This window comes from Asticcacaulis machinosus, assembly GCF_028550435.1.
Lineage (GTDB): Bacteria > Pseudomonadota > Alphaproteobacteria > Caulobacterales > Caulobacteraceae > Asticcacaulis > Asticcacaulis machinosus.
Map to the genome: position 1 here is coordinate 1,784,530 of NZ_JAQQKV010000001.1, position 57,671 is coordinate 1,842,200.

Here is a 57,671-nt window from a genome sequence, read left to right on the forward strand (position 1 = left end):
GCAGAGACCTAATAAGGTATGGTCTGATCGGCTGGTGGTTGGGCCGGTTGCGTCTGGACAGGTTGAGCCGGCTGATAGGGGATTGGCTCCGTCGGCATGGGCCGCGCTTTCGGCTTTTCGATTTTGGGCCGCGGTGTGGCTACCGGGCGGGCCTCGACCTGCTGGGCATCCATTAGCTTGGCCGTCTGCTGGGCGCGGGCATTGATGCGGGCGGTCGGCGTAGTGTTGCCTTCTAACCCACCTGCATATTCGCCGTCGTAATAGACTTCAAACGCCGTGGCGTCCGATACGTCGACCAACATCGGCACCGCCGTCGCATTGGGGACACGATAAGATTCCCCGGCCCCTAACTGACGGGCAAAATAGACCTGTCCCTCATTGGAGCGCAGCACCAGATTGACACTGCGCCTGGCCTGAATGACCACGCTGGATTGCTCCGGCGGGGCCCCAAAGACGGCTCCCTTTGGGTTAAAGGCCTTACGCATCTGAAGGCTGTCCGATGGTGACGCCGCCCCCGTCCCGTTACGAACTTTCTCGGCCTCAATCTCAGCAAATCCGGCCTCAAGGCCCGGTGTGACATACGGCACAGGCACATCCTGATCCAGTGGCGGCGCACCGGGTTTGGACACATAAACCACCCCATCGCGCACGATAGGCACCCCCTGCGACCAGCCCTGTGTAGTCACAGTCGGCGCTTCGGGTTTGGACTTAAACAGCTCCGGTTGCCGCTGGACGACGTTCCACACAATAATGGCCCCGACCAGCGCCACCGCACCGGCAATATAGCGGCCATAGGACGGTTTTACTTCATCCATCGCGGCACCTGTGGGCGCACGCAAGGCCGGGCCGGGATCGGCCAGATCACGTTTCAGCAAATCGGCCATGGTTTCTTCATCCAGCCCCAGCGCCTTGGCATAGGCCTTTACGTAACCAATGGCAAACGGGCGGGCCGGCATGAGATCAAGCGCGCCGGTTTCAAATGCTTCAAGGTAACTGCGGCGAACACGGGTAATATCGGCCACATGATCAAGGCTGAGATTTGAGGCTTCGCGCGCCGAACGCAAAATGTCACCAAGAATGACACCGTGATGCGGATCGTCATAGGCTGAGCGTGGATTAAGATCAGACGCCAGCGGCTCACCCGCCAGCGTCACCGCCGCAGCCGCCGCCTCAACAGCGTCATACTCCTGATACTGATCCTGCGTCATCTTACCCTGATACTCACTTTCGGTATTGAAGGTGCCCATGCCCAAAGACTGGGTATTCTTCAAAGACTGGGCACTCATTTTCCGATACTCCCGACAAGAACACAGGCTGTTTTCAGAATCAATACAACCTCACTGACGATGACATGATTGCACCGCTTTGAAACAGGTTTTTTGAGCGGGTCCAACCTGAAGTGACACGCTTCAAAACCCGCGCCAAGGTTTAGCGCACCTTTGTGACGAATATTGCTCCGCCACACTGTCCGCCTGTGCATAACAGCCATTGCCGCCGGGCTAAACTCAGCTTAAAGACAATCAAAAGCCTTATATAGCTACACGGAGTTTTACCCATGCCCGCTGCCTTTGATGACTTATGGATCGGTCAGGTCGCCTCAATCGGCGCCGGCGTCATCAGTCAGGAGGACCTGGAGGCATTTTGTAAGACCTACGCGCCGACCTGGGACTTGAAAGAAGGCATACCCGACGCCCTGATCTTTACCCTGTGGTCGCGACTGGAAACCGAAGCCTCGCAAAGCTGGCCGCAAACCAAGCGCCTGGCGGTCGATGCCCTGCGCTGGTCGCGCAATCCGCCGCCGGGCGAACTGCTGCGCGGACGCCTGACCGTGATGGGCAAGGATGCGGTTGGAGACACCAAGGGCGTGGTTATTGCCCAACACGACCTGTTGGATGAGGCCGGACGGCTGGTGTTTTCATGCCTGACGCGTTCGGTGTTTCAGCGACTGCCGGTGGCCAAGCCGCCACTGGATTAGACTCACCCATAAGTTTTTCGCTGCTCGAAAATACTGATGGGTGGATACTCTATGAGAAATTTTTCTTGAGGCGGCTCTGCGAAAAACTCCACACTTTTACCTCCCCGGCACGCCGGGGAGGGGGACCGCACGAAATCGCAAAGCGATGAGATGTGGTGGTGGGGGCTCTTAAACGCTTACAACGCCCGCAGTTTCGGCTCAGCCTCATTGAGCGACTGTTCGATAATGTCGACGATTCGGTCGATTTCTTCATGGGTGATGATTAGCGGCGGACACATGACGATGCTGTCGCGGATACCGCGCACCATCAGGCCGTTCTTGATGCACAGGTCGCGCACCAACGGGCCAGCGGTGCCCTCCTTGCCACCAAAGCGATGGTTAGTGCCTTTTTCAGCGACGATTTCAACTGCCCCAATCAGGCCGAGCGAGCGCGCTTCACCGACTAATGGATGCGCATCCAATCGCTTCAACGCCTTGGCCAGATAAGGGCCGGTGTCGTTACGGGTGCGCTCGACCAAGCCTTCGCGTTCGATAATCTCGATATTGGCCAAAGCCACCGCCGCCGCCGCCGGATGGCCGGAATAGGTGTAACCGTGGACGAAATCACCGCCGGTTTTCAGGACATCGACGATCTTTGACGACACCCCGACCGCCGAAATGGGTAGGTAACCCGACGACAACCCCTTAGCCATCGCAATCACATCCGGTTTTATGCCATAATGCTGATGGCCGAACCATTGGCCCAAGCGCCCAAAACCGCAGATGACCTCATCACAGATCAGCAGGATACCATATTTACGGCACAGGGCCTCAACCTTGGGCCAGTAGCCTTCCGGCGGAATGATTACCCCGCCCGCACCTTGCACCGGCTCACCAATAAAGGCGGCAACCTTATCCGGCCCCACGGACAGAATACGGGCTTCGATATCATCAACGCAGGCTTGCGTGAACGTCGCCGGGTCTTCGCCAAAGCCTTCGTTGAACGCATAGGGTTGGCGGACATGCTCAATGCCCGGCACCATCGGCCCGCCCTGAGCGTGCATAAAAGTCATGCCGCCAAGGCTCATCCCCGCGACCGTCGAGCCGTGATAGGCGTTGCGACGGCTGATGATGATATTGCGGTCCGGCTCGGCCTTAAGCTGCCAGTAATAGCGCACCAGCCGCAGCACTGTGTCATTAGCCTCTGACCCGGATGAGTTGAAAAACACATGCTGAAGGTCAGGATTACCGACCGACATCTTCTCCGCGATCTTGGTGGCCAGCCTGACCGGCGGCGGGGTCACGGTCTTGAAAAACGTATTGTAATAGGGCAGTTCCAGCATCTGCTCATAGGCGGCGCGCGCCAGTTCATCGCGCCCGTAACCGACATTGACGCACCACAGACCCGCCATACCGTCCAGCAGACTGTGCCCTTCGCCGTCATAGATGGTGGAACCTTCGGCGCGGGTAATGATGCGCGACCCGCCGATATCTTCCAGCAGCTTATAGTCCGCCTGCGCCGGCAGATGATGCGCCAGATCAAGGCGTTTCAGTTCGGCAATATCGTAGTTTTTAAGCGGCCGGTTCATGGGGCAAACTCCCGTAAGATTAATTGCAAACAGGTCTGCCAGAAATTTACGCCCACGCCAATAAAATTGTGATCACAATTTTATTGGCTGAGATTTCGAGGCCACCGCAGCCAAGTCTGCATCGAGATATTAGCAACACGTTTTGTCTCGACAACGCCAACATCTACCAAGTCTTGAAGTCGACAGCGCAGCACCAAATCACTCGTTTGAAAAACACCATCGTTACGCAACATGTCGGCCATTACATTCCCGACCACGCGGCGCGCCTGCACCCATCGGGTGTTAATGTGACTCAAAAGTTCGTCATCAAAATAATCAAGCGAAGCGGACATCAGACCTTCAGCAGCAACAACCCGCATCGGGGCATTTTCCTCACGTAGCCTGCCCCACAAACTCAACCACGTGTTCAGTTCCTCCTTAGTCGCTGGCCGTGCCTGATCCCAAAAAGCTTCTGATACAAATTCGCTGGCTCTGACCAAGGATACGCACCCAACCCGTGCCCTTCGCCCCGAAGCTATGGTCACATAACTCTCAGTCAGATCGACAAACTCAAAAGACTGGTCGCCGTTTCGGCGCAGCCATTCCAGAAAATTACAATATTCCCTAGGTTGACGGCGTGAGAACCAAACGACCCGACGATGATCAGGCTTTAGTGATCTTTCCCAAAAACCTTTGATCTGGTCATCCCAGTCTTGATCGGCATAGCCCCACGCAGCCTCAACATAAACCCTACGCAATTCTGCGTCAGCAGGCGGCCCAAATGACCAGTCATCATCTAAACCAATAACATCTTCATCCTTACCCACAGTTTGCAGGGCGCGGCGCAAATCAACGGTCGCAGATAAACTGAACACGATATGCAATGTGCGGCGATCAATCATTAAACTACCGACTCACCGCGCGCCGCCTGACCCAACCACTGGAAAAAAGCCTGCCGGTCGGGGTAATCTTTGGGCCGCCATTCCGGGTGCCACTGCACGGCCACGACCTGCGATCCGCCGAGGTTGGCGCTAAACGCCTCAACAATGCCGTCAGGCGCCACGGCCTCCATCGTCAGGCCATCGGCCAGTCGCGCCACCCCCTGAAAATGCACCGAATTGACCCACAGGTTGCCACCTAGTTTTTCCTCAAAAAAACCGCCGTCGATCAGGGTCACATCATGGCCAAACTCAAACATGTCGTTGAAAGTGGCAGTGTCCGGCGCGTGATGCCTTGGCCCCAGATCACGCCGGAGCGTGCCCCCCAAGGCGACATTGATCTCCTGAAAGCCTCGGCAGATACCAAAAACCGGCTTTTGAGCGTCGATCATGGCCTCGATCATCGCAAAGGAGATGCTGTCCCTGTCCACATCAAACGGGCCTTCGCCCGCCGCCGTATCAGGGTCATAAAACCGCGTGTCGATGTTGGAGGTCGATCCGGTCAGCATCAGGCCATCCAGCTTCCCCGCCAGCGTTTTGGCTTCAAACCCTGTGGTGATCGCTGGGATCAGCACCGCCAGACAGTCGGCATATTCGATGACGCCTTTGACATAGCGATCCTTGACGGTCTGAGCGTTTTCACCGCCGACATCACGGTTACAACAGGAAATACCGATCAGGGGTTTCATAAGAAAGAACCTCCCTTGTTGCAGGGGAGGGTAGCAGGCGGATTTATCCGGCTGACGGGTGGGGTAAAAAGCGGCGGCGTGATAAGTTTAAACAAGCAATTTACCCCCTCTTTGCGTGCATTTGCCCGCAAAGCTCCCCCTGCAACAGGGGGAGTTCTTTCTAGGACAAAAGTGCCGCCGGGGCGCAGGCATTAAACGACAGCCACACTTTTTCGTCCCAGGTGAAGTCTTCCTGATCCCAGCGCGTCAGGTTTGAGCGTAACACCTTGACCATGCGCCCGCCCGCGACCTCAACCTCATAGACGGTCTCTGATCCCAGATAGACCAGATGCTTAATCTCACCGGCGATGATGTTGTAGCCTTCGGGCGCATCTTCCATTTTAAGCGGTTTGGAATCCCATTTATCAATCTCAATCTTTTCCGGCCGCACCGCCGCCCAGACTGTGGTGCCGGTCGCCCCCGTCACACCGTGATCAAGATAGATCGGCCCGATATCGGTCGTGTTGATGATGGCGTGATCGGGCTCATCGACATCAAGCGTGCCTTCGAACAGGTTCACGCTACCGATAAAGTCGGCCACAAAGCGCGAATTGGGAAACTCATACAGGTCAAACGGGGTCGCCACCTGTTGCAACAGGCCGCGGTTCATGACCGCACAGCGCGTCGCCATAGCCAGGGCCTCATCCTGATCGTGGGTGACCATGATAAAGGTGATGCCGACCTTTTCCTGAAGCAGGGTAAGCTCCGTGCGCATAGCATCGCGCAGCTTGGCATCAAGCGCCGATAACGGCTCATCCAGCAGCAGCACACGCGGTTTTTTGACCAGCGCGCGCGCCAGCGCTACCCGCTGACGTTGGCCACCCGACATCTGATCCGGTTTGCGTTCGCCAAACCCGCCGAGCTTGACCAATTCCAGCGCTTCCTGGGCGCGTGCCAAGCGCTCACCCTTTGGCACCCCGTCCATTTTCAGCCCGTAAGCGACATTATCGAGCACGGTCATGTGCGGAAAAACAGCATAGGACTGAAACACCATATTCACCGGCCGCTTATTGGGCGAGACCTGCGAGACATCATTGCCATCGATGAGGATCTGTCCATCCGACGGCATCTCAAACCCGGCCAGCATACGCAGCAAGGTCGTCTTGCCACAGCCCGACGGCCCCAGCAGCGAGAAGAACTCGCCCTCCTTGATGTCGAGCGAGACATTATCGACCGCCACGTTCTTGCCAAAGCGCTTGGAGACGTTTTTGAAGCTGATGATGGTCTTGCCCAGAGCGTCAGCCGGTTTTGGATCTTGATCAAACATATTCAGCCTCACTTTTTCTCAGGAGCACCATGACCGGCGGTCAGGGCGTCAGAACCTTGGAACTTCAGCGCAAAGAAGGTCAGGATCACCGTCACCACAATCAGTATGGTCGAGGCGGCGTTGACTTCGGGGGTGACCGAAAAGCGGACCATCGAATAGACCTTGACCGGGAAGGTGACCGTATCGGGCCCGGCGGTGAAGAAGGTAATCACAAAATCATCCAACGACAGGGTAAAGGCCAGAAGCCCGCCCGCCAGCAGCGACGGTTTGATATGCGGCACCAACACATCCAGAAGCGTTCGGATTTCCGAGGCGCCCAGATCCTTGGCGGCTTCTTCCAGTTCGCGGTTAAATGACGCCAGTCGTGCGCGCACCACCACCGCCACAAACGGGAAGGAGAACGAGACGTGTGCGATGATGATGGCCCCGAGATTAAGCGGCCAGGGCAAGCCCTGCGGCCACGGAAAGACCTTGGCGAAGAAGACCAGCATGCCGACGCCCATGCAGATTTCCGGCACCACGATTGGGATCGACATGGCGCCGTCCAGCGCCGTCTTGCCCGGAAAGCGGAACCGCCACAACAGGATGGCCGCCATAGCGCCCACAACCACGCTGATGATCGTTGAGAAAAACGCAATCACCAGCGAATTGGTAAAAGCCTGAATGAGGCTGTCGTTGGTCAGAGCCTTGACGTAATATTTCAGGGTGAAGCCCTGCCAGACGATGTTGCGCTTACTGTCGTTAAACGAAAAGATCATCAGGGTGATCAGCGGCGCATACAGAAACACCGTCACCCCGACCAACCAGGCCTGCATCGGCCAGCGACGCATATATTCCAATGGGCCGGGTGGTGTCTTTTTAACCTTGGCAACAGATCCCGTCATCAGGCCGCCCTCCCCCGGTTTTGTTTGTCAAGCATGCCCTGAATGGCGATGCCGATGAAGGTCAGGTACACCAGAAGGAACGACAGCGCCGCCCCGAATGGCCAGTCATTGGCGCGCTTGAACTGACGCTCAATGACATTGGCGATCATCTGCGATTCCGGCCCGCCCAGCAGATCTGGCGTCAGATAGGCGCCTAGTGCGGGAATGAAGGTGATCAGAATACCCGATGCGATCCCCGCCGCCGACATTGGCACCACGATCGACCACAGGGTGCGTAAGTGCCCCGCCCCCAGATCAAGCGACGCCTCCAAAAGCGATCGATCCATCCGGTCCAGCGTCGAATAAAGCGGCAGGATCATGAACGGCAGGTGGACGTAAACGAGGCCAAAAATCACCGCGAAATTGTTATGCAGCAGATCGAGCGGCTGAAACTCGCCCAGTGGCGCCAAGCCCACCAGGGTCATCAGCCCGCCGGCATTATTCCATAAGAATTCATAGGTTTGATTGACATAGCCTTCGGTTCTGAGCACGGCAATCAACGCATAGGTGCGGATCAGAAGATTGGTCCAGAACGGCAGCATGATCAGCAAAAGCAGCCACGGCTTCCACTTATCGGCGGCAAATGTGATGGCCAGCGCCACCGGAAAACCGACGACAAGACACAAAAACGTCGTGAGTGCGGCGACATAAAGCGATTTTACAAAGATGCCGAGGTACAGCGGCTCTAATGCCCGCGCGTAGTTTTTCCATGTGCCGGTAAAGGCGATATCGACCAGCCCGCGGTTTTCCCCGAACGAATAGAGCCAGACAATGCCCATTGGCACAATAAAGAAAAAGGCCAGCCAGAACAGGGGCGCACTGAGGAGCAGCCCGAAAATTGACTTCGCCTGCCGCCAGCTTTGTTCCATCGCCTTGCCCCTACTCAAAAACCCCTACTCAAAAAACCCGAAGCGCATAACCCGCTGTGAGGCGGCGAAAAGGTTTAGCTTGGGAGCACCGAAGCGGAGTGTACTTAAGTACATGAGCATCGGAGCGCATCAAGATGAGCCTTTGCAGCCCCTCACAGGTAGGGTTAGGCTTAGGAAGCGCGAACGCGAGTAATAATTTCCTCAAACTGCGAGGCTTTTTCGGCACCTTCAAAGTTGCCATATTCGCACTTGGCCAGAATATCCGCCGGAGGGAAGATGACCGGATTATTCTTATAATCATCAGGCATCAGGGCCTTGGCGGCAGCGTTTGGCGACGGATAGAGGATCGTCTTATAGATTTCAGCCCCTACCTGCGCATCGAGAATATAGTTGATGAAGGCGTGGGCGTTGTTTGGACGCGGCGCATCCGCTGGGATGCACAGGGTATCGGAATTGAGCAGGCTGCCTTCTTTCGGCACCACAAAGCCGATGTCGTCGTCTTCGGCCATGACCTGCGCAATATCGCCATTGTATTCGATCACGATATCGACATCACCGCCTTGCAACATGTCCTGACCGTTATCTTCGTGGAAGGCGCGTATATTGGGCTTTTGCTTGACCAGCATCTGCTCGATCTGGGTCAGCATTTCTGGCGATATATTATTGAGGCTGACGCCCTTATATTTCGCGGCCAGACGGATCAGGTCGGCCGATTCCGACAGAAGGGCGATCTTGCCCTTATATTCGGCGCTGTCGAAGACGTATTTCCAGCTATCCGGCACGGCCTTGAACTTGGATTTACGGTAGCCCAGCCCCAGCACCAGCCAGGTATAGGGCACGGAGAACTTATTGCCCGGATCGAAGCTGGGGTTAAGATACTGCGGGTCGATGTTCTTCATGTTGGGGATCTTAGCGTGATCCAGTGCCTTCAGCAGACCGGCCTGCCCCATGCGGGTGACAAATTCGTTCGACGGCACGATCACGTCAAAGCCGGAATTGCCGGCCTTAAGCTTGGCAAACAGTTCGTCATTGGTGGCAAAGAGCTGCATATTGACGTCGATGCCCGTGGCGGTCTTGAAATCCGCCAGCGTCGTCTCACCGATGTAGGTATCCCAGTTGTAGAAGTTCAGCTTAGGCTCTTCGGCACCGTCAGCGGCTGGTTTTTCGGCGGGCTTGGAACAGGCAGAGAAACTAATACCGACGGCCGCAGCCCCCAAGCCCGCGAGTAAGGAACGACGATTAGCCATATGGCGAGGTGAACTCATGTCCTGATCTCCGTGATATTCGCGGGCCTCATCATGAAACCCCCTTCATGAAACCGTAATATTAGTAACAGAATACGGGATTAACCCTCTGTCAATATCTAATTGTGATCACAGAGGGCGCATTGCACAAACTTATGCGTTCCTGAGATACCAGTCGTAATCGAGCGACGTGACTTCCTCATAAAAACGCGCCTGTTCGGTACGTTTAACCTTCACATACATGTCGACAAACCGCTCCCCCAGATAGTCGCGCAAGGTTGCGGATTTGTCGAGATAATCAACCGCCGCGTACCAGTTGGTCGGCAGGTTAGCGCCGGTCTTCGCCGCCACCTCATAGCCATTGCCGACCACTGCGGGGCCCGGATCAGTCTTATGGGTCAGGCCGTGGTGGGCACAGGCCAGAATAGCGGCCATCACCAGATAAGGGTTGGCATCGGCACCCGCGACACGGTGCTCAACATGGCGCGTATGAGACGGCCCCGCCGTGACCCGCAGCGACACAGTGCGATTATTCACCCCCCAGGTCAGGCCAACCGGCGCATAGGAATTGGCCTTAAAACGCTTAAAGCTGTTGGCGCCGGGAGCGAGGATACCCATGCAGTCAGCCAGATGATCCTTCATGCCGCCGATCATGGTCTTGAGCAGATCAGACCCTTGCGGATCATCGGACGCACACAGGTTTTTGCCATCTTTGTCCGCCACCGAGATATGGACATGGAAGCCCGAACCAGCGCGATCGGCCCACGGCTTGGCCATAAAGGTCGCTTCAACCCCCAGCGACAGGGCCACGCCCTTAGCCATGCGCTTATAGAGCACGGCATCATCACAGGCGCGCAAGGCATCGGGCTTATGCTTAAGCGTTAGTTCGACCTGCCCCGGTGCAAACTCTGAAATCGCGCCTTCCAGCGGAATATTCATGACATCGGCAGTTTCCCACAGGGTGCGGAAAAACTCACCGTGGGCCTCAACTTCGGGCAGGCCGTAAACCTGAATGCCGCGCGGGGTCTCACCGGTGTTAAAGCCCTTGGCCGGCATAAGCTGGCCGTCGTGGCCGCGCTCGATGTCCACCAGATAGTATTCCAGTTCACACGCCACCACCGGCGTCAGACCATCGGCTTTATAGCGCTCCAGCACCCTTTGCAGCACATGGCGAGGATCAAGGTCATTGGGCGTACCATCAAGCTCATAGAGCGACAGCATGACCTGACCGACATCATCGCCCAGCCACGGCGCCTCCGTCAGCGTCCCCGGCACAGGCCGTGCGATCCGGTCAGCATCGCCATCTTCCCACACAAGGCCCGTCTCTTCGCAGTCGGCCCCCAGCGTATCGACCACCAGAATCGAACCCGGCAGAAAACGGCCATATTCAAAGATCGGCAGCAGTTCGTGACGACGCAGACGCTTACCCCTCGGCACACCGGTCATCGAGGTAAACAGGATCTCGAAATAGTTTATATGCGGATGGGCCTCAAGAAAGGCCTTGGCCTCATCAGGCGTGGCGACCATCGGATGTGGCGGCAGATAGGGTTCGGTCATGGTGCGCTCATCTATTCGGTCAGCACCTTAGCTGACACGGTTGCAAGCCTCACCTTAAGAGCGAACCCGCCCGTCCGTCACGCGATATTCGCAATGTGATCACATTTTTTTATTAGCATAGGGCACAGCCCGGATCGGCACGCGTTGCGGCCGCGACAATACACCGAACAGGCTTCGCCACTGCTGCGGCGTTGGGATACGCCCCCCGCCCAGCCAGCGCATTATCACTGGCCAGATTTGCGTCCCTACCCATACCATCGGGATAATAATTGCCAGCACAATCAGAGGGCCGCAAACGAAATAGGCTGTGACCGCCAACGGGCTTTGATCAAGCCCTGACCGTACAAACAGACGCCAGATCGTGTCGATTATCAGTGGGTGCAGACAAAATACGAAAAAGATAACGGGCTCGATTCTGATGAGCCTTTGCCCGGCACGGAGCCGGGCAAAAAAAACCGCCACCCCCCAGAACACGACAGTCCCCGCAAACCGGATCAATAATATTCGTACATTGTTGCCCGTCAGCGGTGACAGGCCGGAATGTGTGACAGCCAGTACAATCGGCATAACTGATAGCGATACAATCACGACGGCAGCCAGGGCGACATAGGATTTGTATCCACGCACCGCATTCAAGGGCGTGAATTTGCCTGAGTAAACCAAAAGACCCGAAAAAAAGAAGATCGGGATCATGTCATTGATAAATAAAGGCCCATCAATGCCAGTCAGCGCCACACCAACCAGCCCGACAGCGGTTGGCCACGGCGACTTTTGCCCCAGCCAGACCAGCAATGGGCTAAGCAGACTGCATACGAACATATCCCGCAGAAAATACAGGGCCCAGGACACCGGAGGCGCCGTCAATGCCAGAATATCGTTCGGCAGGGAGGCAAGACTAAAACTTCTGTGGGCATCGTCTGCAGCCAGCGCCACAATCAGATAGATCAGGTTCCATAAAATTAATGGCAGCAGCAGTGTTCCGGCTTTTTTAGCTATCATAGCTCCCCACGACCGGCTGGATAAGCTCTGTGCGACGAAATAACCGGAAATGATACTGAGCAAGGGCACACTCGAGCGCCCGATGGCATCGCGAACGACCCACAAATAGTCGTTAAAAACGACCGCCGATTGTGAGAAAAACGGATCATGGGGCGGCATGTGCATATAGACGACACCCAATATACACAGCACACGGGCGATTTTAATCGCCTCAGACTCAGGGTGGGTTAAGCTACGCGACATAGGCACAACGCTCCGCGATGCGCCATGTCTCTCATGGACGCATCAGGTTAATCCATACCGGGTTACGCGCTCACCAAAGGCAGATATGGCCGCCCCCAGACGCGTACACGCGTCGGGCGACGTAAATGGCGAAACCAGCATCATGTTATGAAAGGGTGCAATCAGTACGCCCTCATTGATGAGAAACAGATGAAGGGCTTTCAGCCATAAAGGATCAATAAGCTTTCGCATTTGCGAAGCATTTTTTGGTGCTAAATTACCAAACACCAGTTCCACCCGTGCACCGACATGAACGACGCTCCAGTTCAGGCCCTGCTCAGCGATAACCGCCCGCAATTGCGTCACAAGGTTTTCAGCGCCTTTGGTCATATCCGCGAACGTCGCCTCCGTCATCACTTCGGTCAGCATGACTTTCATCGCGGACATGGCCAGGGCATTGCCGGACAGGGTCGTACCGATCCCGCTGGAACCCGAACCAATAGCCGCCTGCGCCTGATCCATGCGGGCGGCGATCTCTTCGGTCACACCCCAGACGGCCGCGGGCACACCACCGGCAATGGCTTTGCCGACCACAAACATATCGGGTTCAAGTCCGTGGCTGCGCGTATAGCCGCCATAGCCAGACGACAGGGTATGGGTCTCATCGATGGCCAGCAGGGTGCCGTATTTGCGGGTTAGAGTGCGCAAAGCCTCATGGAACCCATCAATAGGGGCGATCATGCCGCAGTTGGTCATCACCGGCTCGCACAACACGCAGGCGATATCGCAATATTTCAGGGCATCTTCGAGCGCATCAAGATCATTAAACGGGATGACCGTCGTGGTATCGGTAAAATCTGCCACCTGCCCGATCAGGCCTTTTTTCATGACGGGTGTGCCGTCATTCAGAACCACAAAAGCATCATCGACCATGCCATGATAGCAGCCGTCGAAAATCAGGATCTTTGGCCGCCTGGTTATGGCGCGCGCCCAGCGGATGGCGGCGCGATTGGCATCAGAGGCTGTGGTGGCCATCTGCCATTTCGTCAGGCCAAAGCGCTCAGTCAGCAATTCCCCCACTTCGACGGCGGTTTCCGTCGGCAACATAAAACCCATGCCATTTTGGGCTTGCTTGGCTATGGCGCGGGCGATTTCCGGGCGAGCATGGCCAAACATCGATGGGGTGTCGCCCAGACAGAAATCGTCATATTCAAAGCCGTCAACATCCCACAGTTTCGCCCCTTCGGCGCGGGCCGCATAGATGGGAATGGGCGTGGCCCAGTCGGTCATCCAGTGCATAGGCGCGCCACCCCGCCATACATGGCCCGATCTTTCAGCCAAGGCTTTGGTCTTGGGCCGGGCATCGAGAAACCGCGCGGTCTCGGAGAGGATGAAATCCATCAATGGCGTGTTCAGAGTGGATCCTCCAGCCGGAAACGGCATCATCACAGCGCCCCAAAGCTCAGGAATTTGGTTTCCAGATATTCCTCAAGGCCCTCAATCGCCCCTTCACGGCCAATGCCGGATTCCTTGACGCCGCCAAACGGGGCCACCTCGGTCGACATTACACCGTCATTAAGACCGACCATGCCATAATCCAGCGCCTTTCCTACCCGCCAGGCCCGCGACACATCCTTAGTGAAGGCATAGGCCGCCAGCCCAAACGGCGTCTCATTGGCCAGTTTGATCCCTTCGGCCTCATCCTTGAACTTGATCAGAGACGCCACCGGCCCGAAGATTTCCTCATTAAAGATGCGCATGTCGTGGGTCACACCGGTCAGGACAGAGGGCTTATAAAACAACGCCCCTACATCCTTATCGACCCCGCCGCCGACCGTCAGCTTCGCACCTTTACCTGTGGCGTCATCGACGAGGGCCTGCACCTTATCGACGGCTTTTTGATTAATCAGCGGCCCGATTTGCGTCGCCTCATCCATGCCGTCGGCCAGTTTCAGCGCCCGCACAGCCTCAGCCAGCTTGGCGGCAAAGGCCTCATAAATTCCGGCCTGAACCAGTATTCGGTTCGCGCACACGCAGGTCTGACCGGCATTGCGGTATTTCGATAGCATGGCGCCCGCCACCGCGACCTCAAGATCCGCATCGTCAAACACCAGCACCGGCGCATTGCCACCCAGTTCGAGCGATATCTTTTTGATGGTCGACGCGCATTGGGCATAAAGCTTTTTGCCAACCGGCGTCGATCCGGTGAAAGAGAATTTCTTGACCAGCGGATCAGACGTCAGGATTTCGCCGACCTCGGCCGCCTTGGTGGTGCAAATAATGTGCAGCACGCCATCCGGCAAACCGGCCTGTTTGGCCAGTTCGATCAGAGCCAATGCTGACAACGGCGTTTCCTCTGACGGCTTCAGCACTACGGTGCACCCTGCGGCCAAAGCCGGCGCGACCTTGCGCGTAATCATCGAAATCGGGAAATTCCACGGCGTGATGGCCGCAACGACCCCAACCGGCTGCTGGATGGTCACCAGTTGCTTACCCGGCACATTGGCCGGGATGGTGCGGCCATAAGACCTGCGGCCCTCTTCGGCAAACCATTCGACAAAGCCTGCCCCATATACCACTTCGCTACGGGTTTCCCTGATCGCACGCCCCTGCTCAAGCGTCACGATCTGCGCCAGATCTTCGGTGTGCTCAAGGATCAGGGCGAACCATTTTTTCAGAATATCCGAGCGCACCTTTTGCGGTTGCTGGCCCCAGTCGGCAAAGGCGGCATGGGCGGCATCAATAGCTTCCAGCGTTTCTTTTGAACCGGCATTATGGACATGACACAACACCTGCCCGTTGGCCGGATTGGTGACCGGAAAACTATCGTGATTGGCGTGGCTCAGAATACGCTTGCCCAGCAGGGCCTTGTGCGCGGCGGTTAGGGACATGGTACGCAACTCCCTTTAAAAACTGATCGAGACTGACTTGAAATCGGCATACTTATAGAGCGCATGAAGGCTGCGATCGCGGCCAAAGCCCGACTGCTTAAAGCCCCCGAACGGCAGGGCGATATCGCAGGCATCCCAACCATTGATCCACACCAGACCAGCCTTCAACACCTTGGCCGACCGCATGGCCCGGCCGATATCGGCCGTCCATACCCCGGAGGCCAGCCCATAGATAGTGTCATTGGCAATGCGGAAGGCGTCCGCCTCATCCTTAAAGGTCAGTACCGACAGGACGGGCCCGAACACTTCCTCGCGCGCCAGAATATTGTCAGAAGTGATATTGTCGATCAGGGTCGGTTCGACATAAAAACCACCCGTATCTGACTGAACACGTCCGCCGCCCATCAGCACCTGCCCGCCACCGGCCTGACCTTTGGCGATGTAATCGAGCGCGGTGTTCATCTGGCGCTCCGAAACCATCGCCCCGAACTGGGTATCCGGGTCGTAAGGGTCGCCGACTCGAATCGATTTCACCACCGCCATGACCTTGGCCACAAACTCGTCGCGGATGCTGTCTTCGACCAGAAGACGTGACGCCGCGGTACAGACCTGCCCCTGATTATAGAACACACCCCAGGCGGCATTTTGCGCAGCAGCCTCCATATCCGGACAGTCGGCAAAGACGATCTGCGGCGACTTACCGCCCAGTTCTAGCGACACCCGCTTTAGGTTTGACTCTGCCGACGCCACCATCAGCCGCCGCCCGACCGGCCCTGAGCCGGTGAAGGCGATCATGTCAACTTCCATATGCCGCGCCAAGGCCTCACCCGCGATCTGCCCAAGGCCGGGAACCACATTGAATACCCCGGCGGGGACACCGGCCTCAATCGCCAGCGCCGCGGTATACAGCGCCGTCATCGACGAATTTTCAGCCGGTTTCAGCACGATCGAATTGCCCATAGCCAGAGCCGGAGCGACCTTCCACATAGCCATGTGCAGCGGGAAATTCCACGGCACAATCGCACCTATTACCCCCAGAGGTTCATGGACCGCATAGGACAGGCGCGTATCCGGCGATGGGGCGACTTCACCATAAATCTTATCGAGCGCTTCGGCATAATAGCGTACCGAATTGATAGCCAGCGGGATATCAACCGCGCGCGCATCGCGTATGGGCTTGCCCGTGTCAAGCGTCTCTAATAGCGCCAGATTTTCGGCATGTTCGACCATCAGATCGGCCAGTTTATGCAGGATTTTCTTTTTGGCTTTCGGGGCCAGTCCGTTCCAGCGGCCATCTTCAAACGCGATCCGCGCCGACTTTACCGCCCCATCGACATCGGCGGCATCAAAGGCCGAAATCTGATTGGTCAGAGTTCCGTCACGCGGGGCGATATTGTCGAAGGTCGCAACCGACGCTGCGCCCTTCCACTGGCCGTCAACAAAACCTTGATCAGGTTTGAAAAGGGCCTTGAGGGCGGCAATAACCTCAGCCTTGGTATCAGCCACAGCGGTTATCGGGGTCAGGGGGGACGTCAGGCTCATGGAGATCGCACCACTCAGTAAGAGCTTGAATTTGTGATCACAATTAGGCCACCTGCGCTCCCACCTGTCAATACGGCAATTACGCCGCCTGAAACTTGACGGCCTCCAGCATCAGATCCATGCCCTCTTCGATGTCCTCGGCCATAGCTTTGCGCGCCGTCTCAGCATCGCGGGCCGCAAACGCCCCGATCAGTTCCTGATGGTGGTCGCGCGGCAATTGCACCGTACCCAGCTTATTGAACACCACCCGCATAAACGGGCCGGTTTGCAGCCACAGGGTACGCGCCATATCGTAAAACAGGTCGGCATGAGCGGCTTTATAGACTTGGAAATGAAAGGCGTGATTGGCCTTCATATAGCCTTCGACATCGCCTTTGGAGAGGGCGACCATCAGGGTGTCATCTTCTTCTTTTAAGATATCAACCAGTTCCGGCGTGGCCCGAACCGCTGCGATCGCCGCAAGTTCCGGCTCGACCCATGAGCGGGCTTTAGCCAGTTGATGCAGGCGGTCTTCAGACAGCGACGGCACCCGCAGGCGCTTATTTGACGGCTGCAACTCCAGCGCCTTTTCCGCAATCAGACGACGCACCGCTTCGCGCACCGGCATGGGCGAGACATTCAGCCGTCCGGCCAGAGTCCGCAGCGACACGGACTGCCCCGGCGGAAACACGCCCTCCGTCAAAGCCTCGGCCAGAGCGTCATAGACCTGATCGTGGTATGAGGCATCATCGCCCTTTGACAGATATGAACTCAACGCTTCCACAGCCAAAACGCATCTCCTGAAACGGAATATTCTTGCAGGGCCAGATGATGTGTGATCACAATTGTCGGCCGCCTGACTCATAGTGTCACATATTTTATCACCCCGTCATCAGGGATTTTCGCATAATGGATAATCTCAGCCCCAACCTGCCCTCATCCGAAGCACTCGACAGCTTCTGGATGCCGTTCACGCCCAACCGGCAGTTCAAAGCCAAGCCGCGCCTGCTGGTTTCGGCCAAAGACATGCACTACCAAAGCCATGACGGGCGCCAGATTCTGGATATGACGGCGGGGATATGGTGCTCCAACGCTGGCCATAACCGCCCGAAAATCGTTGAGGCGATTCAAAAACAGGCGCAGGAGATGGACTTTGCGCCCACCTTCAACATGGCCCACCCCAAGGTGTTTGAGTTTACTCATAAACTCAGCCAGCTTTTGCCCTATGATCTTAAGCGGGTGTTCCTGACCAATTCGGGTTCGGAATCCGCCGATACGGCGTTAAAAATAGCCCTGGCCTATCAGCGGGCGCGCGGGATGGCGGGTAAGGTGCGTCTCATCGGGCGCGAGCGCGCCTATCACGGCGTCGGCTTTGGCGGCATCAGTGTCGGCGGTATTCCCAAAAACCGCCTGTTTGGCCCACTGCTGAACGGGGTCGATCACCTGCCCCACACCTATCAGCCGGAACAGGGGCGCTTTATTAAGGGCGAACCGGAACATGGGCTGGACTCTGCCGAAGCGCTGGAGCGGATCATCGCCCTGCATGATGCCTCAACCATCGCCGCCGTGATCGTGGAACCCGTGGCGGGTTCTACCGGCGTTCTGGTGCCACCCAAGGGATACCTTAAACGGCTGCGCGAAATCTGCGACAAGCACGATATTCTGCTGATTTTCGATGAGGTCATCACCGGCTTTGGTCGATTGGGCGCGGCCTTTGGGGCAGAGTATTTCGGTGTGCGGCCTGATATTATGTGCATGGCCAAGGGCATCACCAATGCCGCCGTGCCGATGGGGGCCGTCGCTGTATCGAACCGCATCTATGACACCTTTATGCAGACGTCTGAGACACCGATTGAGCTGTTCCACGGCTATACCTATACCGGCCACCCTCTGGCCTGTGCGGCGGGGATCGCGACACTGGAAACCTATGCCGAAGAAGGTCTGTTTGAACGGGCCGCCGAGATTGCGCCCTACTGGCAGGAGGCGATCCATTCCTTAAAAGACACCCGCCATGTTATTGATATCCGCAATCTGGGCCTGATCGGCGGGATCGAGCTTGAGCCCCGTCCGGGGGCCGCGACCGTGCGGGCGATGGAGGTGTTCAACAAAGCCTTTGATGCCGGTCTGCTGATCCGCGTTACGGGCGATATTATCGCCATGTCACCGCCCCTGATCTTAGAGAAATCCCATATCGATCAGGCGGTGGAGATACTGCGTAAGGTCTTGGCGGGCACGGAGTAAGATACCCCTCCGTCGCGGACTTCGCCGCGCCACCTCCCCATATTGTGGGGAGGAGAATTTCAGCCATCTCCTCCCTACGCTTGCGTGGGGAGGTGGCATTTGAGCGGCAGCGAAAAATGACGGAGGGGTATTTACGGGCCAAAGTACACTGAGCGTAGCGAAGGACTTTGGGGCGAGGCCTATAACTGATCCGACTTATACAACGCCGGGAACAGCTTGACCCACGCGCCGGTGACAATCAGCGAGCCAATACCGCCAAATAGCGCGGCCCCGACCGGCCCTAAGAACCGAGCCACCACGCCGGATTCAAACTCGCCCAGTTCGTTAGACGCCCCGATAAACAGATAGGAGACCGAGGCCACCCGCCCGCGCATGTAATCAGGTGTCACGATCTGCACCAGCGTCCCGCGCACATAGACGCTGACCATGTCCGCCGCCCCTAGCACCACCAGTGCCGCCACCGACACCCAAAAGCTCTGGGATATGCCGAAAATGATGGTGCAAACTCCAAATATCGCGACCCCGCCATACATCCACTTACCGGCATGGCGTCGGATTGGGCGCCGCGCCAGCCACGCCGCCGTGACCATGGCACCTACCGCTGCCGAAGACCGCAATATGCCGTATCCTTCCGGCCCGACATGCAACACGTCCTTGGCGAAGATCGGCAAAAGCGCCGTCGCCCCACCCAGCAACACCGCAAACAGATCCAGCGACAAAGCCCCCAGCACGACCTTATTGGTCCAGATGTAAGAAAGGCCTTCCCTGACCATCTCCATCTTTGAGCCACCCGCATATTCCGGCTGAGTATTGGCCTTGATGTTGAGGATAATAATGCCGGCCATCACAAACAGGCCCGCACTGACCCCATAAGCAAAACCAGCCGACGCCCCGACCAGTAGCCCGCCCAAGGCTGGCCCCAGCACGCCCCCGACCTGAAAGGACAGGGAATTAATGGCAATCGCCTTGGGCAGCATATCGCGCGGCACGATCATCGGGCCAATACTGGAACCCGCCGGTGCGATAAATGACCGCGTCACTCCTAAAAACGCCGACAGCACAAACAACGCCCAGAACGGCGACCCCGGCGTCACCGCCAGCGCAAAAAACCCCAGCGCGATCACCGCCTGCGCGCCGATGGTAAAGCCCATCACCTTTTTGCGGTCATATTTGTCCACGACCACGCCGGCGGGCAGGGTTGTCACAAACATAGCAATGAACTGGCACAGCCCCATCAGACCAACATAGAACGCCGACTGACCGATCCCGACCGTTTCGCGCGCGGTCTCATAAATATGCCAGGCAATGGCCGCCGATTGGGCCGAATAGCTTAAGACCGAGATAAACCGCGCCAGCAGAAAACTGCGAAACGCCGGAATTTGCAGCGGGCCCTTATAAAGGGACGGATCGGATGGTGGCGTTTCAGCAGGCGGAACATGTGGAGTTTCTGGCACAAAAAAAGTCCCGAAATGGCGGATGCGCGCTCATATTGCGGCTTCCCTAATATGAGCGGAGGTCTTACACCAAGCCTCATGTCAAATACACCAAAATGTCTCACCGATCCCGTTCAGTTAACGCAAGAGCTAATCCGCCGCCCGTCCGTCACCCCCGCCGACGAAGGGGCGATGGATGTGGTGCAGGGCTGGCTTGAGGAACTGGGGTTTAGCTGTACCCGCCTGAAATTTGGTGAGATCGAAAACCTTTATGCGCGGCGGGGGACGGCCTCCCCCAATCTGTGTTTTGCCGGCCATACCGATGTCGTGCCGGACGGGGCCCGCGACGACTGGCGCTGCGATCCGTTTGCCGGTGACATCGAAGGCGGCGTCCTGACTGGACGTGGCGCGGTCGATATGAAAGGCGGGATCGCCGCCTGGATCGCCGCGGTCGCGCGATTAGAGACCATCCCCGGTTCGCTATCATTTCTGATCACCGGCGATGAAGAAGGGGTGGCCACCGACGGTACGGTAAAGGTCGTCGAATGGCTGAAAGACCGTGGTGAGATTATCGATCACTGCATAGTCGGTGAGCCGACCTCATCGGCGACGCTTGGCGACATGATCAAGGTCGGCCGCCGGGGTTCGATCAATGCGACCATCACCGTCACGGGTAAGCAGGGCCATGTCGCCTATCCCCAGCGGGCGCTTAATCCGGTGCCAATACTGGTCGATATCATGCAGACGCTGAACGCCCGCGTGCTGGATAACGGCTATGAGCGGTTTTTGCCGTCGAACCTCGAAATCACCACCTTTGATGTCGGTAACGCCACGACCAACCTGATCCCGCAAAAGGCCACCGGCCGGATCAATATCCGCTTCAATCCGGCCCATTCGGGGCAATCTCTGGCCGACTGGATGCAGAGCGTGTGCGATGAGTTTGCGCACAAAACGGGTGCGGCGATCGAGTTTAAGCCGACCATATCAGGTGAGGCCTTCCTGACCGAAGGCGGGCCGTTTGTCGATGTGATCTTGGCCGCGATCCGCGAGGTTTTAGCTACGGACGCTGACCCTTCAACGACCGGCGGAACGTCCGATGCCCGCTTTATCCGCAAGCTCTGTCCGGTTGTTGAATTCGGCCTGGTCGGGCAGACCATGCATCAGGTCAATGAATCGACGCCCATCGTCGACCTCGAAAACCTTACCCGCGCCTATCAGCGTTTGATTGAGATGTATTTCGAAAAATTCACCACCTAAGAACTCCCCCTGTTGCAGGGGGAGCTTTTATTTGATGAAAACATCAAATAAAAGAGGGGGTAATACCTGTCCCCTATATCGAACTCCGCCCTTCAAAATCAGGCTCCGCCTCATAGGTCACATGGGTCAGGAACAGCCCTTCCGGCGGAGCGACCTGCCCGCAGGCGGTGCGGTCTTTGGCCTCCAGCGCCGCCTTCACATCGTCAATATCCCAGCGCCCGATGCCGACTTCGGCCAGCGTCCCCACCATCGAGCGAACCTGGCGATGCAGGAAGGAGCGCGACGCAAACACCAGATGCACCTCATCCCCAACGCGGGCGACCCGCGCGATATCCAGCGTCTTGACTGGCGATTTGGCCTGACATTCTACATGGCGAAAAGTGGTAAAATCATGCAGCCCAATCAGGTGTTTCGCCGCCGTTTGCATGGCCTGCGCATCCAGCGGTTTCTTGACATGCCATACCCGCCCCAGATCAAGCGCCGGCGGCGCACGGCGGTTCAGGATACGGTATAGATACATCCGCCCCGTAGCCGAAAATCGCGCTGAGAAATCATCGGGCACAAGTGCTGAGTCCAGCACCGATACCGGCTCACCCATCAGATGCGCATTGAGCGCACCCGCCACGACCTCCCCGCGATAGGTTTTTTCCAGATCAAATGTGATTACCTGCCCGGTCGCATGGACGCCGGTATCAGTCCGCCCCGCCGCCGTCAGCCGCAAGCGCTCACCGGAAAATTTGAAGATTGCGTTCTCAAGGGCTCCCTGAACAGTCGGCAGGTCGCCCTGCGCCTGAAAGCCCTTATAGGGCCGCCCGTCATACTCAATAAGGCAGGAATAGCGCGGCATTAGTTAAGGCGATCCCCGACGTTAAGTCCTGCCCCGTTGAGAAAGGCCGCCGCATCCTGCGCGCCCTTGCCTTCGCGCTGCACCCGCAATAGCTCGATCACCCCATTGCCGGTCGCGATGCTCAGGCCGTTACCGATAAAGGTGCCGGCGGGCTGATCGGTCATCATATCCGACACCCGCGACATCAGAACCTTAAGGCGCTGCGGGCCTTTGGCGGTATCAAGCTCGCACCAGGCCCCGGGAAAGGGCGACAGGCCGCGGATATGAAAATCCAGTTCGCGCGCCGAGCGGCTCCAGTCGATCCGCGCCTCAGCCGGTGTGATCTTGGCAGCATAAGTCACCTCTCCCGCCTGCTCGCTGCCCGCCGCCCCACCGCGCTCAATCGCCGCCAGCGCCACCGGCAACAAGGCCGCTCCCGTATGGGCCAGCTTATCATGCAGGGTCTGGGCCGTATCATCGGGAGTGATTTCGACGCGGCCGGACAGGATGATCGGGCCCTCATCCAGCCCCTCACTCATGCGCATGACCTGCACGCCGGTAAAAGCATCGCCGGCCATGATCGCCCGCTGAATGGGGGCCGCCCCGCGCCAACGCGGCAGCAGGGAGGCATGCAGATTAAAGCAGCCCAGAGGCGGGTGATCCAGAACGGCTTTTTTCAGGATCTGACCGTAAGCCACAACGATACAGGCATCGATATCCAGCGCCTGAAATTCAGTGATGGCTTCGGCTGATTTCATGGAGGCAGGGGTGCACACCTCAATGCCCAGACTTTGCGCAAATTCATGGACGGGAGACGGTGATAACTGCTGACCGCGCCCTTTGGGTTTCGGGGGCTGGGAATAGACGCACACCACCTCATGGCCCGACGCCACCAGTTCGGCCAGAGCCTTCACCGCAAACTCAGGCGTTCCCATAAAGGCGAGTTTCATCATCCATCCTTAAAACAAAAAGCGCACCGTAAAGATGCGCTTCTTTGGAATATAATGTCCGGGCAATCAAGTCTTAAGCCGCGCGTCTCAGCTTCTTAACCTTGGTAATGGCGCGGTCGCGCTTCAGCTTCGACAGATGGTCGATGAACAGCACGCCGTTAAGGTGATCCATTTCGTGCTGGATGCAGGTGGCATAAAGACCATCGGCATCTTCGATAATCTCTTCGCCCTGATAGTTCAGATATTTGATCTTGACGCGGGCGGGGCGCAGCACTTCGTCATAGACTTCCGGCACCGACAGACAGCCCTCATCATAGGGGGATGTGTCTTCCGAGGCCCAGACAATCTCAGGGTTGACGAAATAGCGCGGGTGCTTTTCTTCGTTTTCCTGCAGATCCATGACGATAACCCGAACCGGCTCACCGATTTGGATGGCCGCAAGGCCAATGCCGGGGGCGTCGTACATGGTTTCCAGCATGTCATCCATAAGGGCGCGCAACGCATCGGTCACACCACCTTCGACGGGTTTGGATATCTGCTTCAGCAGGGGATTAGGAACGGTTATGATTTCACGTATGGCCATGGCGTAAAAATAAGGATCACGCCGCATAACGTCAAGCGGCGATCATTCTGCGGCTGACGATTCCAGTTTATTCAACAACTTAGTCTGGGTTTCAAGCTGATTTAACTCCGGCAAGGTCTTGCCTTCGTGGTCAACGCTCAGGTCCTCGAACCGGCGCGCCTGGGTCAGCACCTTGGTCTCCAGTGAGCCGACAAAGGCATTATATTTGCCGACCGCGGTATTCAGTGACTTGCCCAGATCAGCCACATGCCCGCCCATGACCGACAGGCGTGCATAAAGCTCACGGCCCAGTTCGGCCACACTTTGCGCATTTTTCATCTGATCCTCGACCCGCCAGCCATAGGCCACAGCCTTACACAGCGCAAACAGGGTGGTCGGCGTGACGATAATCACCTTACGATCCATCGCCTCATTCATCAGATTGGGCAGCCGCTCCAGCGCCGAGGCTAAGAAACCATCGCCCGGGATGAACATGGCCACAAAATCGGGTGAAGCATCCTTAAACTGATCCCAATAGGCCTTCTGCGACAAATCCCGCACATGGGTTTGCAGGGCGCGGGCATGACGCATCAGGTGCATTTCTCGCGCCTCATCATCGACCGCTTCCATCGCCTCCAGAAAGGCGGTCAGATTGACCTTGGCATCGATGACAAATACCCCGCCGGGCAGTTTCACCGTCACATCGGGACGCCGGCGCCCTTCTTCGGTATCGAGGTTGTGCTGCTCGGTAAAATCAAAGCGCGTCAGACCGGCGGCCTGCAACACATTGCGCAGTGTCTCCTCCCCCCACCGGCCCTGCACGCCGGCCCCGCGCCGCAGGGCATTGGCCAGCTTGGCCGTCACATCGCGTGTGGCGGTCGACGCCGTCATCAGGTGCTCAATCTGCTGCTTCAGCCCGCCGGTATCCTTATGGCGGTTTTCTTCCATTTCCTTAACCTGAGCCTCAAAGCGCGTGAGGGTTTCCGACACGGGTTTGAGGCTGGAATCCATGCGCTCCAGTGCCAGTTTTTCGCGCGCCACAAACGATTCTTCGGCCCGTTTCAGCAGACCTTCGGCAGTTTGTTCCATAGCCTGAAACGATGCGGCCTTGAAATGCTCGCTCATGGCCGCACGGGCGTCTTCAAGGTTACGTGCCCGCTCTTTCACCTGCGCCAGTTCAGCCGTGGCATCCACCAGCCGGTCGTTCAAATCTTCATTTTTGGTGCGCAACCGGCGGGCCTCAGCCACACTGACATACCAGCCACCGGCAAAGGCCAGCGCAACTACAATGAGGACAACAGGTAGAATAATTTCGTTCATGAAATGTTCTTATTTGATTTTTAGTGTTCTGGCAAGCATCATATACAGATTCTTATATGGGGCGAATGACCGATGCACACGGCTGAGTTTTTGAAAAAGGTACTGACTGGCCGCACACCCTGGACCTATTTTTACGTCTTTCTGATCCCGTTTGTGAACTGGTCGTTCGCCCATGTGCCGTCCATTCCCATGCCTGACGGCGGAGCCTGGCCGCCGCTGGCGATTGTCACCGGCTTTATTCTGGTGGCACGCGATTTCGCCCAGCGCGAGGTCGGCCACCATATTTTCGTCGCCGTCTTTATCGGCATGGCGGTGTCATTTCTGATGGCCCCGCCCGCGATTGCCTTTGCCTCTGCCGCCGCGTTTTTAGTGTCGGAAGTGGTTGACTGGGCGATCTATACCTTCAGCAAGCGCCCTTTGTCTGAGCGGGTAATGATATCGTCAATCGTCGCCGCCCCGCTCGATACCACCCTGTTTTGGGGGCTGGCGTCCTTAAGCGCCGAAGCATCGGGCACATTTACGCCGCTGACACTTCTGACCGCTGCGGCCTCCAAGCTGGTTGGGGCCTATGTGGTTTATCTGTTACTGAAGCAGCGCGAGAAAAAAGCGGCGATCACGCAGGAAAAACTACCGGATTTGTTTTAATATGTACCGCAGTCACAATATCTTTGACCCGGAGAAGGAAGCACGCTGGTGGTGGGTCAAAATAATACTCTTCACACGCATCTATGTCGTTTTATCTGCGCTTCTAATCAGTGCGTTCGCATATTTTATTTATGATTTAAGAGGTCGTGTTGCCTTCTATTATGTCTTCATAGACGCCTTATTCTCATTAATTTATCTGCCTCACATATGGCCTGCCGGTTTGCGAACTACCATTACACATTTAACCCTTAGTAGCCTATGGGTTGCGGCACTCTGGCAAGTTGCCCCCTATGCCTGCGCATGGATTGAACGCTTAAATTAAGCCTTCAGCGTCGCCTCAAGCCATTCCATGTCCTCATCGGACAGACCAAAGTGGTGACCGGCTTCGTGGATCAGGACGTGGCTGACAAGGTGATTAACATCAACGCCCGTCTCGATCCATTCCTCCAAAATCGGGCGGCGGAACAGGTGGATCATGGCGGGCAGATCGCCGGTCATGGCCTCAGTCTCTGCCGGTCGACCGCTATAAAGGCCCGTCAGTTCAAACGGATATTCAATCCCCAGATCAGCCAGCATTTCTTCGGACGGAAAGTCCTCAACGATCAGGATGACGTCTTTCAAATAGCCCGCAAACGGTTCGGGCAGCTTTTGCAAAGCGGCCCGCGCCATAATTTCGATATCATCTAAAGACGGCGCGGAATTAAAATTCACTTTCATATCTCGTCCGTAAAACCTGAATTTTGGATGAGATGCTAGGCGTCAAGCGCCGCAGGTACACATAGTACCTGCAAGCGATGACAACGCAGCAGATCGCCTAAAGGCAGGTTTTACCCCCCTATGTCTTCGGGAAGGCCGACCGCATGAAAGCCCGCATCAACGTGGATGACTTCGCCGGTCGTCGAGAAGCCGAGGTCAGACGCCAGCCACAACGCCGCACCGGCCACACCTTCCATCGAGGTTTCTGCCTTCATCAGGGAGAACTGGCCCGACTTGGCGTGCAAGCCGCGGCCACCGGAGATACCGGCCAGAGACAGGGTGCGCATGGCGCCGGCCGAGATGGCATTGGCGCGGATGCCCTTGGGGCCGAGGTCACGGGCGATGTAGCGTGTTGAGGCCTCAAGCGCCGCCTTGGCCACGCCCATGGTGTTGTAGTTAGGTATTACGCGCTCCGACCCCAGATAGGTCAGGGTCACCAGCGAGCCGCCATTTGGCATAAGCTCAGCGGCGCGGCGTGATACGTCCACGAACGAAAAGGCCGAGACGTTCAGAGCCAGCAGAAAGCCTTCGCGGGTCGTGTTTTCAACGAAGGAACCTTGCAGTTCGTTCTTGTTGGCAAAGGCGACCGAATGGATGACGAAATCGATTTCGCCGTAGATTTCCTTCAGTTTGGCAAAGGTGGCATCCATCGAGGCATCGTTGGTGACATCGCATTCGATCAGGTGCTTGACGCCAATCGATGCGGCCAGCGGCTCAACGCGGCGCAGCAGGCTGTCACCCATGTAGGAAAACGCCATGTCGGCACCTTGCGCTGCCAGTTGCGAGGCGATGCCCCAGGCAATGGACTTGTCATTGGCCACACCCATGACCAAGCCCTTTTTGCCTTTCATCAGGTCGCCCGTAGGGAATTTCCAGCCATCATCAGACATCTTAAAACCTTTATTACAAATCAGCTTGGGAAAGGATCAGCGACCCGTTGGTGCCGCCAAACCCGAATGAGTTCGACATGATCGATTCCAACGCGCCATCACGACGTTCGCGCAGGATCGGTAAGCCCTCAAACGCCGGATCGATCTCGTCAATGTGAGCTGACTTTGTGGCAAACGATGAGCGCATCATCAGCAGACAATAGATCGCCTCCTGCGCGCCTGCTGCCCCCAAGCTATGACCGGTCAGGGATTTGGTCGAGGAGATCAGCGGCATGGCCTCGCCGAACACGTTCTTGATCGCGCCGATTTCGCGCTCATCACCGATCGGGGTCGAGGTGCCGTGCGGGTTGAGGTAGTCGATCTTACGACCGCCCGCCATCTCCAGCGCCATTTTCATGCAGCGCTCAGCGCCTTCGCCGGAGGGGGCGACCATATCATAACCGTCGGAATTGGCGGCGTAGCCTACGATTTCGGCCCAGATATCAGCACCACGGGCCTTGGCATGTTCATATTCTTCCAGCACCAGAATGCCCGCACCACCGGCGATGACAAAGCCATCGCGGTTTTTATCATAGGCGCGTGAGGCGACCGAAGGCGTGTCGTTATAGCCGCTCGACATCGCGCCCATAGCGTCAAACAGGTTGGACAGCGTCCAGTCCAGTTCTTCGGTGCCGCCGGCAAACATCACGTCCTGCTTGCCCCAGGCGATCTGCTCAGCCGCAGCCCCGATGCAGTGCACGGATGTGGCACAGGCCGATGAAATTGAGTAGTTGACGCCGCGGATTTTGAACCAGGTCGCCAGCACACCCGATGGGCCGGAGCACATGGCTTTGGGCACAGCGAACGGCCCAATACGCTTGGGCGAGCCCTTTTCGCGGGTGATATCCGCGGCCTCGACAATCGCGCTGGTAGACGGGCCACCGGCACCAAAAATAATGCCGGTGCGGTCGTTGGAAATGTCTTTTTCTTCCAACCCGGCCATGGCAATGGCCTGATCCATGGCGATATGACCGTAAGCCAGTCCGGGCGACAGAAAACGGGCGGCGCGACGGTCAATAAGTTGCGTCCAGTCGCCAATTTTCGGCGCGGCATGAACCTGACACTTAAAGCCGCGATCCTTGTATTCGGGAGCGGCCACAATACCTGAGCGGCCTTCGCGCAAGGATGCGGTCACCTCATCGGCCCCCGTACCAATGGAGGACACAATCCCAAGACCCGTTACGACGACTCTACGCATATTCAATTATCCTCGCTGATCCTAAATCAATGCTCAGTTTGAGGGTTAAGCCGCCAATTAAACCAGATCCTTGGCATCAAACAGGCCGACCCGCAGACCGGAGGCGCTGTAGATCAGTTTATCGTCGGCATAGACCGAGCCGTCGCCAATGCCCATGATCAGCTTACCGGCCATGACGCGCTTCATATCGATCTTATAGGTCACTTTTTTGATGTCCGGCGTGACCTGACCGGTAAATTTCACTTCGCCGACGCCGAGGGCACGGCCACGGCCCGGATGGCCCGACCAGCCGAGGAAGAAACCAACCAGTTGCCACATGGCATCAAGCCCCAGACAGCCCGGCATGACCGGGTCACCGAGAAAGTGGCAGGCGAAGAACCACTGTTCCGGCGTAATATCCAGTTCCGCTTCGATATAGCCCTTGTTGAACGCACCGCCGTCCTTGGTGATCAGCATGATGCGATCCATCATCAACATCGGCGGCGCCGGAAGCTGCGCATTGCCGGCCCCATACATCTCACCGCGCCCGCAGGCCAGAAGGGCTTCATAATCAAACGATGACGGACGATCGGACATACGGCAATAAGACTCCGGGGGCGGCACAGCACCTGCATCACAGGTTGAGGGCGAACCGCTCAGGTTTGTAAGAACACGAAATGATGCGTTACACGACCGCGCGCGTCGTCTCAACCCTTTTTAGTCGCCATTTGCGATGAACGAAGGTTTTATCAAAGCTTTCCTGAACGAATAGACAGGGGATCAGGGCGCTCACAGACAGGTTTGGTCTGCGCGCCCCACAAAGCATCCTTATGCACCCACCCCCGCTGCGAGCCTACCCCGATCTTACACCAGCCATCCTTGCATTTATCAAGCGACACCAAAACCCGCGGCCGAATAATCGCCTTAGTACGGGCCTCAGGCTTTGGCGCAGCTTTCAGTTCCAATTTGCGGTCGGATGGGGTTAACGCATTTGTTTTCCCGGACAAAAGACTTGCCGCCACCCAGCCGGTATTGCCGTCCGGATCACAAATCAGCCGCCATTCGCGAGTCTCAGAGATGATCTGCACCGGCAGACCTTTGACGCGGTAAGCCCACAGAATTTTATGATCCTTGGACGGGCCGGCGCGGGTGTAGATTTTATTGGAGCGCATAATGCCCCAGCGCGGCACCGGATTGCCAGAGGGCGTATCTCCAGATGACTCAGGCGTGACAGCGCTATCATCGGCCAAAGCGGCGCTACCACCCAGCGAAACCATCAGCACCGCCGCCAAAACCGCCAGCATCCGGTTGATTTTCCTGAAAAATGACGGCAATCGCATGCTTAAGTCTCGACCTTGCCGCCAAGATTGATTATGGACTGTTACAGGAGTTGATACAGGACGGGACATCGGGCTTCGGTGCAGGTTTCCATTGGGGACTTACGGCACGGTTCGGTGAACACCAATGACGCTTTCGGTCAGGTTTTAAAGACCGCAGGTTCAGATTTGGTTAACATAATCATAATAGCCCGCCACCTGAAGACTTCGGCCATTGCCTGCGAATACAACCGGAGCCACAAGACCTCATCATGAGCGCCAAAAAGCTTAAAGTCTTCGTCACCGTCAAATTGCCTGACAGCGTGGAAACACGCCTGCGCGAACTGTTCGACACGACCCTGTGTCCGGACAAGCGCCCCATGCCGCGCGACAAGCTGTTGGAGGCGGCGCAAACGGCTGAGGTCATCGTGTCTTCAATCAATGATCAGATTGATGCCGATTTTTTTGCCACCGCCGGTGAACAGCTTAAAATGGTCGCTAATTTCGGCGTCGGTTACGACCACATCGATATCCAGAGCGCCGCCGACAAAGGCATCATCATCACCAACACCCCCGGCGTCCTGACCGAAGATACCGCCGAAATGACGATGGGCCTGATACTGGCTGTGGCGCGCCGCTTTGTCGAAGGCGCCGAAACGGTTCAGCGCGGTGAATTTTCGGAATGGTCACCGACCTTCATGATGGGCCGGCGTATCTATGGTAAGCGTCTGGGCATTATCGGCATGGGCCGCATCGGTCAGGCCCTGGCCCGCCGCGCCAAGGCCTTTGGCATGAGCGTCCATTACCATAACCGCAAGCCGGTCAGCGCCCGCATCGCCGAAGAAATTGGGGCGACCTACTGGGATAATCTCGACGACATGCTGCCGCGCATGGATGTGGTCTCGGTCAACTGCCCGCGTACATCGGAAACCTTTCATTTGCTCAATGCCGAGCGCCTCGGCCTTTTGTCGCCCACCGCCATCATCGTCAATACGGCACGCGGTGAGATTATCGATGAGACGGCCCTCGCCCATCTGCTGCGCGAACATAAGATCGCGGGCGTCGGCCTTGATGTCTATGAGCGCCTGCCGGGCATCAATCCGGAACTGTTCGGCCTGCCCAATGCGGTGCTGTTGCCGCACATGGCCTCCAGCACCATCGAAGCCCGTCAGGACATGGGCGACCGGGTGATCCTGAACATCAAGACCCTTCAGGACGGCCACCGCCCGCCCGACCGGGTTATTCCGGCGATGATTTGAGAATACGGAGAAAAGTTTCGGCACTACGTGCCAAATACATTTTCTCCGGTTCAATGACGGCAAACCTACGCTCGAAGCGGTTCTTCGCTACGGTTTGACATTATTATACTCCCCCGGCATGCCGGGGGAGGTGGCAGCCCGCAGGGCTGACGGAGGGGGGCCTCTTACTTAAATCAACCCGAACTTACCCGCCATATCTTTAAGCGATACCAGCGGCCTTGGCCCATAGTGGCTGATGACTTCCGCGGCGGCCATGGCCCCCAGACGGCCACAGGTATAGAGATCAAGCCCGCGCGACAGGCCAAACATCGCCCCCGCCGCATACTGATCACCGGCCCCGGTCGTATCGACCAGAGTATCAACATCAAACACCGGCACCAGAACCGTGTCATCCTTAGTGAGGATCACCGAACCCTGATCCGAGCGGGTGACAAAGGCCAGATCGACCTTTGCGCGCAAAGCAGACTGCGCCGCAAAGAAATCCTCAGTCTCATACATGGCCAGCAATTCATCTTCGTTGGCAAAGACGATATCGATATGCTGATCGATGAACGGCAGTAAATCCGCGCGCCAGCGATCGACCACAAAGCGGTCCGACATGGTAATCGCCGTCTTGCGACCCGCCGCCCGGGCCAGTTCCGACGCCTTGACAAAGGCTTCGCGGCCCGACGGCGTATCGAACAGATAGCCCTCAAGGTAGACGATGTTCGACGCCTGAATAAGCGCCGCATCGACATCGGCAGGCCCGACTTTCGCCGCAGCCCCCAGAAACGTCGCCATAGTGCGCTGAGCATCAGGGGTGATATTGATCAGGCAACGTCCGGTAGCCGAGCCATCGGTCAGCACCGACGTGTCAAACTGCACGCCCTGCGCCTTCATGTCATGGCGGAAGACCTTGCCCAGTTCATCATCAGCGACTTTACCGATATAGCCGCACTTACCGCCCAGAGACGCCGCCCCGGCGATGGTGTTCCCCGCTGATCCGCCCGACGCCAGTTCGGCCTGCGCCATGACGCCGTAAAGGCTCAAAGCCCGATCCTGATCGATCAGGGTCATCGCCCCCTTGGCTAGATTTTGCGCGGTCAAAAACGCGTCATCGGCAGGTGCCAGAACATCGACAATGGCGTGGCCAACGGCGGTGACATCATAGGGTGCGGTCATGAAATAATATCCGTTTGATTTTTCAATCCTCATGCGCATAAAACGCCTCATGAGCAAGTCTTTATTGATCCTGACACCCAACCCCGATCATCCGTCCCATCACGGGCGCTGGCCCTATGTGCTGGAAGCCTTTCGCGCGGCGCTGTACGATCTTGATCTGGATGTGTTCGATCAGCCGTGGTCGGAACCGGTGAGTAAGCCCTATGATCTGATCTGTCCGCTGGTGGCGTGGGGCTATCATAATGCGCCCGATGAGTTCCGGCGCGCCCTGGCCCAATTCAAAGCCAAAGGACATCGCGTACTCAATCCGGTGGAGATCGTGGCGTGGAATATCGATAAGCGTTACCTGCGCGATCTGGCGCAGGCCGGGGTGCGTACCATACCAACCGCCTTTGTTGATCAGTTGACGCCGGAAAATATGGCGGCGGCCCGTGCGGATTTTGGGCAAGAGGCTTTAGTTTTAAAGCCTGTCGTGTCAGCAGGCGCCAAAAACACCCTGATTTGGGAAAAGACCGAAGTGCCGGAAGATGCCCCGCAAGATGAGGCCATGATTCAGCCGCTGATGCGGGCCATTCAGACCGAGGGCGAATGGTCGCTGCTGTTTTTCGGCGGCGAGTTTTCCCATGCCGTGCTGAAAACCCCCAAGGCTGGCGATTTCCGCTCCCAGCCTGATTATGACGCCCATTTGCGGGTCGAGATACCGCCGGATGAGGCCTTGCAACTGGCCTACGATGCGCTTGAGTTTGTCGGCCGCGATCAGGTGCTCTATGCCCGCGTCGATATGGTCCGCGATGATCAGGGCCGGTTCTGCCTGATGGAACTGGAACTGATCGAGCCGGATCTGTACTTGAAATACGACGAAGATGCACCGGAACGTCTCGCCAAGGCCTTCGCGGCGGCCCTGCATATTGGCTGTGGGTGTCACTAACCTTAAGAACTCCCCCTCTTGGAGGGGGAGCTTTGCAAGTATCTACGATACGCGCAAAGAGGGGGTAACCTTACGGCCATTTACCCCACCTTCCGGCCTGATAAATCAGGCCTCCCTCCTCCCCTGCAACAGGGGAGGTTCTATATAGCACTCTCAAACTTTAACGGACGCGACATCAGCGCCGAAACCGTATCTTCGACACCGGCCTCACCGGCCAGAATAGCGGCCACGGCCTCGCAGATCGGCAGTTCGACACCCAGCTTATGGGCCAAATGCACCACCGCCGGTGCCGATTCGACCCCTTCGGCGACCGAGACCTTACCGGCCAAAGCCTGTTCCAGCGTCTGCCCGCCGCCTAGCGCTAAGCCCACACTCATATTGCGTGACTGCGGCGACGAACAGGTCAGCACCAGATCGCCCAGCCCGCACAGGCCCGCCACAGTTTCGGGTTTCGCCCCCAGGGTCACGGCAAAGCGCAGAATTTCAGCAAAGCCGCGTGTGATCAGGGCGGCGTGGGCGTTGCGTCCCAACCCGCGCCCTTCGGAAATCCCACAGGCAATCGCCAGCACGTTTTTCAGCGCCCCCGCCGCTTCCGCGCCGATCATATCATCGGAATGATATGGCCGGAACGTCGGCGTCGCCAATGTATGAATAATCTGCGCCCCCAGGTCGACATCGGGACAGGCCAGCGTCACGGCTGCAGGTAGTCCCTTAGCCACTTCAGCGGCAAAACTTGGGCCCGACAGGACGGCGGGTGTGGCATTTGGCAAGGCTTCCGCCAGCACTTCGTTCATCAGCGCATCGGTGCCGCGCTCAACCCCTTTGGCACACAAGACGATCGGCACACCCTCACTGATGAACGGTGCCAAGGCCTTCAAGGTTGCGCGCATGTGCTGGGCGGGCGGCACCGCCAGTATCAGTTCACACTCGGCCAGATCGCTAAGGTCAGCGGTTGCCTTGACCTGCGGCAACAGGTCGATGCCTTTAAGGTAAATTTCATTGCGATGGGCCGTATTGATCGATCCGACCACGTCGGCCTCACGGGCCTGAAGAATCACCTCACGCCCGGCCCGCGCACAGACCTGCGCCAAAGCTGTGCCCCACGCACCGGCGCCAATAACACCTATCTTATCGAAATGGTCCGCATGTTTGAGTTTCTTCACGCTTTCGCTCCCTTACGGCCACTCAGTTTATGGACGGGCGATGATGCCGCCGCCGCTTCATCCAGCGGCCAGCGCGGCCGCGCCACAGTGGCCATTGATCCCAACATGTCACTACGTTGATCCGCATCCATCAGGCTGAACCGTTCCAGTCCGGCCAAGGCAATCATAGCCGCGTTGTCGGTGCAATAGGCCATCGGCGGTGCCACGAACCTAAAGCCATGTTTATCCGCAAGTTTTGTCAGCTCAGCCCGCACGGTCTTATTGGCGGCCACGCCGCCGGCCACCACAAAGGCGGGCCTCTTATCACCGGCTTCAAACGCCGTCATCGCCCGCTCAGATCGTTCACACAGTTGCCGCGCAATCGCCGCCTGAACTGAGGCACACAAATCGGCGCGGTCTTGCGGTGTTTTCACGTGATCCGTGGCGACCTTGGCCGCCGCGGTTTTCAGACCCGAAAATGAAAAGTCGCAGTCTTTTCGCCCTAACAACGCCCGCGGCAGGGTAAAGCGCGTCGCATCCCCCTCTGCTGCGCATTTTTCAAGCGCCGGACCGCCCGGATAGCCCAGCCCTAAAACCTTGGCGATCTTATCGAACGCTTCGCCCGCCGCATCGTCTATGGTTGTCCCAAGGCGTTGATAATCACCAACGCCGCGCACATTCAGCAACTGACAATGACCGCCGGAAACCAGCAGCAACAGGTACGGAAACGCCACCGGCTCGGCCAAAAGCGGCGACAGGGCATGGCCTTCGAGGTGATTGACCCCGATCAGCGGCAAACCCCGCGCCAACGCAAAACCCTTGGCAAACGATAGCCCGACCATCACCCCGCCGATCAAGCCAGGCCCTGCGGTCGCCGCCACCGCATCCAATTCGGCCTCATCAAAGCCTTTAGTTTTGGCCTCAGCCAGCGCCCGGCGGCACAGATCATCAATGGTTTCGACGTGAGAGCGGGCAGCGATTTCCGGCACGACCCCGCCATAGACGGCATGGGCGGCGATCTGGGAATGGATGACCGAGGATAACACCTCGACCTGCCCGCCCCTTTTGCGCACTACCGACACGGCGGTCTCATCACAGCTTGATTCCACACCCAGCACACACAGGTCATCATCCGGTGCGGGCTTTTGCGATGGATCGGAGATTGCTAAGGTCATCAGGCTCTTGTAACGGGGTACATATTATCGATTGGCCACTGTCTTTCCCGTCAGATGGGCGTGCGTCAAGCGTTTTGCCAGCTTTTTTGAGTTAAACACCTCATGACACGACTGAAAATCGGCACCCGCGGCTCCAAACTGGCCACCACCCAATGCGGCTGGGTCCAGCGTCAGATCGTCGCGGCTTTAGGCGAAGATGTGGCCCGCGTCGATGAGATTGCCCCGCTTACCATCATTTCGACCCAGGGCGACCGCATTCAGGATCGCCGCCTGATCGAGGCGGGTGGCAAGCAGTTGTTCACCAAGGAAATTGAGGACGCCCTGCTGCGCGGCGATATCGATGTCGCCGTCCATTCGCTCAAAGACATGCCCGCCAATGAGGTCGAGGGCTTAAGCATCGCCGTCTTTCCGGTGCGCGAAGACCCGCGCGACGCCTTTGTCAGTTTTAAATATCAGAGCCTTATGGATATGCCCGCCGGTGCGAAACTTGGCACGGCCAGCCTGCGCCGTCAGGCTCAGGCGCTGAATGTGCGCCCCGATATTGAGGTCGTTATGCTGCGCGGCAATGTCGATACCCGCCTGAAAAAACTAGAAGCCGGTGAGTGCGACGCCATATTGCTGGCGACGGCCGGTCTGAACCGGCTTGGGCTGTCGCAGCATATCAAATCCTATATCGACCCCGATCAGTTCGCCTCAGCCCCCGGTCAGGGCGCTTTGGCGGTGCAGTGCCGCACGGCGGATCTGGATCAGGACTGGATCCGAAAACTGCACCACGTGCCGACCCACATCTGCATATCCGCAGAGCGCGGGGCGCTGGAGGCACTCGAAGCATCATGCCGCACGGCGGTGGGCGCCTATGCCAAACTCAGCGACGACCACACCCTGACCCTGTTTGCCGAGGCCCTGAGTGCCGATGGCACGACCCGCTGGCAACGGCGGGCAAAACTGGCCCATCCGACGGTGGAGAGTGCGCGCACTCTGGGCATCCGGCTTGGGCACGAAATCCGCGAAGAAGCGGGCGACGACCTCATTCAGTATCTGGGTTAAGCCATGAAGGTGTGGGTCACGCGGGTGGACAACCGGGCGCATAAGACCGCCGCGGCGGTTGAGGCGCTGGGGTTTGCGGCTCTGATCGACCCGGTGCTTAAGATCGAACGCCTGTCAGCCCCGTCCCTGACCGATAGCTTTGATGCCGTCGCCTTCACCAGCCGCAGCGCGGTTGAAATCTTTGCCAAGACTTACCCCTTACGCGCTGCGACGACGTTTTGCGTTGGTGACGCTACCGCTGAGGCCGCTCGCGATCATGGTTTTGCCACGGTTTTGAGTGCCTCCGGTGATGCCGCCGCCCTGTTCGAGTTGATCCTTGAGCACAGGCCGCAGGCCGTCATCGTCTGCGCCCCTGAAATACCGGCGGCTCCTCTGGCACAGTGGTTGACTGATGCGGGCATAAGCGCGCACGAATTACCGCTTTACCGCACGGTGACGATCTTTCCGGATACCGCCCTGTCCGCCATAGAGGATATAGATATTATCCTCCTCCATTCCCCTAGGGCGGCACGGTTTATCGGCGAAATGCTGCGCAAAAAAACAAGCCCTGCAACTGTCAAACACCTGACCTTTATAGCCATTTCCAAGGCGTGCGCTGAGGCACTGCTCACCGGCCTGAGCGCGCCTGCCGGTAACCCAAATGATGCCGAACGCGAAAATGTGTCTGAAATTTCACCTAAAGTGCTGATTTCGCAGTTCCCAGACGAAGCCTCTATGCTTATGCTCCTGAGCGATATTCCGCGCTAACCCTTTTAAGATACGCGAAACCCTGATGACTGACCCAGATACTCCGCCTGCCGATGCTCTGTTGCCCACAGGGCCTGACGCGGCCAATCAGAACAGCCGCGCCGTCCTGAAAGAAAAATGGGCGCGCACGCCGCTAATGATCGCCATCGCCATACCGCTGCTGTTTATTGTGGCGGCCTTTGTGTTCATGGGACTGGGCATATTCAAGGATGTGGGGGGCAAATCCCCCCCCGCGGTCGATGTTCAGACTCAGGCGGCGATCGCGGAATTGCGCGCCCAGGTTCAGGCGCTCAAGGCTCCGGCGCCTGCGGTCAATCCGGCGGCGGTTCAGGCCCCCACCGATACTCCGACGGTTCAGGTATACAGCGATCCCACGACCCTGGCGCGCCTGTCGCAGCGCATTGATGAACTCGAAGCCCGCCAGCGTGAGGTAACCGCCGCCGCCGCCGCCGTCGAAGCCGCCACCGCCCTGCAACTGGCCGCCCGCAGCACTCAGCCCTTTTCCGCCCAATTGACGGCGGCTGAGCGGACCCTGACCGATCCGTCACCACTGGCCGCCTTACGCGCTCATGCCGACAAAGGTGTTATGTCCGAAGCGGCGCTGGCCCTCGAATTCCCGGCCTATGCCGCCAAAGCCCACGCCACGGTCAAAACGCCCGAAGACCGCGACACCCTGTGGAGCGGTGTGATGGATGCCCTGGGGTCGATTATTTCCATCCGCGCGCTTAGCCGCGTCGAAGGCAGCGATGTCGACGCTACCCTGCGCCGCGCCGAACTGCGGCTTAATTCAGGTGACCTGAGCGGCGCCATGACCCATATCGATGCCCTGCCCACCCCGGCCCAGCGCGCACTCGGTATCTGGCTGGATCAGGCTCGCGCCCGCCTGTTGATTGATACGACCACCCGCCGCGCCCTTGATACCGCCCTTAAGCAATTGTCCGCGACCGCGCCGCAAACCTCAGCAGCCGCAACCCCCGGAGGCACCCTGTGATCAGAACTTTTCTCATACTTCTGGCCATTACGGTTCTGGTGACCCTGGGGATCGGCGCGGCTGGCGAGCCTGGCACCGCCAGCCTGATCTGGATGGGTTACCGCGTGGATACCTCCGCCACCGCCGCCATTATCCTGATCGGCGTTCTGGCATTTACTGCGGTCTGTTTCTGGAATCTGGCCCTGTGGCTATCGCGCTCTCCGCAACGTCAGGCCAAAGCCCGCGCCGAAGCCCGCCGCCGTCAGGCCGACGACACCTTAAGCAAAGGCTTCATGGCCATCGCCGCCGGTGACGGGGCCGAAGCCCGCCGTCATGCCGTCAAGGCCATCGACCTCAGCGACAATATCCCTCTGGTGCGGGTGTTAGGGGCACTGGCCGCCGAAACCGCTCAGGACGATGTCGCCACCAAGGCCGCCTATTCCGCCATGCTGAGCGTGCCGGAACTGAAATTAGCGGGCCTCAAAGGGCTGATGACTTTGGCGCAAAAGCAGGGCGACCGCATTGAAGCCATTCGTCTGGCCGAAGAGGCCTACAACCAGACCAAACCGGCCATGTGGGCGTTTCGCACCTTGTTTGAAGCCCGCCTGACCGCCGGCGAGTGGGCCGAAGCCCTCGATCTGATCGAAGGTGCGCTGGGCCGCAAGCTGATCTCACCGATCTATGCCGAACGGGCGCGCGCCTCACTGATGGCCGCCTCAGCCGCCCGCATGGAAACGGCAACCGACACCGCCACGCGCGAGCAGGCACTTGATTACGCTGTGCGCGCCGCCAAGCTTCAGCCGCAGTTTGCCCCTGCCGCCATCATGGCCGGTCGTCTGCTGGCCGCCCACAATAAGCTGGGCCGCGCCGAAGACGTGCTTGAGGCCGCCTATGCCGCCCAGCCTCATCCGGCAATCTGGCTGGCTTACCGCGATCTGGTCAATGACGAAACGCCGCGTGACCGGGCGCGCCGCCTTCAGGGGCTGGTTGATCGCAATCCCGGTCACCGCGAAAGCCGCCTGCTTAACTTAGAGCGCGCCCTAATGACCCACACCAAGGCTGACATCCGCACGGCCATGACGGCGTTAGAGCCTGATCTGGCTGAAGAGGTTTTGACGCGGCGGGTGTGCGGCCTGATGGCCAAGGCTTGCCTGGGCCTTCAGGATATGGACGGGGCCCGCAACTGGGTGGCGAAAGCCTCGCTGGTCAAGGCCGAGCCGGACTGGTCTGATCTTGATCCTGAGGGTAAAGCCTTTGCCTATTCACCCGCTGACTGGGCGCAACTGGTGCTGAGCTATGCCGAAAAAGGCACGCTGGTGCATCCGCGCTTTGACCGTGATGAACGTACCCTGTCGGAACTGCCCGATCTGGTGTCGCGCTATATGCCGTCCATGCCGTTCGTCAAGGCGGCGCAAAAGGCCGCAACCTTTGTGCCCCTGCCGGATGATCCGGGCATCTATGACGATGCCCTGCGCGGCGATGATGCGGAGGCGCCGTCAGTACCGCCCCCTAAACCGCGGGCGAAACGGGTGCCTGCCAAAACCAAATAAGAAATCCCGATAAAAATGCGTGCCGCGGCCTTGGCAAAGACCGCTGTCATGTGTAAAGAAACGCCCCTGTCGACTGGCCGGGGCGTTTTTTGTTAGCCCCGCCTCCACAGTGCGCCGCATTAGCTCAGCTGGTAGAGCACCGCATTCGTAATGCGGGGGTCAGGTGTTCGAGTCACCTATGCGGCACCACTTAAATACAATTTTTACCCACAACATGCCTGTTTTTAGGCAGACTTAAAAAGCTACCCTTCAACAAGCAGGACGCAGTGATGCAGGTTGTTGATCGTGGCTATGGGGTCAAAGAGGTGGCTGCGCGGCTGGGTATCAGCACAAAGTCGCTCCACACATGGTGTTATGCAGCCATGAGGTTATCAAATTCATCAAAACGCAAGCCTCATAAGGCTTACGACATGAAAATCGACACGGCGGTAGCCACCGCATTGTCGATTTTCACAGTCACAAATTTTAGGAAAATGTAGATTTATTCACCCTCACCTATATCAACTTATATGCGCTACTGCGCGGCCCCAACAATTTCAGAAATCGTAATTGGATAGCCTTGTACGGCGGTTGAGCGATTGAACAGTCCCGACTGGTGATTGGACAGGTAACCATTGTCCCAGTAAACGGGCACCATACCGTGCTGATAGGCCGAGCGGGTTATGTATTTGTTCCAGTAATTACGATAGGTCTGCGACGGATCATATTCGGTCCTGAGACTGGCTGCGTATTCTCCCAAGATAACCGGCACACCTTTGTCGACGAAGTTGATCTTCATCTTCTGAAACTGTGCATCGGTATAGGTCTCATTCGCCCAGGTTTCCGTGACCGCCATGTTGGTAGCGATATTACCCCACTGCCAGATATTGCTTGCGGTGTTCAGGGTGAAATTGAACGGATCGTAATAGTGGACTTCCATCATCAGGCGCTTAGTCGCTGTATCGGTCGGCAGGGTCGCATTGCAGGATATGGTATGGTCAATGTTGGTATTATAGCCTTGCACCACCAGCCAGCGGGTAGCGTTGTTGCCCCCGGTCGCACGCACCGCATTCACAAACGTCTGGTTAAAGCCGTTCTGAACGGTGCAGTTTTCTGCCGTCGGCGCCGAATAGACATCTGTCACCATCACCTCGTTGGTGCCTGCAAACAAGACATGCCCATCATAGCTTTTGAAATTATTGGCGATCTGCGTCCAGTACTGGGTCAGCCGCGCATTGGCCTGAGTTTGTGAAGCGTAGGTCGGCTGCATCCAGCCCCCATCCCAATGGATATTGATAATGACATAAAGCCCGGCATTACGGGCATAGTCCACAACTTCAGTTACCCGCGTCATCCATGCGGGACTGATCGTGCCACTGCTGTTGGCATATTGATGCCACGCGACGGGAATGCGCACACTTTTGAAGCCCGCGGCCTTAACCGAGTTCATCAGCGCCTGCGTCACCGCCGGATTGCCCCACGCCCCTTCCTGCGAAGTTGTAAACGGCCCGGAGCCGGAACCGATGGCCTCAAGGCTGTTGCCGACATTCCAGCCCGGTGACATTTCGGTCAGGGCATTAGCAGCGGTCAACGGGCCAATGGCAGTGGCGCTGCTCGAACTGCTTGAAGAGCTTGAAGAGCTGGAACTACTCGATACGCCTCCGCCCGATGATCCGGCAGACGCTCCACCGCCACCGCCGCCGCAACTGGCCAGCATGACAAACGTCGTAAAACTCAGGACGATGGCCCGGATACCCATCCGGCCTGTATTTGATTGCATAAAACGCATTTCGCTCCCCGTGTTTGCCTGATCAAATGGTGCACCACGCCGGCTTGCGGTGCCTGTTCAGGTCTGTTTTGTTTTAAGTGCCGGTCATACCTATTTTGTATCGCCGCCTTCGGCATACATGCCCGCAACCGCCCCTACAAAGCCTGAGGCCGCCGCAGTGGTCAGCACCTTGGCATCACCATTGGCCAGAACCGGCGTAAAGCGTTGGCCATCAGCGCTGGCCTCAAAATCGATGCGCCCCTTATTGAGGGTCATGCGCAGATAAATCGGCGCATTTTGTGCGCCCGTCCACGGCGTCTCAGTCAAAGTGATCCCCCGCTCCGGCTCGTTTTGACCTTCGCGTTTGCGCACCCGCAATACCTTTTGACCGGCGCTGTTTAGACCAAGACCAAAGGCATAATAAAATTCATCATTCTGCACAGCCATCAGACCTGACTCATCGCCAGCCGCCGCCGGATCAAAGCTCAGCTTGGTGGTCAGGGTCGCAGTCATGTGCGCAATGCGGCGCCCGACAAAGCTTGGCTGCCCTCTGCTGCCAAATCGGTCGTTGCGTGCAGTAATGATCAGCGAGCCGTCACCAGCCTCCCACCAGCCTTGCGTCGGCGTACGTGCAAACATCCATTGCGGCGCCAGTTTGTCGGCGTCAAATTCATCGCGTACCGTGAAGTTGCCGGTGGTGGGTATGCTGGCGGCCTTATCGGCCTTTAGCAGCGGACGATCAGGACGCGCGGGCAAGGCCTTGCCTTTTTCGAGGATAACCGGCCATCCGTCTTTCCAGCGAACCTCCAGCATAAAGGTCTCACGTCCCGTATGGAACCGGCCTGGGTCCTGCGGCGGGGTGGCCAGATCATAGACGCGCGTCCCTAAGAATACTGCCCACCACTGCCCGTTCTGATCCTCAACCATATCAGCATGGCCGGTGGCGGTGACGGGATCAGGACGGTCGTCCGGCAGGCCGAACTGGGTCAGGATCGGATTGTTCGGATTGGCCGTATAGGGGCCCAGCGGAGATTTGGATTTGAAGGCCAGTTGCTGATGGAAATAGCCGGTGCCTCCGCCCGGCGCCGACAGGATGTATTCACCCTTGACCTTATAGATGTGCGGCCCTTCGAGGTAATCCATATTCCACGGTGTCTTATCGCCGCCGTCGACCAGAATAATGTCTTCGGATTTTTGCGCGAAGGTGACAGGATCTACCTCCATGATCGCCACGGCGGTGTGGGCGTCATAGCGCTTATTCAGCGGGCTGCGCTGATGTACCACATAGACCTTGCCGTCATCGTCAAACAGAATGGACGGATCGATGCCTTCGATAAACGGCAACCAGATCGGATCGGACCATGCCCCCGCCGGATCGCGGGCCGTAATCACGAAATTGCCGCCACACCCAACGCAGGTGGTTATGATGTAAAACAGCCCGTCCTTATAGCGAATGGCGGGCGCGTAGATGCCGCTGCCGCTCAGGCCGATATTGGACGAAAACGGCATCATGTCCGGACGGCTGAACGCATTGCCGATCTGGGTCCAGGTCACCAGATCGCGGCTATGGAAAATCGGAATGCCCGGATAAAAGCCAAAGGTCGAATTGATGAGGTAATAGTCATCCCCGGCGCGGGTAATACTGGGGTCCGGATGGAACCCGGCCAGAACCGGATTCTGGTATTTATCTTTGGGCAATGTGGCTTTGAACAGGGTATCGTCACCGGTATATTCAAACCAGTCGAAGGCCGCCGTGCCCAGTGCCGCATCTGTTGCGACGTTTGTCGTTGGCGGCGGCAGGGTTTGACAGGCGGCCAGCAGCGTACCCCCAAGAACTATAGCCAGTTTACTGAACACGTTCATATAGCGTCCTACTCTATGCGTTTACACGATGTGCGCGGCAGAAGGCATCGAGATAATCTTCATGCCGCCGTAAGCCTTTAAGCGCCTGGTCAATTTCCCCGCGTTGCTGCGCCATCACAGCGTTTAATTCCGAGAGCGGCAGTGTCCCCAGCAATGGATCAAGTGCTGACGGGAGTATCCCCTGCCCCAGCAGAACCGCCAGCCAGCTATGCACGCTGAATAAATTATCGTGGGATATGGTCAGGCGGCCACGGGATTTGAACGCCTCAATGGCATGGCTGAGACTATCGGGAACTGACATATCGCGGCAATAGCGCCAAAACGAAGTATCTTCACGACCGGCTGTTTTATAGTGAAGAATGACAAAATCACGTACTCGCTCCATTTCGGCGGAGGTTTCACGGTTATAGGCCGCGACATCGGCAGGCGAAAATTCGGCGTCAGGGAAATGCGCCAATATTCGTAAAATGGCCGCCTGAATGAGATGTATCGATGTCGATTCCAGCGGCTCCAGAAACCCTGACGACAAGCCGACCGCCACAACATTGCGGTTCCAGCCGGCTTTGCGCTTTCCGGTCACGAAGCGTATCGTGCGTGGTTCCGCCTGGGGCTGCGCGGGCAGGCTTTGCAGCAGGGTTTCTCTGGCCGCATCCTCAGTAAGGTATTGACTGCTAAAGACATAACCGTTGCCCCGGCGGTGCTGCAACGGTATCGACCAGCGCCAGCCGGCCGCTTCGGTCGTGGCCTGTGTCAGGGGTAAAAGGCGGTCGCCATTATCGCTCGGCACCGCAATCGCCCGATCCGCCGGCAGCCAGTGCGTCCAGTCTTCATAGCCGGTCTTTAAAGCCTGCTCGATCAGCAGCCCACGGAACCCGCTGCAATCGATAAAGAAATCACCGTCGACCGCGCGCCCATCAGAAAGCACTACCTGCGTCACAAAACCGGTATCCACATTTTGGCGGGCATCGACAATCTTGCCTTCAACGCGCGTTACACCCCGCGTTTCCGCATAGCTTCTAAGGTATCGCGCATAGAGGCTGGCATCAAAATGAAAGGCATAGTTCAACCGCGTAATATCTGATCCGGCACCGCTGACCGGATGGGCGAACAGCCCCTTGCGCGCCGCCACGCACGCCAGACTGAAGGCTTCGATCCCCGTCGTGCGGCCTGCGGCCAGATCGTCCTTCGCATAGGCCATCCACATCTGATGGAATGGCAGATTGGTGTGATCAAGCCCAAAGCGGGTAAAGGGATGAATATAACTGCCGGGAACCTTGCCCCAGTTGATGAACTCGATCCCCAGCTTGAACGTCGCCTGACAGTGGCGCATGAAATCAGCCTGATTGAGACCGAGGAAAGCGTTGAAATGGTGGATCGCGGGAATGGTGGCTTCCCCCACCCCCACAGTGCCGATCTCATCGGATTCAATGAGCGTGATCGACAGGGGCAGGCCATGTAAGGCTTTGGAAAATGCCGCCGCCGTCATCCAGCCCGCCGTGCCGCCACCGACGATAACGACCCGTTTCAGTCCATCCACTGCCCGCATTACGCCGCCCGCCGGAATCCGTGCCGACGCACGCTGGTGATCAGATCGCGGTGCGCAGGCAACTTTCTGGCCGCGACATCGGCTTGCCGGGCGACATCGGCAAAAGCGACTTTTGCATCCTCAAAATACTTCAATGCGCCTTTCCGGTCACCCAGATCAGTTTTAAAGCCCATGCCGTAAAGCACGTACTGCCAGTTGGCTTCGGTGAAAATATCGTGGTTCAGATCGACATCGACAAAATCGGGCATGCGATAGCGCCAGCGCTCCAGTCGATCTTTCAGGCTGTCGTAGATGCTGTCCGGCGCCGCATTATCCCGCCAGAACGGCGTGTCTTTGCGCTGCGTCAGGCAGTAGTGCATCTTGATGAAATCGACGACATGGGCATAACGACGCGACATGATGTCATTGAACTGCTTTGCGGGGCCATCAACCGGGCCTGACCACGGAAAGATCGCCGCCAGCACAAGGGCCGCCCCTTCGGCAAAGCCTATGCCGGTGGCCTCCAGCGGCTCAACAAAACCGGCCGACAGGCCGATGGCCACGACATTTTTCACCCACTGCACAGGGCGATACCCCGGCTCAAACTCCAGCTTACGTGGATTGAGATCATCAGATTCTGGGCCGATATAACGCCTCAGCACAGCCTCAGCCTCATCATCGGAGGTGTGATCCGTGGAATAGACATAGCCGATGCCCCTGCGGCCATCCAGCCCGATATCCCAGGTCCACCCTGCCGGCTGAGCGGTTGAAATCGTATAGGACGGGATCGGTGCATCTTCTCGCTCGTAAGGCACCTGCATGGCCAAAGCGCGGTTGGTAAACAAGCTATCACGCACCGACCGATAGGGGCTTTGCAGCGCCTTACCGATCAGTTGCGCGTGAAAGCCGGTACAATCAATATAAAGATCAGCGCGCAGCTCACCGTGTTCGCGCGAAATGAGATAATCAACAGAGCCATCCTCGCCTAGTTTGACGTCGGTCACCGTGCCGGTCAGATGCCGCACGCCGTTGGCAATACCGACACGCCGCAGCAGACGCGCCAGCTTCACCGCATCGAAATGATAGGCATAACTCAGTGGCGCGGCATATCCTTCGTGCGTGTCCAGCTTAGGCGCCAGCCCCAGTTCGGCCACACGGGTCTGAACCGTCGACACCTCATCCCATGAGCGGTCACCGACAGCACCTGCCAGCCAATAGGACAACAGATCCAGTCCGCCCGGACTAAAGGCCGCTTCAAACGGGTGAAAATAACTGTCGCCAGCGCCGGTGCGCCAACCGCGAAAGCTGATGCCTTGCTTAAATGTGGCGTCGCATTCCCTGACCAGATCGGCCTCATCGACCCCAATGCGTTTCAAGGTCTTGCGAATACTGGGGAATGTGCCTTCGCCCACCCCGATAATACCAATATCTTCGGATTCGATCAGGCTAATCCGCGCCCCGTCAGGGGATGCCGCCGACAACATCCGGGCCAGATAGCCAGCCGTCACCCAACCTGCCGTACCGCCGCCGACAATCAGGACGTTCTTTGCCATGATAATCTCCAGATTATAACGGCTTCCGGCGGAAACACTACGCCGGAAGCCGTTATTGTCTGTAGTCCGAAGGTTCGGACTACGCCCCCGTAGCTTTAGAAAGCCAGGTTCAGGCCGATATTGATCCGGCGATCAGCGATAAACCACGAACGGGTATAAAGCTGCCCGCTTGGGTAACCGCCCATCAGGGTACGGGTCACTTCGTTCGTTACGTTATTGGCCTGAAGCCAGATACGCACATTGTCGTTGACCTTATAGTTAGCGCCAAGATCGAGCTGTCCATAGGCATCGGCATAGGTCGGCAGAGCCGTGTCAATACGGCGCAGGGTCGAATTACCCGTAGTTTGCGGCGTATAGTAGTCGTAGTCCGGATTGGTGCCGTTGGCATTGGTCGATTGCAGATATTCCGAACGCCACGACCAGGCCGCACGCAGCGACAGGTTCTTCTTTTCGTACATCAACTGAACATTGTAGTTGTGCTCAGACAGCCCCACGACCGGAATGCCCGTCATTGGATTGCCGTAGATGTCACGCGCCAGAGCACTTGGGCTTTCAGAATCGATGTATGTATAGTTGGCTTCGATCCCAAGACCGTTCCAGGGCTCAGGCAGTTCATCGAAGAACTTACGCCCGCCGATTTCAAAGCCGCTGATACGCGCATCTTCGCTGGAGTTATAGACTTCTGATGTCGATACCGTACCCGTGTAAGTACGCTCGGTCCCGGCACCATCCAGATAGTTGAATGTGACAGGCTTTAGGGTTGAACCATAAATAATCAGATCTTTCAGATCCTTGTGGAACAGAGACAGGTGCGCATTAAGGCTGTAGCTTGGGTACCACTCAAACGCCAGATCGTAGTTGGTCGACATGGTCGGTTCCAGACGCGGATTGCCTGTATTAGCCGTCATGCCATTATATATACCGGGATAGGTGACACCACCCGGGCCAGGTATATTGCTTGGGTTTGACTGCAACGAAATACCTGCGCTGCCGGTCGAACGCAGATCCGAGTAGTTGGGCGGCGACATCGTCTTATTAACAGCAACCCGGATCTGGAAGTCGTCAGTCACTTTAAAGTTGACATTGAACGATGGCAGCACACGGGTGTACTTGATGCCATCCACACGCTCATATCCGGCTGTAGGTATCGACAGGGCATTGTTAAGTGTGCCGTCCGCCAGATCAGCCTGGAAATCAGCCTGTGTAAAGTAGAAGCTCGATACGCTGTTCATGACAAAGTAACCGGAGCTGTTAGAGCGGTTCTGAACCACCCGTAACCCCATGTTTCCGGTAAACGGAACCCCGAACACCCCCTCATCACTGCCAAACTTGGTTTGAAGGTAGGCAGAACGTGTTACAACTTCGACGCGCTGGAAGCCAAACGCATCATCAGACCAAGTATAGCGGGCCGGTTCACGATTTGGGTTATCGACTGCGCAGGTTTTGTTGGCATTATAAACGTTCGTGGCACATTCCTGATCATAGCCGTATTTCCGCTGGGCATCGATCGGATCATTGCCCTGAATCAGAGCCTCACTGGGCAGCCAGAACAGACCCGGCAACTGGGCATCGCCCCGGAAGAAATCACCGAAAGTATAAAGCTCGCTGTCCTTCTCCGGCCCATCAACGATGGTGCGCTGGCCGGAATTGTTCCAGCCCCGGCCCAAAGGCGCCCAATAGGTGCCTTCGTAATTGTCGCGCTCCAGACGATCAGCATAGCGAATGCCGAACTTAGCCTCCTGGAAGAACCCTTCGTCGAAGATATAGCCGACATCAAGACTGACCGCGCCCAAGGTTCCGTGGTTATTCTGCGGCCGTGTAATAATGCTGCCCCAGTTGTAGTTGGCGCGGTTCGACAATGCCCCTCCATCAAGGATGGTAAACTTCGGCATATCGCCTGTCAGGTCGATAGCCCCTGCGGGCACGGCCGGGTTTTCGAGACCCAGATTGAAATTGGTCGAATTCAGAGATGAATCCACAAATTGGAGCGCGCCGTCGATGCGCAGCTTATCTGTAGGCGTCCAGGTAAAGCCCGTACTGAAATCCGCCGTCATGGTCTCAGACGTCTGGAAACCACGGGTGGAGCCCACATTGATCAGAACCGGGCTACAGGATGGCGGAGATGTGTTCCAGTTCAGCGACTGGGCTTGAGAACCAAAGGGCGCATTACAGTTCACCCGCTGATTGGCCGGCAGCCAGGTTTGTGACATAGTCTCGCCGGCCTGACCATTAAAGAACGAGACCGGCACCAGACGGTCTGCCTTGATCAGCATACCATTGGAATCGAATTCGGCATTGGAGCCCGGCGCAACCCCAAGGGAACCATGGCCGAAGAAAACGCCCGATTCCGTATTGTCGCTGGTATATTTCGATATGAAGGCGGTCTGGAAGATCGTCAGTTGATCATTAGGCCGCCATTGAAAGCCCTCATAAAAGCCTTCACGGGTGCGGTTAAAGGTCGAGTCGCCATAGTTAAAGCCACGCGGAATATAGCGGTCAGCCGTATTGCCATTGGCGGTACGCTGCGCAAAAAAGGGCTCGGTACGCAGGAAGTTCGATTTAGACGCAAACTCAGAATAGGCGACATCGAGTAACAGGCCCATTTCGCCTATCGATGTGTCCCAGCGATCAGTCCACAGGAAGGAGCCGCTTGGGGACGTCTTTTCGGCGAAATCGCCATAGGAGGCCCCAAGGCTGGCTTCAAATGATGGCTTGCGATAATCGAACGGCATCTTGGTGCGCAGATCGATTGAGCCACCCGTACCGCCTTCGATCTGATCCGCGCGCGAAGCCTTATAGACATCAACCGCCGCCATCAGTTCCGGCGTCACATCGCCCCAGCTCAGGCCCGTACCACCGTTAGCGCTGAACACTTCACGGCCATTCAAGCGCGCTGCAACACCCGACAGACCACGAATCTGAACGCCCGAGCCTTCGACTGAGAAGGCGTCCGGGTTGTTGAGCGCCGCAAAGCGCACCATCGTCACGCCGGAAACGCGCTGAAGCACTTCGGTGATCGAGTTATCGGGCAACTTACCCGCATCGTCTGCAACCACGGAATCGATAAGGGTATCAGAATTGCGTTTACGTTCTGTCGCACTTTGCAACGCCTTGCGCCGCGCCGTAACAACTACGGTTTGCGTATCCTCGCCCGCTTCGGGTTCAGCCGTCTGCGCGTAGGACGGCGCGCCCAGCGTCAAGGCGAGCAGCGACGTTCCTGCGGCCAGCATAAGCAGCCGCGATTTATGTTTCAACATTAAGATCTCCCTCTTAGCCGGCCCATCTGGCGGCCTCAGTCGTTTCTCTCCATCAACGTCAGGTTTTTATTACCGAGTCCCTGAGTTTGATAACGCTACCAATACTATAATATTATTATATGACAAGGTTGTCATCTGCACACTGCGGATTCTTTTTCAAAAGGTGCATTATTATCACAAATTTAGGCATATGTGGCAAAAATACACAAATTTCATTAATTCCACACCCCATCCTTGCCACTATTAATTTGTATGACTATATTATAATAGCCAAGGCCATTAGGGCCGATAAACTGAAGCGGTACAGGTGCGCACACACACCTTATTCTTCCCTCCAAACATACGCTTCCCCTCTCGCCGGCCAGATCCGGCGAGAGTTTTTTATGTTCTGGACAGTTGGGGCAGTGGCACGACCGAGGCACGCGCCCTTTCGGTTGACAGGCTGGCAATAACCACCTGCATTTGCACTTCATCGCTTAGGGCATTACAAGGCCCGCAATAAATCTGAACAGCCTGAGTCACGCCGGGCCGGACGTTATGCGTCTCCCACCCCACCATATGGCGGCGCGCGTCATCATTAACTTCCGTATCGAAATAGATCTGAACGGTTTCACGCAGACAGATAGAGTGAGCATTGCACACACTGTAGGCGACAAACACTCCTTCATCCGCACGGATGAGGGTAAGCCCCCTATAGTCAAGCGACTTACGCACTCCTTTGCTATCACACAGCACAGCATTGAGGCCACGAGCCTCATCTAGCCTGATATTCTGTTTGTCGGACCGCAGCATCAAAGGGTATTCCATAGGCTTTCTCCCAATTATTCTTGTTCTTTTTTGCCATGATACCCCGCCCCCACAAAAACCGCTAACACGCTGAATATATATAACTTTTAACCACACAAGCATGGCAATGCCCGCCAAAACCGTCCACAGCGTCCGATTCCGGACACCCCCTACAGCTCCTCACGCATGAAACGAACAAAGGCTTGCTGCGGCCACAATCTTCTGTTTTCTATGGATTTACGCGCAGGGCGCTTAAAATTGACGGCGCACAGAGGCTAGAGGCAAATGGTCACCGTAACGAAATTTGGCTCGAATATGACGGTGCAACTGCAGATGACCCTGGGCCAGATGATTGTCGCCGGTCATTTCGATGAGGTGCCCTTTCCAAACGAAGCCGAACTATCAACCATGTTCGACGCCAGCCGAACCGTTGTGCGCGAAGCGATCAAGATGCTTACGGCCAAAGGGCTGATCAGTACCCGCCAAAGGGGTGAGCGCTTATTGCCGATGCGCGACTGGAACCTGCTTGACCCCGACGTCAGTTCCTGGCTGAAACAACGTCCGTTTTCTGCCGACACATACCGCGAATATACGCAAATGCGCCTGGCGATAGAGCCCGTTGCGGCGGGGCTGGTGGCAGCATCAGGTGGGCCCGAAGTCATCCGGCAGATAAATTCGGCCCTGGATGCCCTGAACAGGGCTGATGCCGATGCAGAGCAACAGTTGCAGGCTACACTTGGTTTTCACCACGCCATACTCATGGGATCTCGTAACGCCTTTTTCACACGCCTGACCGAACTGGTGACGACGGCTCTGCATCTGGAAGCTTCGGCCCTGCCCGCAAACGCCTATTCCAACCAGATCCGGGAACAGATTGGCAATGCCATTCGCCACGGCGATGCGCCGGGTGCCGAAGCCATGATGCGCGAATTACTGCGCTCTTCGCTCAGGCAAATAGAAGCGCCGCCTGCGTAAAGCGTCACGCCCTACTCCTGACGCAGAATCCGCATAGGGGTGCAGCGAATAGAATGGGCTGAATGAATCGCCAGCGTTATCGCAGATACGAAAAGCACCAGTGCACTGGCCAATAAAAAAGAGGATATGGCTACGGGTATATGCGCCTGAAACGACCTAAGCCAAAAGCTAAGGGCTAATCCGGCGAGCGGCCAGGCAATCACACAGGACAACACCGCCGGCCAGAGAAAAGGTTTAAGCCGCAATATCAGCAGCTCCTGAAATGTCGCCCCTAAGGCGCGACGGATAGCCATTTCACGAAGCTGATGCCGCGCCAGAAAAATACATAATCCGGTTAACCCTAATACAGACTGAAGCATCGCAACGGCCGACACCAGCGTAAAGGCGCGCAACTGCTGGTACATATCCCGGTACTGGTTCGTCAGGTAATCCCGGTAGAATTGCCGCTCAATCGGCACACGTCCGCCCGCCGCCTCATTCCATACGGTGTCAATCCGGTTCAGAACCTGAGGATCATCGCGGGACAGCCGCAAGTTAATTTGCGTGAAATATTTCGCAAATCCATCAAATATCATGGGATGAGACGGCTCATACACTGTCGAAAATCTGAGGTCAGGAACCACCCCAACAATTTTTGAAGAGAAGAAGGTTTGATCCGCTTCATAATCAATTATCTGTCCGATTGCATCCGAAGGCTTCTGAAACCCCAGCGCCTTTGACGCCGCGGCATTGATAAGGATTTCACGCGGCACTTCGGGGGTCAGATAGGTTTCTGACAGGTTGCGGCCGGATAATATGGGAACGTGAAACACTTTGAAAAAGTCAGGATGAACTGAATTACGTGTAAAGGATATAACACGGCCCGAAGGCTCAACTATCCAGCCAGGGCGGGCAAACTCCGTGGTCGGAACGCCAAAGGATTCGGCCGCCAGTTCAATGCCGTCAATTTTGCGCACGGCCTCACTAAACTGTTGGGTGACGGTAGTGCTGTTAATCAGGCGAACCATCAATACCTTATCACCATTAAATCCAGGCGCCTCACTCATGGCAAAGTGCCATTGGCGCGACATGGTATGGGTCGCAATTAAAAGGACCATCACCAGCGCCAGTTGAGCGGTTACCCAGCCCGGCCAGTTTATAGAGTTGTCCGGCTCATGCCCCTTATGGGCGGCTCCCCCCTGTGAAAAGCGGGTAATACGCATAGCCGGGTACATGCCGCACAAAGCACTCATAATCAGAACAGATACCATTACCCCTGTCAGTACCGCAAACGGTGAAGCCCAGAGTACAAGCGATACCCCTAGTTGCGCATTAACATACGGCAGAACCCGCTCCACCACTGCCAGCCCAAAGACACTGCTGGCCAGATTGACCAGCGCGGCCTCCCTCATTATGTAGCCAATTTGCTTGAACCGGGTCGCCCCAAGCGCGGCATACAGCGCCATCTCCCGTTCACGCTCACGGGCTTCCGCAAGAATAAGACCGGCACTGTTGATGGCCGCCAGGGCCAGTATCATCACTGAGACGACCATCAGCGCCCGAACAGAATTCAGATGCCCCCGCGGTCGCATTTGCCCATCGCCCTGAGGCTCAAAATGCAATTTCACGACAGGGATCGCCCTGAAATTTACCGGCAGATTGTTGTCCCCCTGCCAGTATTTACGGCTGAGTTGAGACATCTCGCGGGTGACCGCGGCCTTTGTCACGCCGGGCTTCAGGCGAAAATAGGTATAGGAGGTCGGCCATAAATATGTCGACCTTTGGTCGAGTATCGACAGCATGGCATAGCTGGTCGATCCTGATGCAAATATCTCCCGCTCAAGATGGGTGTTGGCGGGATAATTACGCAGAACGGCGGTGACGGTCAGAGGCAGGCCGTCGTGGGTTGCCAATACCTCCCCCACGACATCGGCCCGCCCAAAATATTGACGGGCCATCCGCTCGGTTAAAACAATGCTGCCGGGTTTCGCCAGCGCGTGCGCCAGATCGCCATGCAGGGCTGGCAACTTCACGAGATCAAAAAAATTAGCATCCGCCCAGTAAAACCGCTCCTTCACAAAGCGCCTTTCACTACGCAGCGGCCATTCCACCGGCACCAGACGCGTTATGGCCTCTATGTTGCGGCTGTCCGAGCGCATCCAGCGGGCCACACCGGCAGGGGCCACATCACTGGCTACCAGAGGCTTTCCGGACGGGCCATATTCTGCCTGGGCAATGTAAAGCCTTTCTGTATCAGGTAAAAACCTGTCAAAGGTCAGCTCGTTATGGATATAAAGACCGATAATCAGGGCTGCGGCATAGGCCATAGACAGCCCTGACAGCATCAGAAGATATACCGCCCATCGTCTGACAACCGCCAGCCATATCCCGCGAAGGCTATAAAGCAATCCGGTCATGTCAGCCTGCGGCGTGTCATATGCACACGGCCATCATGCAGCTCAATAATCCGGCCGGCCCGATCGGCCTGACTGGGGGCATGGGTCACCACAATCACGGTCGCCCCCTGCGCGTTTATGTCCTCAAGTATTCCCATGACCTGACCGGCATTGGTAGAATCGAGATTGCCGGTCGGCTCATCGGCTAGAACCACCTGCGGATCACCCACAATAGCGCGGGCAATCGCGCATCGCTGCTGCTGACCGCCGGAAAGCTGCCGTGGCAAATGATCGGCACGATGGGCAAGACCAACCCGGTCCAGAACCGACAGTATCCGCTCCCGGCGGCCTGCCACAGGGTCACGGCGGTATCTCAGTCCAAGGGCAATATTATCGAATACAGTGAGGTGATCGAGCAGATTGAAATTCTGAAACACAAAGCCGATTTTGTTGGCTCTTAAATTGGCAAGTTTCCGCTCGGGCGTTGCCTCCACACGTTGTCCGTCAAAGAGATAGCGGCCCGCACTTGCGCGCTCCAGCGTCCCGATAATATTCAGGAGCGTTGATTTACCGCTGCCGGACGCGCCGGTTATGGCCACAAATTCTCCGGCGTCGATCTCCAGAGATACCCCTCGCAAGGCATGAACCGGTTTTTGCGCACCGGAATAGAGGTGTTCAATATCGGTCAGATCAATCAGAGCCATCAGTTCCCCCCTCGCAACGGCAGGGTGAACGCAAACATCGTGTCCTGATCCGGCCCGTTCGCTATCAGCCTGAGAGTACCGCCGTGCGCCAGGGCAATCTGGCGGGCCAGATTAAGCCCGGTGCCGGTGCCCTTCGCCTTCGTCGTTGAAAACCCATTGAAAAGGTTCTGGCGAATATCGTCAGCTACACCCGCGCCATTATCAGCGACCGACACCATAACCTCATGGTGGGTTTTGGAGACGGACACCGCTACCCGACGCACCTCCATACCCTCAGTTGCCTCAATCGCATTGGCCAGCACATTGATAAGCGCCTGCCCGAACAGGGCCTCGTCGAGATTTACAACACCTTCCCCCTCAGCAAGGTTCAGTTCCAGAGAAAACATGCCATCGCCATAGCCTTGACTGAAAGCCGTGACCGTGTCACGCACCACTCTGGCCAGATCAACAGCCCGTAATTCAGGTTCGGGCAGCCTGGCCACAGATCGATAAGCCTCGATAAACCGGGCAAGGTTTACGGCGCGGCGCTTAAGGGTTTCAAGCGCCTCTCGCGCGGGCGGCACATCCGCACCGGCCGGATCAGCCAAATACATATCGGCAATCTCGGCCAGTGATGACACCGGCGTCAGTGAGTTCATAATTTCGTGGCTGAGTACCTGAAGGGTCTGTCTCAAGGCAAACGCTTCGGCCTTATGCACCTCGGCCTCGACATCAATCAGGGCCGCGACACGCACCCGGTGAGGTTCTTTGTGCAGTTCACTGACACTGAGGGTATAGTGGCGACTGAAGATGCTCACAACCGATGCGTTTCCCGCGCCAGCCCCTGAACCCACAGCATGAAGGTTGATATCTTCGGCAATCAGGCCATCTGTCATAAACAACGATCTGGCGGCCCGGTTCTCTGCCTTAAGTGGTCGCCCGGCTGCCTGACTGACAATGGGAACCTGCACCTGATCAAGTAAAGCCTGCAGGCGCTCGGCCTCCATATCAGGCATAACCGGATCGGGCGGGGTGCGCAGATCCTGTGGCAGTCTGATGGCAGCGATAGCGGCCATCAGACCCAGACTACACGCCAGCCCAATCACGGCGTTTGCCCATAGCTGGCGGGTAAGCGAATCATAAACCAGCACCGAAGCCGCACCGAACAGGATCGTGAGACATATTCGAAAGATGCGGCTATCAAAGACCATGTTTGGACATCCGCCGATATAAGGATGGCCGCGAGAGACCAAGGGCCTCCGCCGCCGCCGAAATATTAAAGTTATGGCGCTGCAAAGCCGCTTCAATCAAACTTTTCTCGGTGTCCGCAAGACTTGGCGCCTGCGTGAACACCGTCGCGGCCTGATCGGTGTGCCCCAGATCAGCAACCCCGATCTCAGGGCTGTCAACCAGAATAGCCACACGTTCGACCACCTGACGCAGGGCGTGGATATTATCGGCCCAGTGACTGGCCCGCATGTGGGATTGCGCGTCGGCTGAAAACGACTTAACCGCAAGGCCCTGACGTTGGCAGGCGACACGCATAAAGTGTTCGGCCAAAGGCACGATATCATCCCGCCGCGCCCGCAGGGGCGGCAGTTCAATCTCAATCGTGCTGATCGCATAATAAAGCCCCCGATCAATCCCAATGTCTCGCCCGGATAAAGACGTGGTCGAAATCAGGCGATTGTTTTCGCGTCCGGCGTTGGCGCTCCATAACATAAGCGCAGCAGTCTGCGCCGGTGGCAGACGGTCGATATTTTCCAAAAGCAGAGTCATGTTGCGCTGCGCCGGAATCGTTGATGGCTCAAAGACTGAAGCGTCAACCGGCATCAGGTGCTCACGCCCCGACTGGCAATGGATAGTTGAGGCCAGCAGGCTTTTGCCCGCCCCCGTCTCCCCCCGGATCAGGATAGGGGCCGTAAGCGACGCACAACGATCCACAGTCGCGCGAATTAACTGAACCGAAGGTGAGTTACCTAGAAACAGCGCCGTCTCACGCCCGCTATCGGTTGTTGTTTTACGAACCTGCACAGCCGCTTCGATGGCCTCAACCAGCCGGTCATTATTCCACGGCTTCATGATGAAATCATGGGCCCCCGCTTTTAACGCCTGAACGGCAATAGACAAACCGCTATGGCCCGTCACGACAATGACCATAGCGGTGGGATCATATCGCAAAATATCGCGCAGGCACGCCAACCCTTCGGCGCCCGTCGTCTGCCCCTTGGAAAAATTGAGGTCGAGGAGGATGACATCAATAGGGTTCGCCTCAAGCCAACTGAGCGCACTTTCCGGGCTATCGGCCCCGAAGAAGCCGTATCCGCGCTTTTTCAGCAGCAGTTCCGCGGTCTTACGGACATCCGCATCGTCATCGACAAACAGGACATTTTTACCAAGCCTAGACATGTACGTTTCCGGACATAGCGATCAAAACAACGAACAGGCTAATCCACAAATGGAGAAAATGTCAAATAATATTAATGGATTAGGCAATATCAACCTCCTCACCTATTATAAGCATGTCGAACATAAAAGCGCTTCAGGACTGAAGCCGCCGGACACCGTAAGCGGTGTATCCGGTGCGTTTATTGTGAGCATAAATAATCAGAGGCCTGACAAGCCTTAAGAAAAAACGACGGGGACAGGATCATGCGCACCGCAGACGGGCGCCTCATCAGATAATTCAGACTTTCAGATTGGCGGAGCTCTGCTTTCGCCAAGCCGTAGCTTTACAGTCCAGGCTGCGGCAATGTGTTTATGGGCTGTTACCTTCCAAACCTTACCCTTCCGGACAGCATAGCCGGAAGGGGATTTTTGGTGACCGCCATAGCG

At 57.0% G+C, this 57,671-nt stretch carries 49 protein-coding genes and 1 tRNA gene; 13 read left to right on the forward strand and 37 right to left on the reverse strand.

Annotated elements, in window-relative coordinates:
* Positions 1–8 precede the first annotated feature (8 nt).
* Positions 9–1,286, reverse strand: a complete 1,278-nt coding sequence (locus PQU98_RS08145) for a helix-turn-helix domain-containing protein (protein ID WP_272744403.1) — start codon at positions 1,284–1,286, stop codon at positions 9–11.
* A gap of 269 nt (positions 1,287–1,555) precedes the next feature.
* Between PQU98_RS08145 and PQU98_RS08150 the strand changes: the two genes are divergently transcribed.
* Entirely contained in the window at positions 1,556–1,975 is a 420-nt protein-coding gene (locus PQU98_RS08150; RefSeq protein ID WP_272744404.1) for an acyl dehydratase, read from the forward strand.
* A gap of 176 nt (positions 1,976–2,151) precedes the next feature.
* Here the strand turns inward: PQU98_RS08150 and PQU98_RS08155 are convergent, their stop codons facing one another.
* The 13 genes from PQU98_RS08155 to PQU98_RS08215 form a co-directional block, all read right to left on the reverse strand.
* A complete protein-coding gene (locus PQU98_RS08155; protein WP_272744405.1) occupies positions 2,152–3,543 on the reverse strand; it encodes an aminotransferase in 1,392 nt (463 codons plus the stop codon).
* An 80-nt stretch (positions 3,544–3,623) separates the two neighbouring features.
* Positions 3,624–4,424: a DUF3658 domain-containing protein gene (locus PQU98_RS08160; RefSeq protein ID WP_272744406.1), complete on the reverse strand. Its 801-nt coding sequence runs from the start codon at positions 4,422–4,424 to the stop codon at positions 3,624–3,626.
* Complete coding sequence (locus PQU98_RS08165; RefSeq protein WP_272744407.1) at positions 4,424–5,149, reverse strand: gamma-glutamyl-gamma-aminobutyrate hydrolase family protein; 726 nt, start codon at positions 5,147–5,149, stop codon at positions 4,424–4,426. The genes PQU98_RS08160 and PQU98_RS08165 overlap by 1 nt, the downstream gene beginning before the upstream one ends.
* A 160-nt stretch (positions 5,150–5,309) precedes the next feature.
* Positions 5,310–6,455 (reverse strand): ABC transporter ATP-binding protein, encoded by a 1,146-nt coding sequence (locus PQU98_RS08170; RefSeq protein ID WP_272744408.1) that lies wholly within the window; start codon positions 6,453–6,455, stop codon positions 5,310–5,312.
* 8 nt (positions 6,456–6,463) lie between these two features.
* Positions 6,464–7,339 (reverse strand): ABC transporter permease, encoded by an 876-nt coding sequence (locus PQU98_RS08175; RefSeq protein WP_272744409.1) that lies wholly within the window; start codon positions 7,337–7,339, stop codon positions 6,464–6,466.
* A complete protein-coding gene (locus tag PQU98_RS08180; protein ID WP_272744410.1) occupies positions 7,339–8,247 on the reverse strand; it encodes an ABC transporter permease in 909 nt (302 codons plus the stop codon). The genes PQU98_RS08175 and PQU98_RS08180 overlap by 1 nt, the downstream gene beginning before the upstream one ends.
* A gap of 170 nt (positions 8,248–8,417) precedes the next feature.
* Positions 8,418–9,512, reverse strand: a complete 1,095-nt coding sequence (locus tag PQU98_RS08185) for an ABC transporter substrate-binding protein (protein WP_272744411.1) — start codon at positions 9,510–9,512, stop codon at positions 8,418–8,420.
* A gap of 132 nt (positions 9,513–9,644) precedes the next feature.
* Entirely contained in the window at positions 9,645–11,018 is a 1,374-nt protein-coding gene (locus PQU98_RS08190; RefSeq protein ID WP_272744507.1) for a glutamine synthetase family protein, read from the reverse strand.
* A 129-nt stretch (positions 11,019–11,147) separates the two neighbouring features.
* Positions 11,148–12,290 (reverse strand): acyltransferase family protein, encoded by a 1,143-nt coding sequence (locus PQU98_RS08195; RefSeq protein ID WP_272744412.1) that lies wholly within the window; start codon positions 12,288–12,290, stop codon positions 11,148–11,150.
* Positions 12,291–12,332: 42 nt separating this feature from the next.
* The gene (locus PQU98_RS08200) at positions 12,333–13,715 is read right to left on the reverse strand and encodes an aspartate aminotransferase family protein (RefSeq protein WP_272744413.1); all 1,383 of its coding nucleotides are present in this window, start codon (positions 13,713–13,715) and stop codon (positions 12,333–12,335) included.
* Positions 13,715–15,160, reverse strand: coding sequence for an NAD-dependent succinate-semialdehyde dehydrogenase (locus PQU98_RS08205; protein ID WP_272744414.1), 1,446 nt, complete (start codon positions 15,158–15,160; stop codon positions 13,715–13,717). The genes PQU98_RS08200 and PQU98_RS08205 overlap by 1 nt, the downstream gene beginning before the upstream one ends.
* 15 nt (positions 15,161–15,175) lie before the next feature.
* Positions 15,176–16,702 carry an aldehyde dehydrogenase gene (locus tag PQU98_RS08210; RefSeq protein ID WP_272744415.1) on the reverse strand — a complete coding sequence of 509 codons (1,527 nt, stop codon included), beginning with the start codon at positions 16,700–16,702 and terminating at the stop codon, positions 15,176–15,178.
* 79 nt (positions 16,703–16,781) lie between these two features.
* A complete protein-coding gene (locus tag PQU98_RS08215; protein ID WP_272744416.1) occupies positions 16,782–17,471 on the reverse strand; it encodes a GntR family transcriptional regulator in 690 nt (229 codons plus the stop codon).
* Positions 17,472–17,590: 119 nt separating this feature from the next.
* Between PQU98_RS08215 and aptA the strand changes: the two genes are divergently transcribed.
* Entirely contained in the window at positions 17,591–18,922 is a 1,332-nt protein-coding gene (gene aptA / locus PQU98_RS08220; RefSeq protein WP_272744417.1) for an omega-aminotransferase AptA, read from the forward strand.
* 179 nt (positions 18,923–19,101) lie between these two features.
* Here the strand turns inward: aptA and PQU98_RS08225 are convergent, their stop codons facing one another.
* A complete protein-coding gene (locus PQU98_RS08225) occupies positions 19,102–20,376 on the reverse strand; it encodes an MFS transporter (RefSeq protein ID WP_272744418.1) in 1,275 nt (424 codons plus the stop codon).
* Between the two features lie 78 nt (positions 20,377–20,454).
* On the opposite strand from PQU98_RS08225, the gene dapE reads away from it, so the two are divergent.
* Positions 20,455–21,612, forward strand: coding sequence for a succinyl-diaminopimelate desuccinylase (gene dapE, locus PQU98_RS08230; RefSeq protein ID WP_272744419.1), 1,158 nt, complete (start codon positions 20,455–20,457; stop codon positions 21,610–21,612).
* Between the two features lie 73 nt (positions 21,613–21,685).
* Here dapE and truA read toward each other — a convergent pair whose 3' ends face one another.
* The 4 genes from truA to PQU98_RS08250 form a co-directional block, all read right to left on the reverse strand.
* On the reverse strand, positions 21,686–22,459 hold the full coding sequence (gene truA / locus PQU98_RS08235; RefSeq protein WP_272744420.1) for a tRNA pseudouridine(38-40) synthase TruA: 774 nt from the start codon (positions 22,457–22,459) through the stop codon (positions 21,686–21,688).
* Positions 22,459–23,388, reverse strand: a complete 930-nt coding sequence (fmt, locus tag PQU98_RS08240) for a methionyl-tRNA formyltransferase (protein WP_272744421.1) — start codon at positions 23,386–23,388, stop codon at positions 22,459–22,461. Before fmt ends, truA begins: the two co-directional genes overlap by 1 nt.
* A gap of 73 nt (positions 23,389–23,461) precedes the next feature.
* Complete coding sequence (gene def / locus PQU98_RS08245; protein WP_272744508.1) at positions 23,462–23,971, reverse strand: peptide deformylase; 510 nt, start codon at positions 23,969–23,971, stop codon at positions 23,462–23,464.
* A 42-nt stretch (positions 23,972–24,013) separates the two neighbouring features.
* Entirely contained in the window at positions 24,014–25,270 is a 1,257-nt protein-coding gene (locus PQU98_RS08250) for a DNA recombination protein RmuC (RefSeq protein WP_272744422.1), read from the reverse strand.
* Between the two features lie 90 nt (positions 25,271–25,360).
* Between PQU98_RS08250 and PQU98_RS08255 the strand changes: the two genes are divergently transcribed.
* Complete coding sequence (locus PQU98_RS08255) at positions 25,361–25,915, forward strand: VUT family protein (protein WP_272744423.1); 555 nt, start codon at positions 25,361–25,363, stop codon at positions 25,913–25,915.
* 318 nt (positions 25,916–26,233) lie between these two features.
* Here PQU98_RS08255 and PQU98_RS08260 read toward each other — a convergent pair whose 3' ends face one another.
* The 5 genes from PQU98_RS08260 to PQU98_RS08280 form a co-directional block, all read right to left on the reverse strand.
* Positions 26,234–26,632 (reverse strand): metallopeptidase family protein, encoded by a 399-nt coding sequence (locus PQU98_RS08260; protein WP_272744424.1) that lies wholly within the window; start codon positions 26,630–26,632, stop codon positions 26,234–26,236.
* Positions 26,633–26,742: 110 nt separating this feature from the next.
* The gene (locus PQU98_RS08265; protein ID WP_272744425.1) at positions 26,743–27,561 is read right to left on the reverse strand and encodes an enoyl-ACP reductase FabI; all 819 of its coding nucleotides are present in this window, start codon (positions 27,559–27,561) and stop codon (positions 26,743–26,745) included.
* A 13-nt stretch (positions 27,562–27,574) separates the two neighbouring features.
* Entirely contained in the window at positions 27,575–28,798 is a 1,224-nt protein-coding gene (gene fabB, locus PQU98_RS08270; protein ID WP_272744426.1) for a beta-ketoacyl-ACP synthase I, read from the reverse strand.
* 57 nt (positions 28,799–28,855) lie between these two features.
* Positions 28,856–29,374, reverse strand: coding sequence for a 3-hydroxyacyl-[acyl-carrier-protein] dehydratase FabA (gene fabA, locus PQU98_RS08275; RefSeq protein WP_272744427.1), 519 nt, complete (start codon positions 29,372–29,374; stop codon positions 28,856–28,858).
* Between the two features lie 152 nt (positions 29,375–29,526).
* Positions 29,527–30,117, reverse strand: coding sequence for an SH3 domain-containing protein (locus tag PQU98_RS08280; protein ID WP_272744428.1), 591 nt, complete (start codon positions 30,115–30,117; stop codon positions 29,527–29,529).
* A 248-nt stretch (positions 30,118–30,365) separates the two neighbouring features.
* Here PQU98_RS08280 and PQU98_RS08285 point away from each other — a divergent pair, with 248 nt between their 5' ends.
* A complete protein-coding gene (locus PQU98_RS08285; RefSeq protein WP_272744429.1) occupies positions 30,366–31,352 on the forward strand; it encodes a 2-hydroxyacid dehydrogenase in 987 nt (328 codons plus the stop codon).
* A gap of 168 nt (positions 31,353–31,520) precedes the next feature.
* On the opposite strand, the gene PQU98_RS08290 is transcribed toward PQU98_RS08285, so the two are convergent.
* On the reverse strand, positions 31,521–32,513 hold the full coding sequence (locus PQU98_RS08290) for an adenosine kinase (protein WP_272744430.1): 993 nt from the start codon (positions 32,511–32,513) through the stop codon (positions 31,521–31,523).
* A gap of 49 nt (positions 32,514–32,562) precedes the next feature.
* On the opposite strand from PQU98_RS08290, the gene PQU98_RS08295 reads away from it, so the two are divergent.
* Positions 32,563–33,441, forward strand: a complete 879-nt coding sequence (locus PQU98_RS08295) for an ATP-grasp domain-containing protein (protein WP_272744431.1) — start codon at positions 32,563–32,565, stop codon at positions 33,439–33,441.
* 140 nt (positions 33,442–33,581) lie between these two features.
* Here PQU98_RS08295 and PQU98_RS08300 read toward each other — a convergent pair whose 3' ends face one another.
* Together PQU98_RS08300 and tsaD are read right to left on the reverse strand one after the other, a co-directional pair.
* A complete protein-coding gene (locus PQU98_RS08300; RefSeq protein ID WP_272744432.1) occupies positions 33,582–34,604 on the reverse strand; it encodes an NAD(P)H-dependent glycerol-3-phosphate dehydrogenase in 1,023 nt (340 codons plus the stop codon).
* Entirely contained in the window at positions 34,601–35,758 is a 1,158-nt protein-coding gene (tsaD, locus tag PQU98_RS08305) for a tRNA (adenosine(37)-N6)-threonylcarbamoyltransferase complex transferase subunit TsaD (protein ID WP_272744433.1), read from the reverse strand. The genes PQU98_RS08300 and tsaD overlap by 4 nt, the downstream gene beginning before the upstream one ends.
* Positions 35,759–35,860: 102 nt before the next feature.
* Between tsaD and hemC the strand changes: the two genes are divergently transcribed.
* From hemC to PQU98_RS08335, 6 genes are all read left to right on the forward strand, one after another.
* The gene (hemC, locus tag PQU98_RS08310; protein ID WP_272744434.1) at positions 35,861–36,805 is read left to right on the forward strand and encodes a hydroxymethylbilane synthase; all 945 of its coding nucleotides are present in this window, start codon (positions 35,861–35,863) and stop codon (positions 36,803–36,805) included.
* Between the two features lie 3 nt (positions 36,806–36,808).
* Entirely contained in the window at positions 36,809–37,552 is a 744-nt protein-coding gene (locus tag PQU98_RS08315) for a uroporphyrinogen-III synthase (RefSeq protein ID WP_272744435.1), read from the forward strand.
* Between the two features lie 25 nt (positions 37,553–37,577).
* Positions 37,578–38,543, forward strand: a complete 966-nt coding sequence (locus PQU98_RS08320) for a COG4223 family protein (protein ID WP_272744436.1) — start codon at positions 37,578–37,580, stop codon at positions 38,541–38,543.
* Positions 38,540–40,072: a heme biosynthesis protein HemY gene (locus PQU98_RS08325; RefSeq protein WP_272744437.1), complete on the forward strand. Its 1,533-nt coding sequence runs from the start codon at positions 38,540–38,542 to the stop codon at positions 40,070–40,072. Before PQU98_RS08320 ends, PQU98_RS08325 begins: the two co-directional genes overlap by 4 nt.
* Before the next feature lie 113 nt (positions 40,073–40,185).
* Positions 40,186–40,261, forward strand: a tRNA-Thr gene (locus tag PQU98_RS08330).
* A gap of 77 nt (positions 40,262–40,338) precedes the next feature.
* Positions 40,339–40,551, forward strand: coding sequence for a hypothetical protein (locus tag PQU98_RS08335; protein ID WP_438263863.1), 213 nt, complete (start codon positions 40,339–40,341; stop codon positions 40,549–40,551).
* Positions 40,552–40,586: 35 nt separating this feature from the next.
* Here PQU98_RS08335 and PQU98_RS08340 read toward each other — a convergent pair whose 3' ends face one another.
* The 6 genes from PQU98_RS08340 to PQU98_RS08365 all read right to left on the reverse strand — a co-directional run bounded on the left by PQU98_RS08340 (position 40,587) and on the right by PQU98_RS08365 (position 50,824).
* Positions 40,587–41,840, reverse strand: a complete 1,254-nt coding sequence (locus PQU98_RS08340; protein WP_272744438.1) for a glycoside hydrolase family 5 protein — start codon at positions 41,838–41,840, stop codon at positions 40,587–40,589.
* A gap of 90 nt (positions 41,841–41,930) precedes the next feature.
* Complete coding sequence (locus PQU98_RS08345) at positions 41,931–43,682, reverse strand: glycoside hydrolase family 43 protein (RefSeq protein ID WP_272744439.1); 1,752 nt, start codon at positions 43,680–43,682, stop codon at positions 41,931–41,933.
* A gap of 13 nt (positions 43,683–43,695) precedes the next feature.
* On the reverse strand, positions 43,696–45,228 hold the full coding sequence (locus tag PQU98_RS08350) for a tryptophan halogenase family protein (RefSeq protein ID WP_272744440.1): 1,533 nt from the start codon (positions 45,226–45,228) through the stop codon (positions 43,696–43,698).
* Positions 45,228–46,760 carry a tryptophan halogenase family protein gene (locus PQU98_RS08355; protein ID WP_272744441.1) on the reverse strand — a complete coding sequence of 511 codons (1,533 nt, stop codon included), beginning with the start codon at positions 46,758–46,760 and terminating at the stop codon, positions 45,228–45,230. The genes PQU98_RS08350 and PQU98_RS08355 overlap by 1 nt, the downstream gene beginning before the upstream one ends.
* A gap of 95 nt (positions 46,761–46,855) precedes the next feature.
* Positions 46,856–50,017, reverse strand: coding sequence for a TonB-dependent receptor (locus tag PQU98_RS08360; protein ID WP_272744442.1), 3,162 nt, complete (start codon positions 50,015–50,017; stop codon positions 46,856–46,858).
* Between the two features lie 381 nt (positions 50,018–50,398).
* On the reverse strand, positions 50,399–50,824 hold the full coding sequence (locus PQU98_RS08365) for a hypothetical protein (protein WP_272744443.1): 426 nt from the start codon (positions 50,822–50,824) through the stop codon (positions 50,399–50,401).
* 264 nt (positions 50,825–51,088) lie between these two features.
* Between PQU98_RS08365 and PQU98_RS08370 the strand changes: the two genes are divergently transcribed.
* The gene (locus tag PQU98_RS08370) at positions 51,089–51,778 is read left to right on the forward strand and encodes a FadR/GntR family transcriptional regulator (protein ID WP_272744444.1); all 690 of its coding nucleotides are present in this window, start codon (positions 51,089–51,091) and stop codon (positions 51,776–51,778) included.
* A gap of 11 nt (positions 51,779–51,789) precedes the next feature.
* On the opposite strand, the gene PQU98_RS08375 is transcribed toward PQU98_RS08370, so the two are convergent.
* From PQU98_RS08375 to PQU98_RS08390, 4 genes are read right to left on the reverse strand one after another with little or no spacing between them, the layout of a single operon-like run.
* A complete protein-coding gene (locus tag PQU98_RS08375; RefSeq protein WP_272744445.1) occupies positions 51,790–54,174 on the reverse strand; it encodes an ABC transporter permease in 2,385 nt (794 codons plus the stop codon).
* On the reverse strand, positions 54,171–54,857 hold the full coding sequence (locus PQU98_RS08380; RefSeq protein ID WP_272744446.1) for an ABC transporter ATP-binding protein: 687 nt from the start codon (positions 54,855–54,857) through the stop codon (positions 54,171–54,173). The genes PQU98_RS08375 and PQU98_RS08380 overlap by 4 nt, the downstream gene beginning before the upstream one ends.
* Positions 54,857–56,047 carry a sensor histidine kinase gene (locus PQU98_RS08385; RefSeq protein WP_272744447.1) on the reverse strand — a complete coding sequence of 397 codons (1,191 nt, stop codon included), beginning with the start codon at positions 56,045–56,047 and terminating at the stop codon, positions 54,857–54,859. Before PQU98_RS08385 ends, PQU98_RS08380 begins: the two co-directional genes overlap by 1 nt.
* Positions 56,037–57,245, reverse strand: a complete 1,209-nt coding sequence (locus PQU98_RS08390) for a sigma-54-dependent transcriptional regulator (RefSeq protein WP_272744448.1) — start codon at positions 57,243–57,245, stop codon at positions 56,037–56,039. The genes PQU98_RS08385 and PQU98_RS08390 overlap by 11 nt, the downstream gene beginning before the upstream one ends.
* Positions 57,246–57,671 lie beyond the last annotated feature (426 nt).

Coding starts and splice junctions, on each gene's coding strand:
- PQU98_RS08320 (WP_272744436.1), top strand. CDS start 37,578: ATGACTGACCCAGATACTCCGCCTGCCGATGCTCTGTTGCCCACAGGG.
- def (WP_272744508.1), bottom strand. CDS start 23,971: ATGGCCATACGTGAAATCATAACCGTTCCTAATCCCCTGCTGAAGCAG.
- PQU98_RS08370 (WP_272744444.1), top strand. CDS start 51,089: ATGGTCACCGTAACGAAATTTGGCTCGAATATGACGGTGCAACTGCAG.
- PQU98_RS08145 (WP_272744403.1), bottom strand. CDS start 1,286: ATGAGTGCCCAGTCTTTGAAGAATACCCAGTCTTTGGGCATGGGCACC.
- PQU98_RS08200 (WP_272744413.1), bottom strand. CDS start 13,715: ATGATGCCGTTTCCGGCTGGAGGATCCACTCTGAACACGCCATTGATG.
- PQU98_RS08205 (WP_272744414.1), bottom strand. CDS start 15,160: ATGTCCCTAACCGCCGCGCACAAGGCCCTGCTGGGCAAGCGTATTCTG.
- tsaD (WP_272744433.1), bottom strand. CDS start 35,758: ATGACCTTAGCAATCTCCGATCCATCGCAAAAGCCCGCACCGGATGAT.
- PQU98_RS08285 (WP_272744429.1), top strand. CDS start 30,366: ATGAGCGCCAAAAAGCTTAAAGTCTTCGTCACCGTCAAATTGCCTGAC.
- PQU98_RS08380 (WP_272744446.1), bottom strand. CDS start 54,857: ATGGCTCTGATTGATCTGACCGATATTGAACACCTCTATTCCGGTGCG.
- PQU98_RS08375 (WP_272744445.1), bottom strand. CDS start 54,174: ATGACCGGATTGCTTTATAGCCTTCGCGGGATATGGCTGGCGGTTGTC.
- PQU98_RS08280 (WP_272744428.1), bottom strand. CDS start 30,117: ATGCGATTGCCGTCATTTTTCAGGAAAATCAACCGGATGCTGGCGGTT.
- PQU98_RS08195 (WP_272744412.1), bottom strand. CDS start 12,290: ATGTCGCGTAGCTTAACCCACCCTGAGTCTGAGGCGATTAAAATCGCC.
- PQU98_RS08190 (WP_272744507.1), bottom strand. CDS start 11,018: ATGGTCGCCACGCCTGATGAGGCCAAGGCCTTTCTTGAGGCCCATCCG.
- PQU98_RS08260 (WP_272744424.1), bottom strand. CDS start 26,632: ATGAAAGTGAATTTTAATTCCGCGCCGTCTTTAGATGATATCGAAATT.
- PQU98_RS08290 (WP_272744430.1), bottom strand. CDS start 32,513: ATGACCGCACCCTATGATGTCACCGCCGTTGGCCACGCCATTGTCGAT.
- PQU98_RS08295 (WP_272744431.1), top strand. CDS start 32,563: ATGAGCAAGTCTTTATTGATCCTGACACCCAACCCCGATCATCCGTCC.
- PQU98_RS08160 (WP_272744406.1), bottom strand. CDS start 4,424: ATGATTGATCGCCGCACATTGCATATCGTGTTCAGTTTATCTGCGACC.
- truA (WP_272744420.1), bottom strand. CDS start 22,459: ATGCCGCGCTATTCCTGCCTTATTGAGTATGACGGGCGGCCCTATAAG.
- dapE (WP_272744419.1), top strand. CDS start 20,455: ATGTCAAATACACCAAAATGTCTCACCGATCCCGTTCAGTTAACGCAA.
- PQU98_RS08210 (WP_272744415.1), bottom strand. CDS start 16,702: ATGAGCCTGACGTCCCCCCTGACCCCGATAACCGCTGTGGCTGATACC.
- PQU98_RS08165 (WP_272744407.1), bottom strand. CDS start 5,149: ATGAAACCCCTGATCGGTATTTCCTGTTGTAACCGTGATGTCGGCGGT.
- PQU98_RS08315 (WP_272744435.1), top strand. CDS start 36,809: ATGAAGGTGTGGGTCACGCGGGTGGACAACCGGGCGCATAAGACCGCC.
- PQU98_RS08180 (WP_272744410.1), bottom strand. CDS start 8,247: ATGGAACAAAGCTGGCGGCAGGCGAAGTCAATTTTCGGGCTGCTCCTC.
- hemC (WP_272744434.1), top strand. CDS start 35,861: ATGACACGACTGAAAATCGGCACCCGCGGCTCCAAACTGGCCACCACC.
- fabA (WP_272744427.1), bottom strand. CDS start 29,374: ATGTCCGATCGTCCGTCATCGTTTGATTATGAAGCCCTTCTGGCCTGC.
- PQU98_RS08175 (WP_272744409.1), bottom strand. CDS start 7,339: ATGACGGGATCTGTTGCCAAGGTTAAAAAGACACCACCCGGCCCATTG.
- PQU98_RS08350 (WP_272744440.1), bottom strand. CDS start 45,228: ATGCGGGCAGTGGATGGACTGAAACGGGTCGTTATCGTCGGTGGCGGC.
- PQU98_RS08250 (WP_272744422.1), bottom strand. CDS start 25,270: ATGAACGAAATTATTCTACCTGTTGTCCTCATTGTAGTTGCGCTGGCC.
- aptA (WP_272744417.1), top strand. CDS start 17,591: ATGGATAATCTCAGCCCCAACCTGCCCTCATCCGAAGCACTCGACAGC.
- PQU98_RS08365 (WP_272744443.1), bottom strand. CDS start 50,824: ATGGAATACCCTTTGATGCTGCGGTCCGACAAACAGAATATCAGGCTA.
- PQU98_RS08340 (WP_272744438.1), bottom strand. CDS start 41,840: ATGCGTTTTATGCAATCAAATACAGGCCGGATGGGTATCCGGGCCATC.
- fmt (WP_272744421.1), bottom strand. CDS start 23,388: ATGAAACTCGCCTTTATGGGAACGCCTGAGTTTGCGGTGAAGGCTCTG.
- PQU98_RS08185 (WP_272744411.1), bottom strand. CDS start 9,512: ATGAGTTCACCTCGCCATATGGCTAATCGTCGTTCCTTACTCGCGGGC.
- PQU98_RS08170 (WP_272744408.1), bottom strand. CDS start 6,455: ATGTTTGATCAAGATCCAAAACCGGCTGACGCTCTGGGCAAGACCATC.
- PQU98_RS08150 (WP_272744404.1), top strand. CDS start 1,556: ATGCCCGCTGCCTTTGATGACTTATGGATCGGTCAGGTCGCCTCAATC.
- PQU98_RS08155 (WP_272744405.1), bottom strand. CDS start 3,543: ATGAACCGGCCGCTTAAAAACTACGATATTGCCGAACTGAAACGCCTT.
- PQU98_RS08360 (WP_272744442.1), bottom strand. CDS start 50,017: ATGTTGAAACATAAATCGCGGCTGCTTATGCTGGCCGCAGGAACGTCG.
- fabB (WP_272744426.1), bottom strand. CDS start 28,798: ATGCGTAGAGTCGTCGTAACGGGTCTTGGGATTGTGTCCTCCATTGGT.
- PQU98_RS08265 (WP_272744425.1), bottom strand. CDS start 27,561: ATGTCTGATGATGGCTGGAAATTCCCTACGGGCGACCTGATGAAAGGC.
- PQU98_RS08345 (WP_272744439.1), bottom strand. CDS start 43,682: ATGAACGTGTTCAGTAAACTGGCTATAGTTCTTGGGGGTACGCTGCTG.
- PQU98_RS08385 (WP_272744447.1), bottom strand. CDS start 56,047: ATGGTCTTTGATAGCCGCATCTTTCGAATATGTCTCACGATCCTGTTC.
- PQU98_RS08390 (WP_272744448.1), bottom strand. CDS start 57,245: ATGTCTAGGCTTGGTAAAAATGTCCTGTTTGTCGATGACGATGCGGAT.
- PQU98_RS08355 (WP_272744441.1), bottom strand. CDS start 46,760: ATGGCAAAGAACGTCCTGATTGTCGGCGGCGGTACGGCAGGTTGGGTG.